Source organism: Streptomyces sp. NPDC033177 (assembly GCF_055577715.1).
Genome location: NZ_JBVIPS010000003.1, coordinates 299363 through 351007, shown reverse-complemented (window position 1 = coordinate 351007; position 51645 = coordinate 299363). Strand labels below are relative to the sequence as shown.

Here is a 51645-nt window from a genome sequence, read left to right as displayed (position 1 = left end):
AGCCGGGCCCCGTCGTGGGCGGCGGCCTCGACGGTGAGGTGGTCGCCCCCGAGGGGGCCGCTCATCGCCCCGACGAGGGTGACGTGGGCGCCCGCTCCGGCGGCCCGGGTGCGGCGCGGGACGATGGGCCCCTCACCGTCGAGCACGGGCAGGGCGGTGCCGCCCCGTCCGTCGCCCCGCGCGGTGATGCGGGCGGTGCCGCGCACCCCCGATGCCACGACGGCGTCCACGCTCATGCGGACGCGGTCCAGGCCGCGTACTGGGCGCGTACCCAGGCTGCGACCGGGCCGACGCCCTGCTCCGACCTCAACGACTGGAAGACGACGGGCAGTTCGGCGCGCTGAGCCTTGGCGTCCGCGGCCATGCGGGCGAGGTCGGAGCCGACGTGCGGGGCGAGGTCGGTCTTGTTGACGACCAGGAGGTCGGCGGTGCTGACGCCTGGGCCGCCCTTGCGCGGGATGTCGTCGCCGCCCGCGACGTCGATGACGAAGATCTGGGCGTCGACGAGGCCCTTGGAGAAGGTGGCGGTGAGGTTGTCCCCGCCGGACTCGACGAGGATCAGGTCGAGCGGCCCGATCTCGTCCTCCAGGTCCTCCACCGCCTCCAGGTTGGCGGAGATGTCGTCGCGGATCGCGGTGTGCGGGCACGCGCCGGTCTGCACGGCGGTGATCCGCTCGGGCGGGAGCACGGCCTCGCGCAGCAGGAACTCGGCGTCCTCGCGGGTGTAGATGTCGTTCGTGACGACGGCCAGGGACAGCTCGGCCCGCAGCTCCTTGCAGAGCGCGGCGACGGTGGCGGTCTTGCCGGACCCGACGGGCCCGCCGAGCCCGATCCGCAGCGCGCGGCGGCGCCCGTCGGGGCGGTGGGCGTCGGCGCTCACGGCGGAGGCTTCGTCGTGGGAGTGATCGAGGTGCATGTGCGATTCCTTAGGTTCAGACGTTCTTTCAGCCCGTGCGGCGGGCGCAGTCCAGCCCCTCCGGCGTTTGAGGAGCGGGGGTCTGGAGGCGGAGCCCCCAGCTTCGGGAAGGGGCGGGTGCGGGGAGATGGAAAGCCCCTACGACGCGAACAACCGCGCCGGCCACACGGCATGCGCCTCGGCCCCGACCTCCAACAGCGGAGCTGAAGCCGCGGGCAATGCGTCAACCCCACCTGCCAGGGCCGCGCGGCCCGCCTCCGCCGCGGCCCGGGCGACGAGATCGAGCTCGGGGGCAAGCCGTGCCAAGACCCCCGTCGCGTCGAACGGGTCCAGGCTCAGCAACCGCACGGTCGCCGTCGCGGGCCCGCTGACGCACTCGTACGCGGAGCAGTACGCGGCGTCCTCCGCCTCGAGCCCCGCCGCCCGTGCGGCAAGGCCGAGTACGACCGGCTGGTGCGCCCCCTTGGGCCGGGCGGCGGCCAGGTGGTCGAGCGAGGGGTCGGGCCACGCGGCCCGCGCGGCCCGCATCATCTGCCGCCCGAGCCGCCGTCCGGCGATCCGAAGCGCGGCCGATGGTGTCCGCGCGTCGGCGGCCTCGTCGAGGTCCAGTGGATCGACCCCGAGCGCGGCGGCCGCCGCCAACGCGGCGGACACAAGACCCGTCGTGTGCAGCCGTCCCCGGCAGAACTGCTCCAGATTCCCGGCGCCGGTGATGCGTCCCGCTTTGACGGCTTCCTCGGCCCCGCCGGAGTGGGCGTGCCCTCCGGCGGGGAACCGGCCGTCGGCCAGGACGAGAAGCGCGGCCCTAGACATCGCGGTCGACCGCCATCCGAACGACCGCCATCCGAACGACCACCATCAGAAGAGGAAGTACCGCTGCGCGAGCGGCAGTTCGGCGGCGGGTGACGGCTCGACCAGTTCGCCGTCGATGGTGACGGCGAAGCTGTCGGGCGCGACCTCCACCCTCGGCAGGGCGTCGTTCTCGCGCATGTCCGCCTTCGAGCGTCCGCGCGTGGAACGGATCGCGGTGAACTCCTTGGCCACACCGAGCCGTTCCGGCAGCCCGTCGTCCAGCGCCGACTGCGTCACGAAGTTGAGCGAGTTGAGCCCCGGCGCCTTGCCGTGCGCGCCGAACATGGGCCGCGGCAGGACCGGCTGCGGGGTCGGGATGGAGGCGTTGGCGTCGCCCATCTGCGCGTACGCGATCTGGCCGCCCTTGATGACCAGTTGCGGCTTGACGCCGAAGAACTTCGGGTCCCACAGCACCAGGTCGGCGAGCTTGCCGCTCTCCACCGAGCCGATCTCGTGGTCGACGCCCTGCGCGACCGCCGCGTTGATCGTGTACTTGGCGACATAGCGACGTGCGCGCCGGTTGTCGGCGCGGGTGTCCCCCGGCAGGAAGCCGCGCCGCCGCTTCATCACGTGCGCGGTCTGCCAGGTCCGCATGACGACCTCGCCGATGCGCCCCATGGCCTGCGAGTCCGACGACATGATCGAGATGGCGCCGATGTCGTGCAGGATGTCCTCGGCCCCGATGGTGGTGGGCCGGATCCGCGACTCGGCGAAGGCGAGGTCCTCGGGGACCGCCGGGTTGAGGTGGTGACAGACCATCAGCATGTCGAGGTGTTCCTCGACGGTGTTGACGGTGTGCGGTCGGGTCGGGTTGGTGGAGCTGGGGAGCATGTTCGGCAGTGACACCGCCGTGATCATGTCGGGGGCGTGCCCGCCGCCCGCGCCCTCGACGTGGAAGGCGTGCAGGGTGCGACCCGCGACGGCGGCGAACGTGGCGTCGATGAAGCCCGCTTCGTTCAGGGTGTCGGTGTGGACGGCGAGCTGGGCGCCGGTGTCCTCACAGACGTTCAGGCACGCGTCGATGGTGGCGGGGGTCGCTCCCCAGTCCTCGTGAATCTTGAAACTGACGGCTCCGGCCCGCAGTTGGGCGTGCATGGACGCGGCGGATACCGTGTTGCCCTTGCCGAGGAACCCGATGTTGACGGGGCTGGAGTCCATCGCGGCGAACATCCGGGCCAGGTGCCAGGAGCCGGGCGTGATCGTGGTCGCCTTGCTGCCTTCGGCGGGTCCGGTGCCGCCGCCGATGAGGGTGGTGACGCCGGAGGCGAGCGCCTCGTCGACGATGGTCGGCGAGATGAAGTGGATGTGGGTGTCGATGCCGCCGGCCGTGAGGATCTTTCCGTTGCCGGAGATGACCTCGGTCTCCGGTCCGATCACGAGATCGGGGTGCACACCGTCCATCGTGTCCGGGTTGCCGGACTTGCCGATGCCGGTGATGCGGCCGTCGCGTATGCCGATATCGGCCTTGACGACGCCCCAGTGATCGATGATCACGGCGCCGGTGACAACGGTGTCGGGGGTGCCTTCGGCGCGCGTCGTGCGCGACTGCCCCATCGACTCACGGATGACCTTGCCACCGCCGAACACGGCCTCGTCACCGGAGCGTCCGGGGCCGCCGGAGCGGTCCTCCTCGATCTCGACGAGCAGGTCGGTGTCGGCTAGCCGGATCCGGTCGCCCACGGTGGGGCCGAACAGGTCGGCGTACGCGGCGCGGGACAGTTCAGGCATCGAGGGGACCTCCGGTCTCGCCGCGCAGACCCGGCACGATGCGCAGGCCGGCCAGGGGGACGAGTTCGACGTCGACGGGGATTCCGGGCTCGAAGCGCACGGCGGTACCGGCGGCGATGTTGAGCCGCTTGCCGCGGGCAGCATCGCGGTCGAAGTCGAGACCGGGGTTGGCCTCGGCGAAGTGGTAGTGGGAGCCGACCTGGACGGGGCGGTCGGCGGCGTTGAGAACGGTGAGGGCGGTGACTTCGCGGCCCACGTTGTAGGCGACGGGCTCGTCGGCAAAGAGGATCTCGCCGGGGATCACGTGGTGCGTGGGAATCTGCGTGGGACTCTGCGCGGAACTCATGCGGCCGGCCCCCGTCAGACGATCGGGTCGTGGACGGTGACGAGCTTGGTGCCGTCCGGGAAGGTGGCCTCGACCTGGACGTCGTGGATCATCTCGGGAATGCCGCTCATGACGTCGTCACGGGTGAGCACCTTGCGCCCCGACGACATGAGTTCGGAGACGGTGCGGCCGTCACGGGCACCTTCGAGGATGTGGGACGTGATGAGCGCGATCGCCTCGGGGTGGTTGAGCAGCAGCCCCCGCGCCCTTCGCTTCTCGGCCACGTCCGCGGCCACATGGATGAGCAGTCTCTCCTGCTCGTGCGGGGTCAGTTGCACGCGTCCCACCTCACAGTCCTCGCTCCGGACCGTGCGGGGTCCGGCTGCCGCGGCCACCGCGACGGATATAGATGTAACACACAGACAGTGCGCTTGATCTTGCGCACCCCGGTTACGAAATCCCCTGGTGGCGTGGGATCGCAGGCTAGTTGGGAGGAGTTTCAACGAGGTTAACCAGCGCTTGACCGCTCCATGACCATCAGCTGGGCAGACCCATACTCATCCGCCGGGCTGACCCATGCTCATCAGACCGCGCAGACCGTCCTGCAGCGCATCGAGCGGGACCTCGTCGAACAGCGCGAGCTGGGCGGCGAACCCCTGCGCCGTAGCGACCATCACCCGCGCGACATGGTCGGCCGGGATGTCGCCGCGCATCATGCCCGCCGCCTGATACCCCTCGACGATCTTCACCCAGGCGACGCGCACCTTGGCGTACCCCTGATGCATCACGGCCGCGAGCTCTTCGTTGCGCAGGGTCTCCGCCCACACCTGGACGATCAGCCGCGGGAAGTACGAGACCTCCCCCTCCGGGGCGCCCGCCTTCCGGCCGAGCACCTGGGCCAGCGCGCGGCCGACCAGCTCGTCCGGCGGTGGCGGCGGGGTCTCCTTGGCCGCCGCCTCGAAGGTCTCCTGGATCCATTCGAGGACCTCGCCGACGATCGCCCCGATCAGCTCCTCCTTGCCCCGGAAGTAGCGGTAGACCGCTCCGGCCGAGAGGCCGACCTCCTTGAGCACGTCCTGCATCGAGGTGGCATGGAAACCGTTGCGGGCGAAACAGAGAGCGGCGCCGTCCAGGATCTGGCGGCGGCGTGCGTCTAGGTGTTCCTGGGATACGCGGGCCATGCCGCCAAACTAAAACGAACATTCATTCTTGACAAGCTCCGCACTCGGCAGGACAGTGAGGGCATCAAGTAAAACGAACGATCCTTCTCTTTGATTCGATCCCAGACGATCCGAGCCCGACGATCCCAGAAGGAGCTCAGCTCATGCCCACGCCCGTCGCCACCTCGCCTCCCCAGGGCCGCCGCATGGTGGCCGTGGCCGTCCTCGTCTCCGCCCTCGTGGCCCTCGCCCTGTGGGCCTTCGCCTGGCCCGCCACCAGGACCGCCCCGCGCGATCTGCCCCTCGGCGTCGCGGGACCCGCCGCGGCGACGGGTCCGCTCAAGGCACAACTGGCCGAGAAGAAGGGCACGTTCGAGGTTCATCAGTACGCCGACGAGTCCGCCGCCCGCGATGCCATCGAGGACCGGGATGTGTACGGGGCGGTCGTCGTCACGCCACAGGGCATGAAGCTCCTGACCGCGACGGCGGCGAGCCCGGTGGTCGCCCAGCTCCTTGAGCAGGCGGTGGCCGGTCAGGCCCCCGAGGGCGCCGAGGTGCGGACCACCGATGTGGTGGCGGCGCCCGCGGCCGACCCGCGGGGCTCCGCCCTCGGCGCGAGCATCCTGCCGATGGCCATCGCGGGAGTCGCGGCGGGTGCGGTGGTGACGATGCTCGGTCTGCGCGGCTTCCGTGCGGTGGCCACCCTCGTGCCGGCCGCCGGGGCGGTCGGCGTGGTCGCCGCGGCCGTGACGCACAGCTGGCTCGGCGTCCTGACGGGCAACTGGTGGGCGGAAGCCGGGGTGTTGGGGCTCTCGACGCTCGCGGTGAGCGGCGCCGTCGCGGGTTGCGCCGCACTCTTCGGTCCGGCGGGCATCGGGGTCGGCGCGCTGACCATGGTGCTGCTCGGCAACCCGTTCTCCGGCGTGACGTCAGCGCCGCAACTGCTGCCCGAACCGGTCGGCTTCATCGGGCAGTTGCTGCCGCCGGGCGCCGGAGGCACCTTGCTGCGCTCGGTGTCGTTCTTCGACGGCGCGCGCATCACGGGCCCGCTGATCACCCTCGCCGTCTGGGCCCTGCTCGGCCTGACGGCCGTGCTGCTCGGCGCGCTCCGCCGCCGTCCCGCTGCCGCGACGCGCGACGAGGCGCCGGCGGCGCCGGATGCGGTGCCGGTCTCCTGACCTGGCAGCGCATCCGGCACTCAGACAGCCGTACGCCCCCGCTGTAGCGGACGGGGGCGTACGGCCATTCCTGCGTTCTCTGAGTTCTCTGCGTTTCCTGCACTCTCCGCGTTTCCTGCGGTCCTGCGTGCAATCGCCCTACAGTTACGTCGCGTTGGGGCCCCGGTGCTCCGCCGCGATGCCGAAACGCCGCTGCTCGCCCGCGCCGGACGAGGACGACGCCGGGCGCAACGACGAGACGGAGCTGATCACCTGCTCCTCGTCAGCCTCGGGTGACGCTTCGGGCAACGCCTCGAGCCGCTCCAGGTCGGCGGCGGAGACAAGGGCCACGAGTGGCTTGCCGTGACGGGTGACGACCACCCGCTCACCGCCGTACACGACGCGGTTGATCAGGTCGGCGAGCTCTGCACGGGCTTGCGTCACCGGAATCTCGTAGGCCATGTTCTCCAGCTTACCGGCGGCCCGTGCGGCCATCCGGCCCGCGAGGAGCGGATGCGCCGCAGGTCAGCCCGCACATCACGAGTCGGGCTTCGGGTCGCGCGCGTGCGGTGGCGACGACTCCAACTGCCGGGATCCTTGACCGTGGTCGACGTCGTGCTGGGCCAGGAGCGTGAGAAGCTCCGCCACGGCGAGCCCCGATTCGGCGGGATGCCGCAGAATCGTCCCCTCTTCGATGCGATACGTGTTGGAACGGCCTTGCCGTGTGTGAGAGAGATATCCGCCTTCCTCCAGATCAGCAACGATCTTCTGCACGGCGCGCTCTGTGAGCCGGCAGCGAGCGGCGATGTCACGGATGCGGGTCGCGGGATCGTCGGCGATCGCGGCCAGCACGCGGGCGTGGTTGGTGAGGAAGGTCCAACCGCTGTGTGATTCAGGTACTGCTCCCATCCCTACAAGATAGGGCGTTTGATTCACGCATTCAAAAGGGCGAACGACATTTCCTGTATCCCTTGACGGGTGAGCTTCTCGGGCCGACGCTGGGTGAGGTGATGACGCCCGGACGTCTACGGAGTGGCCGCCATGACAGAACGTGCGCTTACTGCCCAGGTCGCGGAGGAGCCGGCCATCGTGGAGGATCTGGTGTCCCTGCCGGATGACCTGGTGTCCCTGTCGGATGTGCCTGATGACCTGGTGTCCGTCGCGGACGCCGACGTGGGGCAGGACCCGCGCGTCGAACTCGTCCAGCTGCGGCGGGCCATGGAGACGAGGCCCGCCATCGACATGGCCCGCGGGGTCCTGATGGCCTCCTTCGGCCTGAGCCCCGATGACGCGTGGGACGTGCTGGTCTCGATCTCCCAGAACACGAACACCAAGCTGCACCTCGTGGCCGACGAACTGGTCGGCGCCGTCACGGCAGGAAGAATCCCGAACCCGTTCCGACGCCAACTGGCCACGACGATCGCCCGGCTCCAGAAACCCACCCGCACCGCGGGCCGGTGAGCCCATTCGCGCCGCGGGCCGGTGAGCCCACCCGGGTTCAGTTCTGCAGCGCCGCGACCCGCAGTGGCAGCGGCCGGGCGGCGGGCGCGGTGACCTCGCCCCGGCTGACGTCCGCCCACCACGCCCCGCCGTCCTCCATATGGCGCAGCAGCACGCCTTCGCGGATGGCCCAGGGGCAGAGGGTGACCGTCTTGACGCCCGTCAGCTTCATCGCCGTATGGCCCACGATCGCCCCGGCCAGGCTCTGCGCGGCCCGCGGCGCCGAGACCCCCGGCAGCGCGGCACGTTCGGCCACCGGCAGAGCGGCGAGGCGGTCGCGGCAGTGGCGCAGGTCCGCCCGGCTCAACTGCCGTGCCATGAACGGCCCGTGACGGCCGGGGGCGGCGCCGCCGAGCCGCGCCAGCTGCTGGAACGTCCGGGAGGTCGCCACCGCGGTGCGCGGCCCCTCCCAGCGGATCCGCGCGGCGACGTCCCGCAGCTGGTGACGCACCTTGCGCCGCAGCGCCTTCACGCTCTGCTCGGTCGGCGGGTCCTCCCCGTCGAAGAACTCCCGGGTCAGCCGGCGGGCGCCGAGGGGCAGCGAGGCCACGTAATCCGGCAGCCTGCCGCGCCCGAAGGCCACCTCCAGCGAGCCACCGCCGATGTCGAACATGGCCATGGGTCCGGCCCGCCAGCCCATCCACCGCCGGGCACCGAGGAAGGTGAGTTCGGCCTCCACCTCGCCGGGCAGCGTGCACAGCGGTACGCCCGTCTCCTCACCTATCTCCCGCAACACGTCGAGACGGTTGGGCGCGCTGCGCACCACCGTCGTCGCGAAGGCCAGGGGCTCCGCCGCACCCCATCGCCTGGCCGTACCCGCCGCCTCGGCGACCGCTCTGACGAGCTGCCCCACCGATTCCTCGGGGATCACCCCGCCTGGCCCGACCTCCTCGGAGAGTCTCACCTTCCACTTGGCGGTGTGCACCGGCAAGGGCACACCGTCCTCCGCGTCCACGACAACCAGCCGGACCGCGTTCGAACCCACATCCATCACACTCATCCGCATGTGACTCTGAGTACCCAACTGATCTGTACTCAGTCACTCTGATTGACCTTCGCGGCACCAGGGAACCCGTGATCCATGACCGTCGATCACGCCCGAGCCCCCGTACTCGAAGCCCTGGCGGACCATCGCAGGAAGGGCCGTATCTCCTTTACCCCGCCCGGCCACAAGCAGGCCCGGGGCGCCGATCCGCTGGTGCGGGAGGTGTTGGGCGACGCCGTCTTCCACGGCGATCTCCTCGCCTCCGGAGGTCTCGACGACCGCCTCGGCCGCGGCCAGGTCCTCGAACGGGCCGAACGGCTGATGGCCGACGCCGTGCACGCCTCGCACACCTTCTTCTCCACGTGCGGCAGCTCCCTGTCGGTCAAGGCGGCGATGCTCTCGGCCGCGGGACCGCACGAGAAGCTGCTGATAGGGCGTGACGCGCACAAGTCCGTCGTGTCGGCCCTGATCCTCTCCGGCATCCGCCCGGTCTGGGTGGATCCGAGCTGGGACCCCGACCGGCATCTGGCCCACCCGCCGTCGGCCGACGCCTTCGCCGAGGCGTTCGCCGCCCATCCCGACGCGATGGGCGCCCTGGTCACCAGCCCGACTCCGTACGGAAGCTGCGCCGATCTGCGGGGCATCGCGGACGTCTGCCACCGGCACTCCCGTCCGCTGATCGTGGACGAGGCGTGGGGCGCGCATCTGCCGTTCCACCCCGACCTGCCGTCGTGGGCGATGGACGCGGGCGCCGACATCTGTGTGACGAGCATCCACAAGATGGGCAGCGGCCTGGAGCAGGGTTCCGTCTTCCACCTCCAGGGCGACCTGATCGACCCGACGGTGCTGAAGTCCCGGGCGGACCTGTTCGGCACCACGAGCCCGTCCGTGCTCATCTATGCCGGCCTCGACGGCTGGCGCCGTCAGATGGCCCTGCACGGCAAGGACCTGATGGGGGCGGCCCTGGACCTGGCGGCCGGCGTACGGGCGGAGATCGAGGAGATCGACGGGCTGCACGTGAACGACCGCGTCGACTTCTGCGGCCCTGCCGCCGACTTCGACCCACTGCCGGTCGTCATCGACGTGAGCGGCCTCGGCACCTCGGGATTCAGGGCGGCGGACTGGCTGCGCGAGCACCGTTCGATCGAGGCGCACCTGGCCGACCACCGCCGCATCAGCACCCAGCTCACGCACGCCGACGACCGGGAGACGACAGATCAGCTCCTGGCCGCGCTGCGGGCCCTGTCCCAGGCCGCCGCCGGCCTGCGTCCGGTACCGGAGGTGGAGGTCCCCTCCCCCGCCGAGCTGCGTCTCTCCCCGGTCGATCTGCCGCGAGACGCCTACTTCGGGCCGACCGTCGACGTACCCGTGACCGAGGCGGCGGGGCGCGTGGCGGCAGAGATGCTGACGCCGTACCCGCCGGGCATTCCGGCAGCGCTGCCCGGCGAACGCCTCACCGAGCCGGTGCTGCGCTATCTGCGCACCGGCAGGACGGCCGGGATGAACCTGCCCGACGCGGCGGATCCCGGTCTGGACACCGTGCGGGTCGTCCGCGAGACGACCGGCTGACAACCACCGAAAACCCCTCACAAGGAGAGTGAAGAGCCATGCGTGTCGCATTCCTGATGGCGCCCGAGGGCGTCGAGCAGATCGAACTCACCGACCCCTGGAAGGCGGTGACCGACGCGGGTGGCGAGCCCGTCCTCGTGTCGACCGAGGCGGGCCGGATCCAGGCCTTCAACCACCTCGACAAGGCCGACACGTTCCCCGTGGACGAGGTGGTCGGCGAGGTGTCGGCGGAGTCCTTCGACGGGCTCGTGCTGCCGGGCGGGGTCGCCAACCCGGACGCGCTGCGGCTCGACGAGAAGGCCGTCTCTTTCGTACGCGGCTTCTTCGAGAGCGGCCGTCCGGTGGCGGCCATCTGTCACGCCCCGTGGGTCCTCGTCGAGGCCGGCGTCGTCTCGGGCCGTGGGCTCACCTCGTTCCCCAGCCTTCGTACGGACATCCGCAACGCGGGCGGCACCTGGGTCGACGAGCAGGTGAAGGTCTGCCACGACGGGCCCAACGCGCTGATCACCAGCCGCAAGCCGGATGACCTGAAGGCGTTCTGCGAGGCGTTCGTGACGGAGTTCGGGAAGCCCAGCGGTTCCTGAGCTTCCCGAACTTCCGGAACTTCCCGTATACGGCTTCGGGGGTCTTTGAAGGGTCAGTCCCTCGGAAGCAGCGGCCCCAGCGGCCCGAGGTCCAGATTCAGGTCCTCGGGCCGCAGGCCGTAGCGGTCGCGCAGTTCGGCCATGCGATCGTCGAGGAGCATCAGCGTGAGGCCGATGCGCTCCTCCTGGTCCTCGTCCAGCTCGCCGGTGTCGAACCGGCGCACGGCCTGCCGTTCCATGAGCTGCCGCAGCAGCTCCACGACGGTCAGGACCAGTTTGATCAGATCGCGTTCGACCGTGTCCGGCTCCAGTTCCAGCCGGTTCTTTCCCGCGGGCCGCTCCCGGAGCTGCTCACGGATCTGCTCGGCCTCGGCCCCGGGCTCGCGCTCGGCCTCGCCCTCGCTCACAGCAACTCCTCAAAAGGTGAGGGAACTTGCTCGTTCACGGAGCTGATGAGCGCGTTCAGGTCGATGCGGACGAGATCGACGTCCGCGATGCGCAGGGTGAGGTCCCCGGTGATGACGACCCCGCCCGCGAGGAGCCGGTCGAGCAGGTCGACCAGGGCGACCTCGCGGCGTTCGATGACGGTCACAGTCCCGCCTCCCCCGCCACGTCGTCCCCTTCGACCTCCACGCCCGCGAAGGAGTACGCGGCCCACGGCCCGGTGAGCTCCACGCGCATGCCGGACTCATCGCCCTTCACGCGCTCCACCAGTTCGACGAACGCCTCCGAGTCCGAACGCGGCACCAGATAGGCCGCGTTGAGCACGTTGCGGCCCGACTCCTTGGAGAGCGCGGAGTTCTGGGGCGCGTGCAGCCGGGCGTCCTCCGCGTGCTCGCAGAGCGTGTCGTGCAGCCGGTGGGCGAACTTCTCGGCGCTCTCCCACATCTCCTCGTGCGCACGGTTGCGCTGCCGGCGCTGGCGCAGATAGTCCCGACCCGACGCGGGCTTCTCCGGCTCGGCGGCCGGACCCGCGGCCTGCGCGTCGGAGTAGATCTTGACACCCCATTCCACGCGGCCGTCGAGCCGGTCGAGTGTGCGCCTGAAGGAGTCCTCCCGTGCCTCCATCATCGCGCGCACTCCCGCGTCGTCCCGGAACACCGTGGCGAGGCGCAACGGCAGCGGCGTGGTGACCACCGTGAGCGCGTCGATCACGGACTGGTGAGCCCGCGCGGTGGCGCTCAGCCAGTCCAGGTCCTCCAGATGGCGCCGCAGCGGCTCCTCGGCGAAGTCCTGCTCCGGCACGGTGCCGACCACGGCGATCAGACCGTGGTGCGACAGCTGACCGGGGGGAGCGCCGTCCACCCCGGTGACCTGCGCCTGAAGCGCCGCGTCGAAGGGCCGGCAGATCGCGTAGACGTACCGCAGTCCACTCATGTGCTCTCCTCCGCCTGACCGCGCTTCGTGCTTCCCTCTTCCACCTTGACTCGCTCCGTCCTGCCCTCCTGCCCCGACCTGCCTTGCTCCAGTTCGGCGACATGAGCGCGCAACTCGGCGTTCTCACGGGTGAGTTCGTCCCGACGTGCGCGGGTGGAGAGCGCCGGGTCGTCCTCCCACCAGTCGATCCCCATCTCCTTCGCCTTGTCGACGGAGGCGACGATGAGCCGCAGCTTGATCGTCAGGAGTTCTATGTCGAGCAGGTTGATCCGGATGTCCCCGGCGATCACGATTCCCTTGTCGAGCACGCGCTCCAGGATGTCGGCGAGGTTCGCGCCGCCGCCCTGCCCGTACGGCTCCGGCATCCGGCCAGGCATCGTCATCGACGGCTCCCGGTCATCTCGGCGTCTTCGTCGCGCTTCGCCTCGTCCTCATCCTCGTACTCGTCGTACTTCGCCTCGTCGGCGTCCTCGTCCTCGTACTTCGCCTCGTCTTCCTCGTCCTCTTCCTCGTAGGACTCCTCGGGCTGGTCCTCTTCGTCGCGCGCTTCCTCGTCGTCCTCGCGCTCGCCTTCCTCGTCCTCGTAGGACTCCTCCGGCTGCTCCTCGTCGCCCTCGTACTCGTCCTCGGCGACGTTTTCCTGCTCGTCCTCGGCCTCTTCCTCCGCGACCGCGTCGTCGTGGCTCTGGACGACCTCACCGTCGCGGATCTCGCCGCGCCAGCCGTCCTCCGCCTCACCCTTGATGGTGATGAACCGCGCGTAGTTCTTCAGGTCGAGCCGGGCCCGGCGGCCCTGGGCGCGCCAGATGTTGCCGGTCTTCTCGAAGAGGCCCTTCGGGTAGTACTCCAGGACCAGCAGGACGCGCGTGAGGTTCTCGGCCAGCGAGTGGAAGGAGACGACACCCTTCGTCGTGCCCTTCGCGCCCTCCGAGGTCCACGCGATCCGGTCGTCCGCGATCTGCTCGGTGGTGTGGGCCTTCCAACTCCTGTTGGACCAGAAGACCTTGGCCTGCCAGTCGGAGGTGGTGTCGTCGGCGCGGTTCGCGCTCTTGACGCCCTTGGCGAAGGTGCTGAAGTCCTGGTACTGGGTCCACTGGTCGTACGCGGTGCGCAGCGGCACGCCGACGTCGATGAACTCCATGATGACCGTGGGCTTCTGGCCTGCCCCGCCCTTGCGGCGCCCCTTGCCGCCGATCATGTTCTTGAAGGCGCCGACCACACTGTCCTTGGCCCGGCCGGCACCTACCTCCACGGCGGAGCGCAGCGGCCCCTTGCCCTCGGCCATCTTGCGGCCGCCGTCGACGGCGAGCTTGGCGAAGCCCGGACTGTTGCCCTCGGCGAGGTCGTTGAGCTTGCCCGTCGTCTGGCCGAGCTTGTTGCCCACTCCGACCAGCAGCCGCTGAGCCTGGGCGCCCAGATACTCCTGGACCTCGGACTTCAGGCGGTCGGCGGCCTCGCTCTTCGCGATGCCGGTGAGCGGATTGTCCTTCGCCTTGTCCGAGGCGGACTTCAGGGTGTCACTCATCGCGGCCCCCCTCCTTCGGCAACCGGGCCCCGGTGGCACGACGCGCGGACGGCTTCGCCGCGGCCCTGGCGGGGGCCTTCTTCGCCGTCTTCTTCGCAGGGCTCTTCTTCGCCGCCGTCTTTCTGGCGGGAGTCTTCTTGGCGGCCGCCTTCTTGGGGGCGGCCTTCTGCTCGGGAGCCTTCTTCCGCGGCCGGGGCCTCTCGTCGGGCTCCTCGTCGGACTCCGCGTCGGCGGACTCCTCGTGGTCCCGCTCGTCCCGGTCGTCCTCGTCGTCGTACTCCTCGTACGCGTCGTCCGGCTCTTCCTCGTCCTCCTCGGTGTCGCGACCCGGTATATCCGGTTTCACGCCCGAGAGCTGGTCCCGCACATCCGCCGTCCGGCCGTGCAGCCGGTCGGCCAGGCCCGAGATCTGCCGCTCGACCAGCGCTCCGGTCGCGGCCTTCCCGACCCCGCGCATGTCCTCGCGCAGCTGGTCGCCGATCTCCTTGAACTGCGGGTTGTTCTGCAGCTGCTGAGAGAGCAGGTCGCCCAGGGCGCGCGGGCTCAGGTTCATCTTCTTACCGGCCACCGCGGTGCCTACCGCGATCGCGAACTTCAGCTTCTTCGTACGTCCGAGGACGTATCCGGCCCCTACGGCGAGGCCAAGTCCCACTCGATTCATTGTGTCGTCCCGTTGTCGGTTCCCGCGCCGGTGCGCAGGCCTATTTCCAGGCGGTCGAGCAACTCGTCCTCCCGGCGGTCGAATTCCTCCTCCCCGATCTCGCCCGACTCGAGCTGCTGCTCGAGAAGGGCGAGTTCGGACCGGACGGTGGCCGGGTCGTAGTACAGGCGCTCGGCCTCGGCGAGTACCTGGCTCACCGCCCAGAGGCCGCCGCGCACCGGGGCGAGCGGCAGCATCAGTACTTCGCCGATCAGTCCCATGACCTACTCCCGGCCGGCCTGTGAGCTCGCGGACTCCGGCGTGGCCCCGGTCGGCTCGGAAGGACCGGGCTCGACGAAGCTGTAGGGCGGCAGCGGCCCGTTGACGCGCAGTTCGATGTGCGGGTGGGCCTTGCGGGCCTCCTCGACGGCGGCGAGGAACACCTCGGCCGACTTGCGCTCCACGAGGAACGACAGGTTGGTCAGCCATCCAGTGGACTCGGGGCCCACGCTGACGGAGTGCGCCGTCGGCACCAGGGTGCGGTGCAGTTCCACCGCGTCCTCGGCCTCGCGGGCCTGGAGCGCGGCCACCACCATCTCGCCGAGCTGCAGCTTCTGCTCGTAACTACCGCCGCCCGCCTGGCGGTTGGCCTCGGCGAGTGCCTGCACCTCGGGGTTGTCCGCCATCACGCGGTGCAGTGCGGCCTGCTCCTCGTGGCTGGCCTTGACGTTGTACTCGACCTTGCCGGCCAGCGTCGAGAGCCGCTCGTGGTAGTGCTCGGCGCGCTCCGCGAGGACACTCGTGACGGCCGCGTCGTCGGGGGCGACGTTGCCGAACCGCATGGGCAGGACGGGACCGGCCGCGCCCGCCTCGTTCAGCACGTTCTGGTGGGCAAGCAGGTCGTTGCGCTTGGCGCGCAGCCCGTCGGGGGCGTCGCTGACGATCGCCGCCAGGTCACCCTCCTTGAGGATGCGCACGGGGCGGGCCGGCTTTCCCACGCCTTCCATGCCCTCGGGAAGCGACGGGTGGGCACCTGCGGTGATGCCGTAGACGTACGTGCTCATTCCTGCTCCTCCTTCCGGCGCGCCGACGTGCTCTTGCGCGCACGCGGGCGGGACTCCGACTGGCTCTCTTCACGCGACTGCTTGAACGCGTCGGAAATGGTCTCGGCCGCACCCGAAAGGGCGCCCTTCGACTTGCCGCGCGCACCGGATTCGGTCATCTCGCCCACGAGGTCGGGGAGTCCGGGGTCCTTGTGCGGACCTGACTCCAGGTCGAGGCGGTTGCACGCCTCGGCGAAGCGCAGGTAGGTGTCGACACTGGCGACCACCACACGCACGTCGATCTTCAGGATCTCGATGCCCACGAGCGAGACACGCACGAAGGCGTCGATCACGAGGCCGCGGTCGAGAACCAGCTCCAGGACGTCGTACAGACCACTGGTGCCGCCCGATCCACCGGATTGCTGTGCTGGGACAACGGTCATGCCGATCGACCCTCCTTAGTCTGGGATATCTGTGGATATTTCGCGGAAACCCGCGCGGACAGCCGCCTCAGCGGCCGCCGGCCTTGCTGCCGTCGGCACGCCCGCGTTCGTAGCGGCGGACGCGCCGGTAACCCAGGAGTTCGCCCTGCGGGTCGCACTCCACCTGGTAGCTCGCGAGGAGACTCATCGTGTCCGGCACCCGGGTGAGTTCCAGGACCTCGATCTCCAACGTCCAGCCGTCCTCGGTCTGCTCGAAGGACGACACGGACTCGGCGGCCATCCCGGTCAGCTCGGCGAGCTGGGTGCGTGCGATGCGCAGCACCTCCATGGGGCCCGGGCGCTTCGCGCTGCCGCTTTCCGCTTGTTCGGTTGAATTACGCGAGTTCTGCGAACTCGTCTTCTTCTTCTCTGGATCCGATGATGTGTTCAATATGGCCACCTCAATCACCCGAGTGGCCCGTAACCCGTTGGCCAAACATTCGTGTTCGGGTGGCCCGGATCACCGACCCCAGCGGTGCGGCACCTCGGGCTCCACGCCGCCCGGGTGTGTCGCGTCCACGGTCGGCGGCGCCGTCGGCCGCTCGGGCGCCGGCGGTGTCACGGGCGGCGGAGTCATGGCCGGCCCGTCCACGGACGGCAGGTCCGCGGAGGGGCGATCCGTGGAATTCCGGTCGGCGGAAGGGCGGCTCGCGGAAGGACGCGCCGCGTTGCGCAGCACAAAGGCCACACCACCGAGTACCACCGCGGTGATCAGCGCCGCCGCCCAGTCGGGCAGCCCCAGAGCAAGCGCGAGGCCGAAGGCGAGTGCCAGAGCCGCGCCCGCGTAGAGGCCGAAGGCCCCCGCACCGGCGTACAGCGCGGCCTTGCGACGCTGTCCCCGCGTCTGCTCCCTCAGTTCGTCCCGTACGGCCTCGCGGGCCGCACGCGTCAGTTCATCGACGAGGCTCTTGTCCAGATGCTCCAAACGATTCATGGCGCCCGAGTACCCGTCCGTCCGGCCGCGTAACGTTCGGCCCCGGCCTGCGCTCGCCGTGCCGGGTGGCTTGCTCGAAGGCGTGGCCGATCCGCAGAACACGTAGGTCGCCGCGGTGCGGCCCGACGATCTGCAGCCCGACCGGCAGTCCGCCCGGGGTGAATCCGGCGGGCACGGACAGGGCCGGGCAACCGGTGGCGGACACCAGGTACGCGGAGCGCATCCAGTCCAGGTAGTCCGTCATCGGCTCCCCGTCGATGTTGTCCGGATACTCCAACTCGACATCGAAAGGCGGCACTTGGCTCGTCGGCAGAATCAGCGCGTCATTGCGGTCGAAGAACTCCCGCATCCGGTGGAACAGTTCGCCGTGCAGCACGGTGGCCCGCTCCAGGTCGATGCCGGTGAGCGCGCGCCCCTGCCGTACGTTCCGGACGAGGCTGGGTTTGATCCGGTCCGCCGCACTCTCGACGAGCGCGCCGAGCGAGGTGGGCGAGCTCGGACGCTGCCATACGAGGCTCTCGGCTGGGGGCGGTTGAGATCACGACGAGGCGAAGCATGCCCGCGCCGCGTCCGCCCCTCACCCCACTTTACGTACGTCCTGTACATTTTTTACAGAGGCCTTGGGGAGCAGCCGACCCCGGCAGAGGAGAGACATGCCATGAACCAGCCGTTCGCCCGTTATGTCCTGCCCGAGTTCACCGAGCGCTCCAGTACGGGCCAGCGGACGCTGGACCCGTACTCGAAGCTGCTCGAGGAGCGCATCGTCTTCTTGGGGACGCCGATCGACGACACGTCGGCCAATGACGTGATGGCGCAGTTCATGCACCTCGAATACCTGGCGCCCGACCGCGACATCGCGCTCTACATCAACTCCCCCGGCGGCTCCTTCAGCGCGATGACCGCGATCTACGACACGATCCAGTTCGTCGCCTGCGACGTGGAGACGACCTGTCTGGGCCAGGCCGCGTCGTCGGCCGCCGTCCTGCTGGCCGCGGGCACTCCCGGCAAGCGGCTCGCGCTGCCCGGCGCCCGCGTGCTGATCCACCAGCCCTCGCTCGCCGAGCCGGTCCGAGGCCAGACCTCCGACCTGGCGATCCAGGCCGACGAACTCCTGCGCACGCGCGCGCAACTGGAGAAGCTGCTCGTCCGGCACACGGGACAGAGCGCGGAACGCGTCGCGGCCGACATAGAGCGGGACAAGATCTTCGACGCCGCCGAGGCGGTCGACTACGGCCTGGTGGACCGGATCATCGCGAGCCGCAAGTCCTCCCCGCTCACCCCGGATAGGCACAGCCCGGACCCGCGCACCCCGGATGCGGGGTGAGCCACCGATGCTGCCGCCCGAACTTCCCCCGCTCCCCGCGCTCACCCGCGCCGAGGGCGAGTTGATCGACCGGTACCTCGAAGTGGTCGACCTGCTGGGCCGGATCAACCCCGCCCGCGCATCGGACACCTACGGAGGACTACGCGCCGCCCAGGCCCTGGTCAGCAGCGCGACCGCCCTGCGGGACGCCCTGACGCTCATGCACCAGCGGGGTGAAACCGCCGTGCACGCACCGACGCTGGCCCGTGCGCTGCGTGTGCTCGACGGAGAGCGGCGTGCCGGGCGGGTCACCGTGCCGCCCCCGGCGGCATCCTGAGCCCCCGTCATCCGGGCCCGCGAACTCCGTTGCGTCCGGGGGTGATCTCAAACGAACCAAACGGGCTACCACATTCGGCGTAGACATACGTCCTTTTTTGAGACGCCTTCAGTTGCGTCAGATGTGTACGCGTGGGCCGGAATTCCTCGTTCCGGTGCTGGTCGAACGATCATCCGGCGCGCTCTCCGGTTCCCGAATCCGACCGTGTCCACCCGAACGGTTCAGCCGTGAGGAGCCTCACAAAACGCCGTTTCGGCTCGGTTTTCGACCCCAAGTCGGGTCAAGATCCTCTCCGACGACAAGCCCCCGCCACAGCGGCGGGGCGGTCCGGGCGGACGCCGAGTCCTGCCGCCGCCCGGATGACCGGTCGACATCGGTGCATCGGCAGGAGTGGAGGACCCAGGCATGACGGGTCGGTCCGGAAGGTCCGGACAACGATCCTTGGGGTGAAGCCGCAGTACGCGGCCGGGCAACTTTGTCAGCCCGAATCCGACAGGTCATCCTTCACAGGCGGTTGACGAAGGGTTGCGCATGACTGCGCTGAATCATGTTCCGTCGCTGCTCACCAGGGTCGGGTCCGTATCCGCCCTCACGCTCGCCGTCGTAGGCGGCACCCTCGTGGCCCCCGGGCTCACGTCGGAGGCGGAGGCCGCGACACACGGGACGAAGGCGCTCAAGATCGCCGCCTCCAAGAAAGGCTCTCCGTACCGCTACGGGGCCACGGGGCCACACCGCTTCGACTGCTCGGGCCTGACCCAGTACTCCTTCAAGCGCGCGGGCAAGAAGCTGCCACGCACCGCCGCACAGCAGTACAACAAGACCCGCCATGTCTCCGCGTCCAACCGCGTCCGCGGCGACCTGGTCTTCTTCCACTCCGGCCGGAACGTCTACCACGTCGGCATCTACGCCGGTAAGGGCCGGATCTGGCACGCCCCCAAGTCGAACACCAAGGTGCGGCTCGAGAAGATCTGGACGAAGAGCGTCTCGTACGGCAGGGTGCGCTGATCATCCGTCACCGGCCGTCGGCCGGGCGGCCCCCCGCCCGGCCCTCTGGTCGGCGCGCCCGTCAAGCGTGGGGCGTGTCGGCACGGATACTCGTGCGCCATGGCCGAAAACAACAGTGCTCCCCCCTCGGACGACCCACCGCGCAACGAGACGCGCTTCGAACGCGCCGACCGCAACTTCGCGGAGATCCTCCAGGAGCTGCGCGTCACGCAGGCCGGGGTGCAGATCCTCTTCGCCTTCCTGCTGACCCTCGCCTTCACCGAGCGCTTCACCTCGCTCGACACGGTGCAGCGCGCCACATACGTCACCACGCTGCTGCTCGCCGTGCTCGCCGCCGCGCTGTTCACCGCGCCGGCGGCCGTGCACAGGTCGCTGTTCGGCCAGCACTCCAAGCCGCTGATCGTGCGCGTGTCGTCCCGTCTGGCCGGCATCGGTCTGGTGGTCCTGGTCTTCGCGGTCTCGGGCGCCGTGCTCCTGGTCGTCGACGTGGCGGTGGGCCGGACCGGCGGAATCATCGCGAGCGCGGCCACGCTCGTGGTGTGCTCGGGCCTGTGGGGACTGCTCCCCCTTCTGGTGCGCCGTGCGCGCGACGACGAGGAATCGGACGGCCCGGACGACGTCAGGTCATCAAAGCCTCGGTGAAGCACCGGCCCGCGCCCGTTCAGCGCTCGCCGGCCGCGCCGACGACCGCAGCGCGCGCATATCCTGGGTCTGCCTTGAGCAGCCGTTTACCCCCACGCCGCCGGGAGCGACCATGTACGACCCGACGCGGCTCGCCGCACTGGTGGCGGTCTCCGAGGCCGGGTCGATCACCCGCGCCGCCGAACGCCTCGGCTACACCGTGCCCGCCCTCTCCCAGCAGCTGGCCAAGCTCGAACGTGAGGCGGGCACCGCGCTCCTGGTACGCCATCACCGCGGGGCACGGCTGACCGGCGCGGGTGAGCTGCTGCTCGCGCGGGCCCGCCGGGTCCTGGACGAGATGGAGCAGGCCCGGCACGAACTGACACGCCTTGCGGGCCTGTCCGGCGGCAGACTGCGCCTGGGGACCTTCACCACCGCCGGAATCCACCTGGTGCCGCCCGCGCTGACCGCGTTCCGCCGCGCCCATCCCGATGTCGATCTGACGGTACGGGGCTACGAACCGCCGCTCGGCGTCGCGGCCGTGGCGGCGGGCGAGGTCGACCTGGCCCTCACCCACACGTACGAGCCCGCGGATCCGGTCGCGCTGCCCGCGTCCGTGAGCGCGGAGCCGCTCCTGGTCGAGGAACTGATCCTGGTGACCTCACCGGGCCACGCACTCGCGAGCGACTCGTCACGACTGCCCCTGAGGGAACTCGCCGGACAGCCGCTCATCAGCATGGCGCCGCCGTATCCGCCCCGCCAAGGCGTCGAGTCCGCGCTCGTCCGGGCCGGTGCGACTCCCGCGGTCCTGGTCGAGACCCCGGGCTACGCGCTGGTGTGCGCGCTGGTCAGCGCCGGGCTCGGCGTCGCCGTCGTACCGGAGATGGTGGCGCGGACGGCTGCCACCCCGGTGGGGACGAGGCCGCTCGAGCCGGGCGATCTGCGGCGCACGATCTCGGTCGTCCACCGCACCGACGTGTCGCATCCGGCGGCGGACACCTTCCGGGCTTTGCTCCGGGGCGCCTTCGGCCGCTCAGCGGGGTGAGGTCGAGGGGGCCGCTGCCCCACCTCGGACGGGCGTGGTCCACGGCAGCTCGATCCAGACCGTCTTGCCGCCCTCGGGAGTGGGCGTGACCGACAGCCTGCCGCCGCATTCCATGGTCAGCCAGCGGATGATGACCAGGCCCCGGCCGTTGTCCTGCTGGACGGCGGCGGGCAGCCGCTTGGGGTAGCGGGGGTGGCTGTCGGTGACACCGATGCGCAGCTGCTCGTCCCGGTCAAGCTCGATGTCCACCCGGAAGGTGGGCGACTGGCCCCGGGTGTGCTGAACGGCGTTCGTGGCGAGCTCGGAGACGATGAGCCGGACTGTGTCGGCCACCTCGGTCTCGCCCGGCAGATCCCACTCGGCCAGGATGGTCGAGACGTATTTCCGGGCCGCGGAGACCGAGGCAGGATCGCTCGGCAGGGTGACGGATGCTTCCTGAAGGTCTGCCATGGCGACGCTGTCCCTTTCCCACCGGGGCTCGGCTCCGACTCGTAGCGAAGGCACGAGGACAGTCCCGGAATGGTGCTTCGCGCCAGACTGCCACTCTTGGAGCGCTCAGCGGTGGCCATCCACCAAGATGTGCATATATCTGTCGCTCAAAGCGGTGAACTCTGCTACGAGAGACCGTATTTGGGCGCGCGGTCGGCCCTTCCTCTACTGTCGCCCCTGAACGGCCCGGGGGAGGCCGAAGAGAAACGCTCCGTCGGGAAGGAGACGGACATGCGGTACGGTCCCGCGGTGCGCCGCCGGAAACTCGGCGCCGAACTGCGTGCACTGCGCACGCACGCCGGGCTCACCAGTGGCCAGGCGGCGGACCGGGTCGGCTGGCATCAGTCGAAGGTCAGCCGGATCGAGACGGGACGTAGCAGCGTCAAGGCGGCCGACGTAGGGCTGTTGCTCGATGCGTACGAGGTGGCGGACCCCCACCTCCGCCAGCTGCTGGTGGCATTGGCGGGCTCCGACGACGACGGCGGACGGCGCCACTGGTGGCACGCCTACCGCGAGCTGCTGCCGCCCGCCTACCGCGACTTCATCAGCCTGGAGTCACAGGCCTGTGGGATGCGCACCCTGGAGACCACCGTCGTGCCGGGCCTGTTGCAGACGCCGGACTACGCGCGTGCGGTGACGCGGGCGGCGCTCGACGGACTGCCCGAACAGCAGGTGGACACGCTGGTGGAGGTGCGTCTGGCCCGTCAGGACGTGCTGCGCGCGGCTCCGCCGCTGCGACTGAGCGTGATCCTGGACGAGGCGGTCCTGCACCGGCCGGTGGGCGGCAGCACGGTGCTCGCGGGCCAGTTGAAACGGTTACTGGAGGCCGCGCAGTTGCCTCATGTGCGGCTTCAGGTGTTGCCGTTCGCCGCCGGAGAGCACGTGGGCCTCATCGGCCCTTTCGTTATTTTCTCCTTTCCGAACATTGCTGATCTGGATGTGGTTGTTCTCGACCACTTGACGAGTAGCCTCTACCTCGAACGGAAAGAAGACCTCCAGGCCTACACGGAGGCCTTCAACTCCCTTCAGGGAAAGGCGCTTTCGCCCGAGGAATCAACGGATCACATCGCCGGGATACGTGACGGCGCGTAAGGGGGCACCATGACGGCACTGCCTCGGCACGTACCTTCCAGCACCTCTCTGCACGGCGCACGGTGGTATCGCAGCAGTCGCAGCAACGGCATGAACAACTGTGTGGAGACAGCCTCGCTCGCTTCAGGGCCGGAGCAGGGGCTGCTCGCCGTGCGCGACTCGAAGAACACGGCAGGGCCCGCCCTGCTCTTCTCGCCCACGACATGGGAGGCCTTCGTCCACGGCCTCCGGTGACTACCGGGGTGCGGCGCGGCTGATCACTCGTACGGCATCGGCGATCTGTCCGCCGGTGAGATCCGCACGGGCGGTCAGCCGCAGCCGCGAGATGCCGTCGGGGACCGACGGCGGACGGAAGCATCCGACGGCGAGGCCCGCTCCCCTGCAGTCGGCGGCCCACCGCACGGCCGCTTCCGGTGACGGCGCGCGCACGGAGACGACGGCGGCGTCGGGACGTACCGCCGAGAGACCTTCCGCGGTGAGGCGTTCATATAGCTCGGCCGCGACCGCGCGGGCCCGTGCGGCACGCTCCGGCTCCGCGCGCAGCAACCGCAGGGCCGCGAGGGCCGCCCCCACGGCGGCGGGCGCGAGCCCCGTGTCGAAGATGAAGGTCCGGGCCGCGTTGACCAGGTGGTCGATGACCTTGGCGGGCCCGAGGACCGCACCGCCCTGGCTGCCGAAGGACTTCGACAGGGTGACCGTCGCCACCGTGTGGTCCGTGCCCGCGAGCCCGGCCGCCTGCGGGGCGCCCCGGCCGCCGTCGCCGAGCACGCCGAGCCCATGGGCGTCGTCGACGACGAGACCGGCACCGAACTCCTGGCAGACGGAACTGAGTTCGGCCAGCGGGGCCGCGTCCCCGTCGACCGAGAAGACGGTGTCCGAGACGACGATCGCGGGGCCCGCGTGCGCGTCCAGTGTCTTGTGCACCGCTTCGGTGTCGGTGTGCGGCACCACCTGCGTCGTCCCGCGCGCCAGGCGGCAGCCGTCGATCAGCGAGGCGTGGTTGCCCGCGTCCGAGACGATCAGCGAACCGTGCGGGGCGAGGGCGGTGACGGCGGCGAGGTTCGCGGCATATCCGGAGGAAAGGACCAGAGCGGCCTCGAAGCCGCAGAACTCGGCGAGCTCGCGTTCAAGTTCCGCGTGCAGTTCGGTGGAGCCGGTCACCAGACGGGAGCCGGTGGCTCCACCGCCCCAGCGCCGGGCCGCGGCCGCCGCGCCCTCGATGATCTCGGGGTGCCTGGCCAGGCCCAGGTAGTCGTTGCTCGCCAGGTCCAGGAGGCCACCGGCGTCGGCGGGGCGGGGGCGCAGCGTACGGACGAGTCCGGCCCGTGCGCGCAGGCTCGCCTGCTCGTCGATCCAGTCGAACGGCGAGCTCGCCATAGGGGTCCCCTCCGGGTCGCCGGCACTGGCCGGTTTGTAGACAGTGCACAGACCCTAGCCGTCCGGCCACCGGGCCAGGATGTGGCAATACCCACACCTCCCAGGCTTTCTGTTGTGCGAACTCTCCTTGGAAAGCGATGCTCTCGTGCGTAAGGATCAGCGCCATGGATCTGCTGAACACGCTGGTGGACAAGGGGCTTCGGCGCGAGCTGCCGACCCGTGAAGAGGCGCTGGCCGTGCTGGCCACGTCCGACGACGAGCTTCTCGACGTGGTGGCCGCCGCCGGGAAGGTACGGCGGCAGTGGTTCGGGCGCCGGGTGAAACTCAACTATCTGGTCAATCTCAAGTCAGGCCTCTGCCCGGAGGACTGCTCGTACTGTTCGCAGCGCCTCGGCTCGACGGCCGGCATCCTCAAGTACACCTGGCTCAAGCCCGACGAGGCCTCGCAGGCCGCGGCGGCCGGAGTGGCGGGCGGCGCCAAGCGGGTCTGCCTGGTCGCCAGCGGGCGCGGTCCGACCGACCGCGACGTCGACCGGGTCTCGCAGACCATCGAGGCGATCAAGGAGAACAACGAAGGCGTCGAGGTGTGCGCGTGCCTCGGTCTGCTCTCCGCGGGCCAGGCGGACAAACTGCGCACGGCGGGCGCCGACGCCTACAACCACAACCTCAATACGTCCGAGGCGACGTACGGCGAGATCACCACGACGCACACCTACGCCGACCGCGTGGACACCGTGCAGCAGGCGCAGGCCGCGGGCCTCTCCGCCTGTTCGGGTCTGATCGCGGGCATGGGCGAGACGGACGAGGACCTGGTGGACGTGGTCTACGCGCTGCGTGACCTCGACCCCGACTCGGTGCCGGTCAACTTCCTGATCCCCTTCGAGGGCACGCCGCTGGCCAAGGAGTGGAACCTCACCCCGCAGCGCTGCCTGCGCATCCTCGCCATGGTCCGTTTCGTCTGCCCGGACGTGGAGGTCCGCATCGCGGGCGGCCGCGAGGTGCACCTGCGCTCGATGCAGCCGCTGGCGCTGCACCTCGCCAACTCGATCTTCCTGGGCGACTACCTGACGAGCGAGGGCCAGGCCGGCAAGACCGACCTGGACATGATCGCGGACGCCGGTTTCGAGGTCGAGGGCACCGACACGGTGACGCTGCCCGAGCACCGCGCGGACGCCGTCGCGGCTGCGGGATGCGGGTCGCACGGCGAGGCCGGGGGCGGCTGCGGGCCGTGCGGTTCGTCCGAGCCGGCGCAGGCCGAGACCGATGCCGCCGGGGCCGAGGCGTCCGAGGCGCGCACGGATCTGGTCGCGGTACGCCGCCGGGGAGCGGGAACGGATCTGGCGCCCAATGCCTGACCTCTCCGGCCTCTCCGTTCCCGAACTGCTCGATCTCGACCGCCGTCATGTGTGGCACCCGTACGGCCCCATGCCCGGCCGGCAGGAGCCCCTGGTCGTCGAGTCCGCGAGCGGTGTCCGGCTCCGGCTCGCGGGCGACGGCGGCGAGTTGGTCGACGGCATGTCCTCCTGGTGGTCGGCGATCCACGGCTACAACCACCCCGTGCTCAACGACGCGGTGCGCGGCCAGCTGGACCGGATGAGCCATGTCATGTTCGGCGGGCTCACCCATGAGCCCGCCGTCCGCCTGGCGAAGCGCCTTGTCGACATGTCTCCGGAGGGCCTGGAGCACGTCTTCCTCGCGGACTCCGGCTCGGTGTCGGTCGAGGTCGCGGTCAAGATGTGCCTCCAGCACTGGCGCTCGCTCGGCCGCCCGGCCAAGCGGCGCATGCTGACCTGGCGCGGCGGCTACCACGGGGACACCTGGCAGCCCATGTCGGTGTGCGACCCCCAGGGCGGCATGCACGAGCTCTGGCAGGGAGCGCTGCCCCAGCAGGTGTTCGCGGACATGCCGCCCGCGGGCTTCGAGTCGTACGACGACGCCTACGCCGACCATCTGCGCGAGATGATCGGGCGCCACGCCGACGAGCTGGCCGGTGTGATCGTGGAGCCGGTGGTGCAGGGCGCGGGCGGCATGCGGTTCCACTCCCCCGCCTATCTGCGGGTGTTGCGGGAAGCCTGCGACGAGCACGACGTGCTGCTCGTGTTCGACGAGATCGCCACGGGATTCGGCCGCACGGGCGCGCTGTTCGCCGCGGACCACGCGGGTGTCACGCCCGATGTGATGTGCCTGGGCAAGGCCCTGACCGGCGGCTATCTGACGCTGGCGGCGACGCTGTGCACCTCGCGGGTCGCGGACGGCATCTCCCGGGGCGAGGTTCCCGTCCTGGCCCATGGCCCGACGTTCATGGGCAATCCGCTCGCCGTCGCGGTGGCCTGCGCCTCGATCGACCTGCTGCTCGGGCAGGACTGGCAGACCGAGGTCAAGCGCATCGAGACCGGCCTGCGCGGCTCACTGGCCGAGGCGGCGGAACTGCCGGGCGTACGGGACGTACGCGTGCTCGGCGCGATCGGCGTCGTACAGCTGGACCACGGCGTGGACATGGCGGCGGCGACGCGCGCGGCGACGCGCGAGGGGGTGTGGGTGCGGCCGTTCCGCGACCTCATCTACACGATGCCGCCGTTCATCACGGGCGACGACGACGTGGCACGGATCGGCCGCGCGGTGTGCGCGGCGGCGAAGGAGGGCTGAGATGGCGGTCATCGTGGTGTCCGGGACCGGCACCGAGATCGGCAAGACGGTGACGACGGCGGCGGTGTCCGCCGTCGCGCTCGCCGCGGGGCGCAGCGTCGCGGTGCTCAAGCCCGCGCAGACGGGGGTGGCGCCCGGTGAGCCGGGCGACGCGGAAGAGGTGACGCGGCTCGCGGGCGAGGCGGTCACCACCCTCGAACTAGCCCGCTTCCCCGAGCCGTTGGCGCCGAACACCGCCGCGCGACGGGCGGGCATGGCGCAGGTCCGTCCGTACGAGGTGGCCGCGGCGGCGGAGAAGCTGGCGGTCGACCACGACCTGGTCCTGATCGAGGGCGCGGGCGGCCTGCTGGTGCACTACGACGACGAGGGCGCCACCCTCGCCGACGCCGCGCGCCTCCTGTCGGCTCCGGTCCTGGTGGTCGCGACGGCGGGCCTCGGCACGCTGAACGCGACGGAACTCACCGCCGAGGCCCTGCGGGCGCGCGAACTCGCCCCGCTGGGTGTGCTGATCGGCAGCTGGCCCGCGGCACCGGACCTCGCGTCACGCTGCAACGTCGCGGACCTGCCACGGTGCGCGGGCGTCCCCCTGCTCGGCGCGGTACCTGAGGGCGCGGCAACGCTTACACCTGCCACCTTCCGTGACAGCGCCGGGACTTGGCTCGGGCGGGAGCTCGGGGGAACGTGGAGCAGCGCGGCGTTCGCGGCACGTGAGGCACCGCGGAGCGCCTGAGGCTCCGGCGGCTCCCGTTCGGGTCCGCCCCGGGACTCGCGGGCTTCGGCCGGGGGGAAAGGGGGCGCTGCCGGGGCACCATTGCGGTGTCCGGTCGTCCCGCCGAGGAGGGTTCATGTCGCCTCGCTCCGCCAGGTCCGCGTCCCGGGACGCGGTGCACCATCCTGTCTTCGCCCGGTTCTACGCCCGTCAGAGCGTGGCCGCCGAGCGCATCATCGCCACGTACCGCAAGGAGCTGCTCGCCGGTCTCTCCGGTCGGGTGATCGAGGTCGGCGCGGGGAACGGGCTGAACTTCGCGCACTACCCGGCGGCGGTCTCGGAGGTCGTGGCCATCGAACCGGAGCGCACTTTGCGCCAGTTGGCCGTGGACGCCGCCGTGCGGGCCGGCGTGCCGGTGGACGTCGTGCCGGGCGCCGCCGAGGCGCTGCCCGTCAAGAGCGAGGCCTTCGACGGCGCGGTGGCCTCGCTGGTGCTGTGCAGCGTGCGTGACGTGCCCCGCGCACTCGGCGAGCTGCGGCGCGTCCTGCGGCCGGGCGGCGAGCTGCGGTTCTTCGAGCACGGTGTGGCTCCGGGCGCGGCGATGGCGGCCACGCAGCGCGCCTTGGACCGCACGGTCTGGCCCCTGCTCTTCGGCGGCTGTCACGTCGCGCGGGACACCCTGGGCGCGCTGCGCACGGCGGGCTTCGAGATCGGCCCGTACCGGCGCCTGTTGGTGCCCCCGAAGGGCCCGCGGCTGCCGTCCTCCTACTGCGTGCTCGGCACGGCCCGGCGGCCGGAGAGCGACTGACCTAGGTGGCGGAAGTAGATGGCGGAAGCCGGCGCGGTCGGCGGACGTCAGATGATCTGCGTGAGGTTGACCGCGTTGCCGTCCGGGTCCTTGATGTGCGCGACCCGCTGCCCCCAGGGCATGTCGTTGGCCGGCCCGAGCGCCTCGCCGCCCAGGGACTCCACCCTCGCGAGGAGGTCGTCCACGGCGTCCACCGCCACGCTCAGCAGGATGCGCTGGGGCGTGTCGAGCGGCACGCTGCTGTCCGAGACGACGCCCAGCTCCGAGTCGCCGATGCGCAGGTCCACGAAGAACGCGGGCCCCTCTTCGGGAGTCCTCGACACCTCTTTGGCGCCGAGCAGCTCCTGGTAGAAGCGCAGCAGGCGGTCGATGTCCGGGGTGATGATCATCGGCTGGATGGCGGCAGGCATGGGTGTCCTCCTGAAGTGCGGCTCTTCCCCGCCGAACCTATCCCCGCCGCATGATCATTGGCGCGCACCCCGGCATCCCGCCGGCTCACGGGAGTTCCGCCGCTACAGGCTCCACTTGCGCAGTTCGTCCGCGATGGCGCGCACGCTCGCCCCGTCCTCCTTCACCAGGCGGGCCAGTTCGCGCACCTGCTCGGGCGAGGTGACGACCTTCATGCCGCTGGCGACCAGATAGGCGTAGGCGACGGACGAGGCGAAGAGGGCGTTGGAGCGTTCCAGGGCGGGGATGTGCAGGAGGACCTGGAGGAGGGCGGCGGCGCGGTCGTGCGGGCTTTCGTAGACGGGCACGCCGAAGATCTCCGCCTCGTGCCGGCTGACGGTGGCCACCAGGGCACCCCAGTCGGTGACCTGCGGGTCTCCGGGCGTCTTGTGTTCGGCGATCATCAACAGCCAGGCAAGATCGATTCTGAGGTTCAAGGGCTAACGACGACCCTCGCGTTCAGCACCGAACTCTTCGGCGAACACGGATTCGTACTGCTTCATGAAGTCGGCGGCAGCCTCGACAAAGGTGTGGCCGACCTCGCCGGCGTCCTGTTTGACCAGTTCCTCGATGTAGCGGTTCACGCTCATCCCGCGGGCCAGCGCTCGCTCGCGCGCGGCCCGGGCGGTGCCTTCGTCCACCCGCACGTTCAGCTGGGTCTTCGCCATGCCTTCACGCTAGCGCTGGGGTGCTAGCACCGGCAAGAGGGCGCAGGAGAGCGCGGAAGGGCGCAGAGGCGCACTCGCGGCCCGGCCTCCCGTGCCCCTTACACACGTCTTCGGTTCACGACCTTGGAGGGATACCGGGCGCCGCCCCGACCCTCTACTCTCGGCAGGATTACGGGAGTTGGAGCGGCCACGACCCAGGAGGCGGCCTTGTCCACACCTGCTTCGGCATCGGCCACAGGCCTCGCGGAGCCCGCCAAGGTGGCCGCGCGAGCACGCGGCCTGACCAAGGCGTACGGCTCCGGCGAGACCACGGTGCTCGCCCTCGACTCGGTCGACGTGGACATCGCGCGCGGCCGTTTCACGGCGGTCATGGGCCCGTCCGGCTCGGGCAAATCCACGCTCATGCATCTGCTCGCCGGGCTCGACACTGTCTCCGCGGGGCAGGTGTGGCTCGGCGACACCGAGATCACCGGGCTCAAGGAACGGGAGCTGACGCAACTGCGCCGGGACCGCATCGGATTCATGTTCCAGTCCTTCAACCTCATCCCCACCCTGAACGCCGCCGAGAACATCACGCTGCCCATGGACATCGCGGGCCAGCGCCCCGACCGCGCGTGGCTCGACCACGTCATCGAGACGCTCGGCCTGCGCGACCGACTCAAGCACCGGCCCGCCCAGCTCTCCGGCGGCCAGCAGCAGCGCGTGGCCTGCGCGCGGGCGCTCGCCTCGCGCCCCGAGCTGATCTTCGCGGACGAACCGACCGGCAACCTCGACTCGCGCGCGGGCCTCGAGGTGCTCGGCTTCCTGCGCGAGGCCGTCGACAAACTGGAGCAGACGGTCGTGATGGTGACCCACGATCCCGGCGCGGCGGCCCACGCCGACCTGGTGCTCTTCCTCGCTGACGGCCGCATCGTCGACGAGATGCCGCGCCCGTCGGCGGAGTCGGTCCTCGAACGCCTCAAACGGTTCGACGTGATCCACGCAATGCCGCAGGAGGGCCGGCCCGGGGCCGACGGCGGTCAGGGCGTCGACGGCAGCCAGGGCGTCGACATCGACAGCAAGACGGACCAGGACTGAGGCGTCGCGGACATGCTGAAGGCGACGCTCAGGAGCTTCCTCGCGCACAAGGGCCGACTGGTGCTCTCCGCGCTCGCCGTGATCCTCTCGGTGGCGTTCGTCGCGGGCAGCCTCATCTTCTCGGACACGGTGGCCCGCACCTTCGACCGGCTCTTCGCCTCGACGTCCGCCGACGTGACCGTCGAGCCGAAGGAAGACCTCGAAGAAGCCGTGCCGTCTGGCCGGACACCGACGATCCCCGGCGACCTCGCCGACCGCATCGACGGGATCGACGGGGTCGCTCGGACCCGTGTCGACGCGTCCGTCGAGAACATCACGGTGGTCGACAGCGAGAACGACCCGGTCGGCTCCACCACGGGCGCCCCCACCATCGCCACCAACTGGGTGCCCAACGATCGCAGCCCGGTGGACCTGACCTCGGGGCACGCCCCCCGCGGCAAGGACCAGGCGCTGCTCGACGAGGACACCGCCGACAAGAAGGACGTGCGGATCGGCGACACCCTCACGTTGCTCGCCGCGCCCGGCTCCTTCAAGGTGAAGGTCGTCGGCATCGTCACCTTCACCACCACCAACCCGGGTGCCGCGCTGGTGTACCTGGACACGGCGACCGCCCAGCGCGAACTCCTCGGCAACAAGGACGCGGTCACGGGCGTCTCGGTGGACGCCGCCCCCGGCGTGAGCGACACCGAGCTGAAGCGCCGTATCGCCGCCGAGCTGGGTTCGGGCCACGACCTGAAGACCGCGGACGAACAGGCCGAATCGGCGGCGTCCGAACTCGGCGGATTCCTGGACGTCATCAAGTACGTGATGCTCGGCTTCGCCGGGATCGCCGTCCTGGTCGGCATCTTCCTGATCGTCAACACCTTCTCGATGCTGATCGCGCAGCGCACCCGCGAACTCGGCCTGCTGCGCGCCCTCGGCGCCGACCGCAGGCAGGTCCGCCGCTCCGTGCTCACCGAGGCGATCCTGCTCGGCGTGGCCGGCTCCACCGTCGGTCTCGCGGCGGGGATCGGACTCGCCGCCGGGCTCATCGAGCTGATGGGCCTGTTCGGGATGAACCTGAAGTCCACCGAGATGGTCATCGGGTGGGCAACTCCCGTGGCCTCGTACGTCGTCGGGGTCGGCGTCACGTTCGTCGCGGCGTACCTCCCGGCGCGGCGCGCGGCGCATGTGTCGCCGATGGCCGCGCTCGCCGACGCGGAAATCGCGGGTGTGGGACGGCCGCTGAAGATCCGCGCGGCAGTCGGCTCGCTCGTCGGGGCGGCGGGCGCCGCCGCCCTGGTGGGCTGTGCCGTCGCGGAGGAGACCGCGTCGGCGGCGTCCCTGCTCGGTCTCGGCCTCGTCCTGACCCTGGTCGCCACCGTGATCGCGGGACCGCTCCTCGTCCGCCCGGTGATCCGGGTGCTCGGCGGCGCCTTCCCCGCCCTGTTCGGCTCGGTCGGCCGGATGAGCCAGCGCAACGCGCTGCGCAACCCACGCCGGACGGGCGCCACGGCCGCCGCGCTGATGGTGGGGCTCGCCCTGGTGAGCGGCATGTCCGTGGCGAGCGCGTCGATGACCAAGTCGTTCGACGAACAGATCGACAAGACGCTGGGCGCCGACTTCGTCGTGCAGAACAACAACTTCATGCCCTTCTCGCAGGAGATCACCGAGAAGGTGAAGGACACCGAGGGCGCCGGACTCGTCGTGCGGCAGCGGTTCACGCCCGTGAAGGTGTCCATGCCGGACGGCAAGAGCGTGGAGACGACCGCTGCGGGCTACGACCCGCGCCTCGACGACGTCGCCCGCGTCACCTACGTGGACGGCGGCACCTCGCGGGCGATCGCGCCCGGAAGCATCGCCATGCAGCGGGACTTCGCGCGGGATCACAAGGCCCGGATGGGCTCGAAGCTGTCCGTGGAGTTCCCCGGCGGGCGCAAGACGGAGCTGACGGTAAGCGCGCTCACCGACCAGCCGGGGTCGGAGGGGTTCGGCATCGAGGGCGGGATCTTCTTCGGCATGGAGACGGTGGAGGAGTTCGTGCCGGGCGGCCAGGACTCCGCGCTGTACGTGAACGCGGCCCCGGGCACGGATGCCGACGCACTGCGCGACCGGCTGGAGAAGACCCTCGACGCGTATCCGCAGGTGCAGGTCCGCGACCAGGCCGACTACAAGGAACTGATCCGCGAGCAGATCGCCGTGATGCTCTATCTCGTCTACGCGCTGCTCGGCCTGGCGATCGTCATCGCGGTCCTCGGCGTGGTCAACACCCTTGCCCTGTCCGTCGTCGAGCGCACGCGCGAGATCGGTCTGCTGCGCGCCATCGGGCTCGCCCGGCGGCAGCTGCGCCGGATGATCCGCCTGGAGTCGGTGGTCATCGCGGTGTTCGGCGCGCTCCTTGGGCTCGCGCTCGGCCTGGTGTGGGGCGTCGCGGCCCAGCAGGTGCTCGCGCTGCAGGGCATGACGGCGTTCGCGATCCCCTGGACGACGGTGATCGCGGTGCTGATCGGCTCAGTGGTCGTCGGCCTGGCGGCGGCCCTGCTCCCCGCGCTGCGTGCCTCACGCATGAATGTGCTCGCGGCCATCGCGCACGAGTGAGGGCCCGCTGCCGCCGTGCCCGCGCGGCCTGTGCCTACTTGGCCGCGAAGCCGAACATCATGATCTCCTTCTTGTCCGCTGAGTACTGGCCGAGCAGATCGGAGCTGACGAACAACTTGTTGCGGTGGAAGCGCAGTTCGGAGATCAGGGGCGAGAGCGCGGCCGACCCGGTGCCCGCGAGAAGCACCGTCTCCTTCTTCAGGTTCCTGCCGTCGAGGGAGACGACCTGCGGTTTGAAGCCACTCTTGTACACGAGCACGTTCCCGCCGTCCATGCGGATCGGGAAGATGGGGGAGCTGTCGCCCGCCTCCACCTTCTCCCCCGTGGTCTTGCCGGTGACCAGGGAGAAGACCACGATGTCGTTCGTCGACGAGAACTCCTTCGCCCCTTCGCGTTTCTCGGTGGCGACGTAGAGCTTGCCGTTGCCCGCCGCGATGGCCCGGCAGTCCTCGACGACGTTGACGGTGCCGCAGTTGTGCAGGTACTTGCCGTCCGTCAGGGCGATCCTCGTACGCCGGTTGCCCTTCTCGTCGAGGGGGAAGACGTCCGTGGCTCCGGACGAGGTGATCTCACCGGAGTCGAGGGCGACGACCACCGGCTTGGTGGAGACCAGGCTGGGGCTGCGGACACCGGCGGGCAGCTTGTGGGTCCACTTCGACTTTCCCGTGGCCGGGTCGAGGAGCTGTACCTGGAAGCGCTGCGAGCCGTAGTCACCGCAGGAGCGGACCGCCACGAGCCGCTCGCCGCCCCCGTAGCCGACGTCGCGGCACTTCTCCCCCTGCTTCGGCTCCCACCGGACGTCGCCGCTGCGCAGGTCGAAGGCCGCGCCGCCGTAGAGGCCTCCGACGGCGACCGTGTCGCCGCTGATGGTGACCTGGTCGAACTCCGTCTTCTTCTTCTCGTAGCCGATGGTGATCGACTTGGTCCAGAGCTTGTCACCGGTGTCCACGTCGAAGGCGGTCACCTCGGTGCACCCGTCCTTGAAGCCCCTGTCGTCGTGCACTTTCGCCCCGGTGACGACGACGGCGATGTTGCCCTTGCCGAGGTCCGGGGAGCCCGCGCACGACTGCCCCGGCTTCGGCAGGCGCCAGAGCCCCTTCCCCGACGTGGCGTCGACGCCGACGATCGCTTCGACCGAGGACTTCGCGTACACCTTGTCGGTGAGCCAGGACCCCTGCGTCTTCCAAGTGGTCTCCCCCTTGGGCAACTTGGGCTGCAAGGCCTTGGTCGTGAAGAAGGCCTCGGGGTCCTTCGGTGCCTTCTCCTCGGGCTTCTCATACGTGGGCTTCGCGCCGTTACCGTCCGGCTTGGCCGCCGTCTTGCCCTTCGAGCCGTCGCCCGCCGATGTCACGTACCAGACGCCGCCGCCGACGATCAGGGCGATCGCGGTGACGACGGAGACGACGATCGCCGTACGGCGACCCGGCCGTCTGCCGCCCGAGCCCGGTGGCCTGCCGGATGCCGGTATCGGCTGGTAGACCTGATGCGGGCCGAAGCCGCTCGGCGGGGCGACCGGCGGGCCGAAGCCCGGGGTCTGTCCCTGCTGGGGCGGGCCGAAGCTGCCTTGCGGGGGCGGGCCGAAGGCGCCCTGCGGCGGCAACGGGCCCTGCGGCTGCTGCGGGGACTGTTCGGGGGGCGGCTGCGTCATCGTGTCTCCACTGCTGGCGAGGGTCTGGGGGCATGCTGCTCGGCCGGAGGCCTCACCGGGCGAAGGAGAGCATGCGGGCGTCGCCTTCCTCGCCCTTGCCGCCGTGACTCTTGCCCTCCAGGCGCGTGGGGGTCACGAAGAACCGCTCGTCGGCGTACAGGATGTTGCCGGCGAACATCGCGACCTCCATGGTCTGGGCCGACGAGGTGTGCCGCAGCAGCACGTCCGGCTTGCCGCCGCCGCGGCCGAACCGCACGGTCTGCCCGCTCTTGCCGCCCCGCGGCCGCGCGTACGCGATCAACCCGGGCCGGTCGCCTCCGGCCACGGTGACGGGCACGATGTTCCGCCCGCCGACCGATCCGGACCACTTGGTCTTCCCCGAACGGAGGTCGTAGGCAACGATCTTGTTCGGTCCGATGAGGTCGTCCTTGGGTTCGCTCGCCAGATAGAACGTGTCCGCGTCGGCAGCTCCCCCCGGACAGTTCTGCACGCCCTCGCCCGAGTCCCCGGCCCCCGCGCACATCTCGAACTCCTGCGGGCCCTTGTCGACATTGATCCAGGAGCGCTGGTCCCCCTTGTCGTCGACGGCGACCACGGCCCACTTGTCCAACTCCTCGCGGTTCCTGACGGTGACCACGACGGGGTCGACGGAGTAGACCTTATGGATGCTCCAGCCCTTCTTCGTCCGGTAGCTCCACTCGACGTCGCCGGTACGGGGGTCGAGCTTCTTGAGCCTGCCGTGCGTGCTGGGACTGCCCGGCTGACAGGACTCCACCTGGAGCAGCCGCGAGCCGCCCGCGACGCCGTCGAGCGAGCAACCGCCCTTGCGCTCCCGCTCGGTGGTGTAGAGCCGCTTGCCGTCGCCGATGCGGTAGGCCCGCATGGTGGCGCTCTGGTCGACCAGGACGGTGCTGCCCGTGATGGACACGTGCGTCGCGCTGGTGTCGTCCCAGAAGCCGCCGTCGACGAGTGCCTTGTGCCAGCCCTTCTCACCGGTCTTCAGGTCGATCATCCGCAGCTGGTCGCACGACGAGTTCTGCTCGGACTTCCTCTTCGTGTACGCCACCACGACCTTGCCGTCCGGTGTGGGGTTCACCGGTGTGTCGCACACCGTGCCGGGCAGCGGTACCGACCACGCCTTCGAGCCGTCCTTGGTCCGGTAGCCGGTGACCTCGGCGTGCCCCGCCTGGGCCACGATGCCGGGTACGTGCCAGAGGTCGAGGAGCTGGGCGCCCTTGCCCGGCAGCTTGATGTCGTTCATGGTGACCCATGCCTTGGCCTCACCGGCCTTGCGCCCCGCGTTGACGTCGATGACGGCGGCCGACCCGTCGTCCTTCGCGCCGGAGTCCCCGTCCGGGGCCGCCGACTCCGGTTCCTTGTCCGGCGATTGCCGTGTCTGCCCGGCGACGGGCTCACGGGAACCGCTCCCCCTCCCGTCCTCGTCCGCTTGCGTGACGGCGTAGAAGCCCACACCGATCAGGACCAGGGCGAAGGCACCGGCGCCGAGGGCGAGGCGGAGCTTTCGCGTGGTGCCCGCCGGGGGTGCCGGCTGCACGTAGGGGTTGCCGGGCACGGGCTGATGCACCGGCTCGGACTCACGATTGACCATGAACGAGATTCTGGACCAAGCATCGCTCTTTCTAGAGACATTTTCTAGAAAAAGTTTCCACCGCAGGTTTCCGCCACGGGCCGGCGGGCAGCAGCGCCCGGCGGAAACCACTCGCCCGCCGGGCGCCCGCACTGCTTACATCGCCCCCATGAGCGATCTCCACATCCGCCACGCAACGCCTTCGGACATCGACGACGTACTGCGGTTCTGGCGCGAAGCCGCGCAGGGCACGAGCGTCAGCGACGATCACGACGGGGTGGCGCGCCTGGTCACCCGCGACCCCGAGGCCCTGCTGCTCGCGGAACGCGACGGCCTCCTCATGGGCACCGTGATAGCCGGCTTCGACGGCTGGCGCTGTCACCTCTACCGACTCGCCGTGCACCCGGACCACCGCCGTCAGGGCGTCGGCTCGGCGCTGCTCGCCGCGGCGGAGGAGCGTTTCCTGGGCCTCGGCGGGCGCCGCGGCGACGCCATGGTCCTCGACCGCAACGAAGACGCCCATCACGCGTGGCACGCCGCGGGATACGCGCCCCAGCCGCAGTGGAGCCGGTGGGTCAAGCCCCTGCTCGACTGAGCGGCCGAGCCCTGGGTACCCGTACGCGATCCGCAGGAGTGGGCTTTGCTGATCCTTTAACATGGACGGACCACTCGAACGTCTACGAAAGGTGTGAGCGTCCGCCCATGGGCGAGCCTCCCAGTACCCGACATCGCGCATTCCCCCGGTCCCTGCCCGATCATGGGACGGAGGTGACCCGATGACCGAAGTGCTCCTGCTCCTGGTGGCGGTACTGCTGTCGCTGGCCTGTGGCGTCTTCGTCGCGGCCGAGTTCTCCCTCACGACGGTCGAGCGCAGCGAGCTGGAGCGAGCCGCCGAACGCGGTGAGCGCGGCGCCGCGGGCGCCCTCAAGGCCGTCAAGAACCTCACCTTCCAGCTCTCCGGGGCCCAGCTGGGCATCACCGTCACCAATCTGGTCGTCGGCATGCTCTCCGAGTCCTCCATCGCGAAGCTGATCTCGGGCCCGCTGCGCGCCATGGGCATCCCCACGTCGGCGGCCTCGTCGATCGCCCTGGTCATCGGCACGGCCCTGTCGACGGTCTTCCTGATGGTCGTCGGCGAGCTGGTCCCCAAGAACTGGGCGATCTCCTCCCCACTGGCCGTCGCCAAACGGGTGGCGACCCCCCAGCGCCTGTTCAGCGCCCTGTTCCGCCCCTTCATCGCGCACCTCAACAACACGGCGAACCGCTCCGTACGCCGCTTCGGCATCCAGCCCACCGAGGAGCTGGCCTCCGCGCGCAGCCCCAAGGAGCTGGTGGCACTCGCCCGGCACTCCGCCAAGGAGGGCTCGCTCGAGCCTGACACCGCCGAGCTGTTCGTCCGCACCCTGAACCTCGCCGACCTCTCCGCGCAGAACGTGATGACGCCACGCGTCCAGGTGATGGCCCTCGACGTGATGGCCACCTGCGAGGACGTCGCGAACGCCACCCGGGCGACGGGCCTGTCCCGCTTCCCCGTCTACCGCGGCAACCTCGACTCGGTCGTCGGCGTCGCGCACATCAAGGACGTCCTGGCCGTACCGGCCGAGCGCCGGGCCCGCTTCCCCGTGGCCGAGCTGATGCGCGAGCCCCTGCTCGTACCGGAGACGCTGACCGTCGACCGTCTGCTCGACCGGCTCTCCGGCAAGCGCACGATGGCCGTGGTCATCGACGAGTACGGCGGCACGGCCGGCGTCGCGACCCTGGAGGACATCGTCGAGGAGGTCGTCGGCGAGGTGCGGGACGAGCACGACCCGCACGAGACGCCCGACATCGCCCCCGACGGCACGGACGGCGAAGGCCGCACGCGGTACTCCGCCGACGGCTCGGCCCGCACCGACCAGCTGGCCCGCGTCGGCCTGCGCGCGCCGGAGGGGCCCTACGAGACGCTCGCCGGACTCGTCGCGACCGAGCTCGGCCGTATCCCCGCCGATGGCGACAGCCTGGAGGTGGGCGGCTGGCGGCTCGACGTCGTGGACGCCCGTGGCCGCCGCGCGGCACGCGTCCTGCTGCACGCGCCCCTGCACGACGACCACCAGGAGGAGGAGCGATGACCGCCATCCAGTTGCTGATCGGGCTTGCGACCCTCGTCGTCAACGCCTTCTTCGTGGGCGCCGAGTTCGCCCTCATCTCCGTACGAAGGAGCCAGATCGAGCCGTACGCCGAGGACGGCGACCGGCGTGCCAAGAGCGTGCTGTGGGGCCTGCGGCACGTGTCCGCGCTGCTCGCCGCCGCGCAGCTCGGCATCACGCTGTGCACGCTGGTGCTCGGCATCGTCGCCGAACCCGCGATCGCTCACATCCTGGAGCCGCTGTTCGACGGCGTCGGGGTGCCGCACGGCCTGGTCCACCCGCTCTCGTTCGTCATCGCCCTGGCCCTGGCCACGTACCTGCACATGCTGCTCGGCGAGATGATCCCCAAGAACATCTCGCTGGCCGAGCCCGTGCGCACCGCTCTGCTGCTCGGCCCGCCGCTGGTCGCGATCGCGCGGGCATTGCGCCCGGTCATCTTCGCGATCAACGCCTTCGCCAACGGCCTCCTGAAGCTGCTCAGGGTCGAGGCGAAGGACGAGGTGAGCGCGTCCTTCTCGGACGACGAGCTCGCCCGGATGGTCAAGGACTCCGGCGACGCCGGACTGCTCGACGACCGCGCCCAGGAGCGGCTGCACGACGCCCTGGAGCTTGGCCGCCGCCCCGTCAGGGACGTGGTGCTCCCGCTGGAGAGCGTGGTCTACGCCCGCGTGGGTGTGACGCCCGAGGAGCTGGAGCGGCTATCGGCGGAGTCCGGTTTCTCGCGCTTCCCCGTCGTGGACGACGGCCGTCGCATCGTCGGCTATCTGCACGTCAAGGACGCGCTCGACCGGATGCCGCGCGACCTGCCGTTCCGCGTGCCGGACATGCGGAAGATCGCCCAGGTCAGGGAGACCACGCCGCTGGACGACGTGCTGACCGCGATGCGCGGCAGCCGCACGCATGTGGCGGCGGTGCTCGGCTCGGACGGCAGGCTGGCCGGCATGGTCACCATGGAGGATGTACTGAGGGAGCTGTTCGGTCAGCCCGTCTGAGGCCGAGGCCTTACGGCTGGGGCTGCGAAGCGAGGGGGATGTACGCCGTGAGTCAACTCGTCCTGCGCGACGTGTCGTACGGCTATCCGGAGCGGCCCGTGCTCGAACGGGTCTCCCTGTCGGTGCGGCCCGGCGAGAAGGCGTGTGTCATCGGCGAGAACGGCTCGGGCAAGTCGACCCTCCTGCGCCTGATGGCGGGCGAGTTCACGCCCGCCGACGGCGAGGTGGCCGTCGTCTCTGACGGCGGCACCGGCTACCTCGCGCAGACCCTGCGCCTTCCGCCGCACGCCACCGTGCAGGACGCGGCGGACGACGCGCTCGCCGAGCTCCGGGACCTGGAGCGGCGCATCCACGAGGCGGAGGAGGCGCTCGGCTCGGCAGGCCCCGACGAACTGGCCGCGTACGGAGACCTCGTCGCCGCCTTCGAGGCACGTGAGGGCTACCGCGCCGACGCACGCCTCGACGCGGCGCTGCACGGTCTCGGCCTACCGCACCTGGAGCGTGCGCGCACCCTGGGTTCGCTGTCCGGCGGTGAGTCCGCGCGCCTCGCGCTCGCCTGCGTCCTGGCCCCGCAGCCCGAGCTGCTCCTCCTGGACGAGCCGACGAACCACCTGGACGACCAGGCGCTCGGCTGGCTGGAGGAGCGGCTGCGCGCCCACCGGGGCACGGTCGTGGCCGTCACCCACGACCGCGTCTTCCTCGACCGGGTCGCCGAGGTGATCGTCGAGGTCGACGGCGACCGCAGGTCCGTGGCCCGCTTCGGCGGCGGCTGGCACGGCTATCTGGAACAGCGCGCCACGGCCAGGCGCCGCTGGGAGGAGCGCTACCGCGAGTGGAGCGAGGAGGTCGCGCGCCAGGAGAAGCTCGCCGAGGGCGGTTCCCGGCGGATCGCGGTCGGCTGGCGGATGAGCGAGAGCCCTCGCTTCGCGAGCAACAACCGGTCGGTGGAGGGCCAGCTCTCCGGGATCGTGCGCAACGCGCGCGAGCGGCTGCGCAGGCTGCGCGCCGATCCGGTGCCACGCCCGCCCGACCCCCTGCACTTCACGGCCGGCGAGGGCCTGGCAGGCGGCGACCACCCCTTCGTACGCCCGGTCACGCTGACGGACGTCGCGGTGGGCGAGCGCCTCGCCGTCGAGCACCTGGCCCTCGATCCGGGCTCGCGCACGCTGGTGACCGGGGTGAACGGCGCGGGCAAGTCGACGCTGCTCGCCGTCCTCGCCGGTGCGCTCACCCCGGATCGCGGGGAGGTCCGACTCCCCGCCCGTGCGGGCTACTTGCCGCAGGAGATCGAGTACATCGGCGACGAGGACACGACGCGGCCGCTGCTCGACGCCTTCGCGGCAGGTCTTGGCGGACTCCCCGAGGACCACGCGCGAGCGCTCCTGGCCCTCGGCCTGTTCCGCGAGGAGGACCTGGCCGTGCCGGTGATGGGACTCTCCGTGGGCCAGCGCCGCCGCCTGGCGCTCGCACGCCTGGTGACGCGCCCGGCCGACCTCCTGCTGCTCGACGAGCCGACGAACCACCTCTCCCCCGCCCTGGTCGAGGAACTCGACGAGGCACTGGCGGGATACCGCGGCACGCTGGTCGTGGTGTCGCACGACCGGCGGCTGCGGGAGCGGTTCCGGGGCGAGCGGATCTCGGTGGAGGCCGGACGGCCGGTCCTTCCCTAGATCGCGGCCCGTCCCTTGCGGGCGGTCGGCGTCTCCGTGATGCCGGGTCCGCGCGCCCCGGCGTTGGCGGCACCGACCGCCGTGAGCACGGCGAGCAGCGTCGCCATCCCCGCGGTGGCGAGCGCCGCCTTCCAGTCGACGTCCAGGAGGGTGGTCGCCCCGGCGACCAGGACGGCGGCGAGCGACTGCGCGAAGGTACGGAGCGCACGCTCCGCGGTGGCCTTCCAGAATCCAGCGGTCCACATGTCTGGCCCACCCTCTCGTGGCGTACGGGTCAACACTTGGCATACCGCTGTTGCGCACCGCTGCCCAGCAGACCGACGGGCCGCCCTCAGATTTCGATGAGCGGGCGTGAGCGGGCCACGCCGTGTCAGCTCCTCCGGTGCGTGCCCCTGCCGCGTGCCACCGCCTTCGCGTCCTTCTTGAACGCCCACTCCATCTCGGGTTCCATCGCGAACTTGAAGAGGCGCTGCACCGGTGACGTGCACAGCGCGGTGATCAAGGCCGCCGCGCCGAGGGTGACCGTGATCTCGCCCAGCGGGGTGTGCAGCCAGTCCAGTTCGTACCAGTCCCAGAAGCGGGAGCCCTTGGCGACGAAGCCGTGCAGCAGATAGCCGTAGAGGGTGCCCGCGCCGAGCGCGGTGAACCACAGCCTGCGGCCCGGCACCCAGGCGAAGAAGCACGCGACGAGGATCACCGAGCAGCCGAACATCCCGAGCGTCATCACGGCCCCGGACCAGCCGGGTGCCGCCAGTTCCTGCGCGCTGTCCCGGCGGTAGAACCAGGCGGCGTTCATGCGCGGCGCCGCCCAGTACGCGAAGAGCAGGGCCACGGCGAAGACCGGCAGCGCCAGGATGCGGGCCTCCCGGCGGCGCACGATCTGGAAGTGCTCGGGCTTCAGGCACAGGCCGAGGACGAAGAACGGCAGGAACTGCAGGACGCGTTGGAGGTCCAGGTCGTCGCCGATGTCCGGCGAGACGGAGGCGAGCACGGCGATGGCCAGCGCTATGGGGAGCGGCCAACGGACCACCTTCCACAGCGGGGTGGTGAGGCGCCAGACGAAGAGCGCGACCAGGAACCAGGTGAGATACCAGGGGTCGAGGAGGCTGATCGGGTACGTCGGGTCGTCGCCCGCCCAGCGCTTGAAGAAGGTATAGGCCACCTCGAAGATGACGTACGGCACCGCGATGCCCGTCACCAGGCGCTTGAGGCGGCCGGGGCTCGCGTCGAAACTCCGCGAGAAGTAGCCGGAGATGACGATGAACGCCGGCATGTGGAAGGTGTAGACGGTGATGTAGAGCGCGGCGGCCGCCCTGCTGTCGCCGCGCAGCGGCTCCCAGGCGTGGCCCATCGCGACCAGCACGATCGCCAGGTACTTGGCGTTGTCGAAGAACGAGTCCCGGCGCTTGACCGGAGGCTTCGGCACCACCGTGGAGGGCTCCGGAGCCGCCGGAGGGGCATCGCGCGCGGCGGGCAGCGGCGCGCGCGATGCCCCGGCCCGGTGTATCGAGCGGACAGGCTCACTCACGGGACCTCCCGGGGGAACCCGGGCCCGCGGTCTCGCGTCTCCCGTCCAGTGCGGGTGCTACACCTGTGTAGAACATCACGGGCACCCTAGCCACCGGAGCCCCCGCACGTACAGTCGCGCCACCTGTGAATCAGCTGAGCGCCGCCGGTGCGGGGCCGACCAGCTCGGACAGCACGTCCTCCATGGTGACGAACCCGAGCACCGTGCCGCTCTCGCCGGTGACCGCCGCCAGGTGACTGCCCGCGGCGCGCAGCGCGGTGAGCGTGTCGTCGAGCGGCGTGGCGATGTGCACCCGCGTGACCACGTGCAACGCGGCGCGCGGGAAGGGCCGGTCCCGCTCGGCGATGCCGAGGGTGTCCTTGATGTGGAGGTAGCCCAGCAGGGTGCCCTCGGGCCCTGTCACCGGGAAGCGGGAGAAGCCCGCGTCCGCGGCCACCTGCTCCAGGCGCGCCGGGGTGACCGTGTGTTCGACGGTGCGCATCTTGGCGACAGGCACCAGGATCTCGCCGACCGGCCGGGTGCCCAGTTCAAGGGCGTCGCGCAGCCGCTCGCCGTCGGCCGCCGAGAGGAGGCCCGCCTCGCTGGAGTCGACGACCATGCGGGCGAGCTGGTCGTCGGTGTAGACGGACTCGACCTCGTCCTTCGGTTCGACCTTGAGCAGCTTGAGGAGGGTGTTGGCGAAGGCGTTGATGCCGAAGACGAACGGCCTGAGGGCGCGGGTGAACGCCACCAGCGGCGGGCCGAGCAGCAGGGCGGTCCTGGCGGGCGCGGCGAGCGCGATGTTCTTGGGGATCATCTCGCCGATCAGCATGTGCAGATACGTCGCCACCGTCAGGGCGATGACGAAGGCGATCGGGTGCACCAGGGCGTGCGGGATGTGGACCGCCTCGAAGGCGGGCTCCAGGAGGTGCGCGATGGCGGGTTCGGCGACCGCGCCGAGCACCAACGAGGAGACGGTGATGCCGAGTTGGGCGGTGGCCATCATCGCGGAGATGTGCTGCAGGCCCCACAGGGTGATGCGGGCGCGCTTGTCGCCCGCCTGGGCGCGGGGTTCGATCTGGCTGCGGCGCACGGAGATCAAGGCGAACTCGGCGCCGACGAAGAAGGCGTTGGTGAGCAGGGTCAGGGCGCCGATGGCGAGCTGGAGCGTGGTCATCGGGCTTCCTCCACGGCCTGGCGGAGCACCTGAAGTGCGGGTTCGGTGATGCGGATCCGGTCGGCGCGGTGGTGCTCGACCGCCAGGACGGAGAGTTGCCATCCGTCCAGGTCGACGGCGTCCCCCTGGGCCGGGATGCGGGAGAGCCGGGTGGCGATCAGTCCGGCCACGGTCTCGTACGGCCCCTCGGGCGCGGTGAGTCCTATCGCGGCGAGCTGGTCGATGCGGACGCTCCCGTCGGCCTCCCACACGGTGCGGCCGTCCGGGGCCGCCTGGGCGGGCAGCAGGTCGGGGACCTCGACGGGGTCGTGTTCGTCGCGGACCTCGCCGACGACCTCCTCGACGATGTCCTCCACCGTCGCCACACCGGCCGTGCCGCCGTACTCGTCGATGACCACGGCCATCGTGCGGGTCTCCCGCATCCGTTCGAGCAGCCGGTCGGCGGGCAGGCTGTCGGGCACGAGCAGGGGCTCGGTGGCCAGGTCGGTGACCGGGGTGAGCCGGCGCTTGTCGGGGGCCAGGGCGAGCACGTCGCGGATGTGGACGGTGCCGATGACCTCGTCCAGGCTGTCGCGGAAGACGGGGAAGCGGGACAGGCCCGTGGCGTGCGTCAGGTTCGCCGCGTCGGCGGCCGTGGCCTGCGCCTCCAGGGCCCGTACGTCGACGCGCGGCGTCATCACGTTCTCCGCGGTCAGCTCGCTCAGGTGCAGGGTGCGCACGAACAGTTCGGCGGAGTCCGCCTCCAGGGCGCCCTCGGCCGCCGACCTCCGGGCCAGGGCGACCAGTTCCTCGGGGGTGCGTGCGGAGGCCAACTCCTCGGCGGGTTCCAGGCCGAAGCGGCGTACGACGTGGTTCGCGGTGTTGTTCAGATGCCGGATGAACGGCCCGAAGGCGGTGGTGAAGCCGCGCTGGGGTGCCGCGACCACCTTGGCGACGGCCAGCGGCCGGGAGATCGCCCAGTTCTTGGGCACCAGCTCACCGACCACCATCAGGATCACGGTGGACAGCGCCACACCGAGCAGGGTGGCCACGGTCGGAGCGGCGCCCCCGAGACCCGCCGCCTCCAGCGGGCCGCGCAGGAGCGCCGCGAGCGAGGGCTCGGCGAGCATGCCGATGACCAGCGAGGTGACGGTGATGCCGAGCTGGGCGCCGGACAGCTGGAGGGTGAGGCGCCGGACCGCCTTGAGGGCGCTTTCGGCGCCCCGCTCGCGCGCCTCGGCGGCGCGCTCCAGGTCACCGCGCTCGACGGTGGTCAGGGAGAACTCGGCCGCCACGAAGACCGCGCAGGCGAGCGTGAGGAGCAGGGCGAGCAGCAGAAGCAGGATCTCGGTCACCGTGCCACCCCCGTTCCCTCACGCTCGGACAGCGGACGGGACGTGGCACGGTTCGTACTGGGAGGCTCACCCATTGCGGGTCCGTGGCTCCTTCTCGTACTCGTACGAAGTGTCGTACGAGGGCGGTGGCATGGAAGCGGTGGTGCTTCTACAGCCACTGTAAAGGAACGGCAAAGCGAGTCGGGCGGGACCTGTGCCCCAAAACCTGGGACTTGTGCCCTAAAGCGGTGTGGCCGCGTGCAGGATCATGACCATCGTCACGGCGGAGTTCGCCGATGACATGGCGGAGACCGCCGCCCCCGCGGCGGCCGCCCACGCCGCGAGCCCCACCGCGGTGAACAGCGACGGCCAGCTGCGCGCCGAGGGAGCGGGCCCGAGGAGGGCCGCGACCCGGCGCGGCACGGGCCCCGGCGCCGCGAGCCCGGCCAGGGTCGGGGACGGGGCGCCCCGAGAGTGAAGGGCCGCCTTGCCGATCGCGCGGGCCACGGCCCTGCGGTCGTCGACGGCATGGGCGGCGTCCTCGTCGGCCCAGCGCTCGGTCGTGTAGGCCACGGCGGTACGCAGCGGGCGCAGGAACGGATTGGCGCGGGCGGCCAGCTGTACGGCGAGGAGGTAGCGGTGGTGCCGGGTCGCGAGGTGGGCGCGCTCATGGGCGAACAGGGCGCGGCGCTCGGCGGGGGCGAGGCAGTCGAGCAGCGCGGTGGTCACCACGACCCGGTCGCGGGCGCCGCCGGGCAGCGCGTAGGCGTAAGGCACGGTGTCGGGCAGGACGGCGACGGCGGTGCCGGGAAGACCGGCGAGCGCGCGGTGGGCGCGGCGGCGTACCTGGCGGTGGCGCCACAGTGTCCTGCCGCAGGCCAGGGCCACGGCGAGCAGCCCCGGGATGGCAAGGCGTCCGGCGACCCCGTCGTACGGGACGGCCGCGCGCACCTCGGGGTCCGACCAGCCGTCGGGCAGCGGGTTGCCGGGCAGTTGCGCCGTGCCGACGACCATCAGGAGGCCCAGGCACAGCGTGCTGCAGAGCGCCATGACCGCGGCGACCGTCGTGAGCAGCCGGGTCGCCGTCCGCGGGTGCAGCCGCTGCTCGGCGAGCCGGGCGACCGGCCAGGCCGTCAGCGGCAGCACGAGCGGCAGAAGGACGAACATCCCCATGACGGTTCAGACGTCCTTCTCCGCCTCGGCCTGCCGCAACAGCTCACGCAGCACCTGCTCGTCGCCCGGCGGCAGCGCGGTGAGGAAGCTGGTGAGGACCGCCTCCCGGTCGCGCTCGCCGTCGAGCACCTTGCGCATCTTGCGTGCCGCGAGGCCCGCCTCGTCGGCCGACGGCGTCCACGCGAAGGAGCGTCCCGCGCGCTCGCGCGTCACCGCGCCCTTTTCGAGGAGGCGGCTCAGGATCGTCACGACGGTCGTGTACGCGAGGTCCCCGCCGAGCCGCTCCTGCACCCAGCCCGCGGTCGCGGGGCCCTCCGCCTCGCGCAGGGCCGAGAGGACCTGCGCCTCCAGCTCACCCTGCCCCCGCCGCCGGGGCCGTCGCTCCTGCTCCGCCACGCCCGTCTCCGTTCCGCTGCCCAGTCGTCCCGGACGAGGCTAACGCCCGGCCGCCCGGGGTGTGCCGCCGGTCGGGCGCGACGGGGGCGCCCCTCCGATGCGACCGAAAACGGCGTTGTCCCGCCTCGCGGCACCGCTTAAGATCACCCGGGTGACTGCCGGGTCGGCCATGGGCCACGTACGAGTGAGGCATCCGGCCTTGGCGTGAGCGCGAGGCGGGCCAGAGCCCCGCCGTCCCCTCTTCCGACTTCCCACAGCGCCCCATGCGGCGCACCGTCAGTGGATTCCAAGACCCGGAAGAGATCTCACACATGCCGCAGCACCAGCACTCGCACGACCCCGATTCGCCTGTGACGACCGTCCAGTTGAACCACACCGTCGTCAACGCCAGGGACCGGCAGCTGTCCGCCGAGTTCCTCGCCGTGATCCTGGGCCTGAAGGTCGGCGCCCCGTTCGGACCGTTCCTGCCGGTCGACCTGGGCAACGGCGTGACGCTCGACTATTACGAGCTGACCGATGAGCCGGTCCAGTCCCAGCACTACGCGTTCCTCGTGCCCGACGAACAGTTCGACGCGATGATCGCCCGCCTGGAGGCAATCGGGGTCACCTACTACGCGGACCCCAGCCATACCGAACCCGGCCAGATCAACCGTTGGTTCGGCGGTCGTGGCGCGTACTTCGACGATCCGGACGGCCACAACATGGAGATCATGACCCGGCCCTACGCGCGCCCTTAGCTCCCGGTTGGTGACACCTCGGGCACCTCGGTGACGGGCACCCACGTCCTGTTCACCGTGGGCCCGTCCGGCACGGCCGAGGCCACCGTCCGCGCCGAGATGACGCTCGGCCAGCGCGGTGGGCGGCGCCGGGCGGCAGCGTTGGACGTGCGTGGTGCGCGACTCCTGTCTAGCGTCACGGTCATGAACACTGTCCCGCAGCGTTTCGAGATCCTGCTGGTCCCCGAGTTCTCGGGGGACGGCTCAAGCACCACCGATGGCCGCGACGCTCTGCGCTCGGCCGTCGTGGTGGCCACGGGCGAGACCGGGGCCTCCGGGTTCCCCCGGTTCGCCGGTGACGGCATGGAGGCCGACATCGACCCCGAGACCCGCACCGTCGAGGCACTTCTGGTCGACGGGTCCGAGTTGGACTACGGGCTCTCGGTGCGGGTCGCGGAGGCGTAGGGCGTCCTCACGCTGGCGGGGCCGCGTCGCCCGCGAGCTGCGCCAGCGCGTGCCCGAGCCCCAAGGTGTCGCCCGAGTGGACCAGGATGTGGCTGGGCGGCCGCAGTTGCCGGGCGTGGTCGATGACCGTCGCGGCGTCGCCGGCGGAACGGGCGCCGAGGTCGATGACCAGGACGTCAGGCAGCATGGCGCGGGCCCGCGCCATGGCGAGGAAGCTGTCGTCCGTCTGCGAGATGACGTACACGCCGGGGACGGCCTCGATCTGGGGCGCCCTCCATGGAGCGGGGCGTGTCGGGCCCGTCAGGACGGCAGGTCGAGCCGGGTCAGGTGCTCGGGGGTGAGCGCCCGCAGGAAGTCCGCGGCGTCGAAGGCCTCCCCGGCCGCGCGTACGCCCGGCGCCTTGCCGCGTCCGTCGAGGAGGCGCTCGACGGCCTCCACGACGAGCGGTGCCGTCACGGCGTAGATGTCACGCCCGCCAGCGACCGCGCGGCGGATCTCCTTGCCGCGCCGTACGACCGCCTCGACGAGGAAGGTCTGCGCGGAGCGCCCGGCGGCGTCGGCGGGCTCGGGCGCCGGGGTCTCCTCGGCCCGGATGTCGCGCAGCGGCGCGAGGTTCATCACCGCCCGCACCTCGGGGGTCCGCACGTGGCGCGGCAGGGTGACCTGGTCGGCGGTCGCGAACGCGGAGGCGTCCTGGGTGCCGAACGGCTCGGGGAAGTCCCACGGGAAGGCGTCCTGGGAGTAGTCGAACGGGCGCAGTTCACCTCCGGTGTACACGAGGTGCCGCCCGGCGTTGCTCTCACCGGTGCGCCGGGTGCCCTGGGTCGGGTGCCAGCTGTCGAGGGCGTACGCGAGAGTGATCTCGTCCGCGTCCGGCCACTCCCCCAGCGCCGCGGTGGCCAGCAGGTCGCCCAGGCCGCCGTAGAACGCCAGAGACGGGGCGATGACGACGCCCGCCTCTCGTGCGCGCTCGCCGTAGGTGTCGAACAGGGCGGCGCTGACGCCCTGTTCGGCGCCGACGTCCAGGTACGGGATGCCCGCGCGCAGCGCCGCGTCGGCCATGGGAAGGGCCGTGTCGAGGAACGGCCCCGCGGAGTTGACGACCGCCGAGGCACCGTCGAGCGCGCGGTCCAGGGACGCCGCGTCCCCGGTGGATGCCACGCGCACCGGCGCACCGGGGGCCAGGCCGCGCAGTGCCTCCAGCTTCTCCTGGTCCCGTCCGACGAGCAGCGGTGTCAGGCCGCGGCGCAGCAACTCCGCCACGACGAAGCGGCCGGTGTGGCCGTACGCGCCGATGACGGCGACCGTGCGTCCGTCGGACCGGACGCCGGCGTCCTGCGCGGTGGGCGTGGAAGGGGTGTTGCTCATCGTCGACTCCCGTTGTCCCGAGGGCGGTTGCGCCCTGCCCGCACCATGTTCCGCGCCCGTCCCGCACATCACCAGCGGCCGGAATGACGAGGGGCGTACAGTTTCGGACATGCGGACCGTGGCGATGGCACTTCCCGAGGGCAGCATGCTTTTCGAGGCCGCCGCGGCCTTCGAGGTCTTCGGTTCGGACCACTCCGATCTGGCCGGGTCCTGGTACGCGTTCACCGTGTGCGGCGCGGCCGGTACACGCGTCGGGCAGTGGTTGCACGCCGAGCCCACGCAGGGCCTGGAAGCCGTCGCCACCGCGCAGACGGTGATCGTCCCGGCCTGGCGCGACATCGGCGGCGTTCCACCGGGCGAGTTGACCGAAGCCCTGCGCACCGCCCACGCGTCAGGTGCCCGCATCGTCTCGCTGTGCACCGGCGCCTTCGTCCTGGCCGCGGCCGGCCTGCTCGACGGCCGCCGGGCCACCACGCACTGGGCCCACGCCGAGCGGCTCGCCGCGCTCCACCCCCGCGTCACGGTCGACGCCGGGGTTCTTTTCACCGACGAGGGCAGCGTGCTCACCTCGGCGGGCAAGGCCGCCGGCATGGACCTGTGCCTGCACATCGTGCGCGCCGACCACGGGGCGACGGTGGCCAACGCACTGGCCCGGCGGCTCGTGACCCCGCCCCACCGGGACGGCGGCCAGGCGCAGTTCATCCCGGCACCCGTGACGCACGGTCGCGACCACCCCCTGGCCGATCTGCTGCCCTGGATACTCGCCCGCCTCGACCAGCAGCTCACCGTGGAGGACCTGGCCCGGCAGGCGGGCATGAGCAGCCGCAATCTGTCGCGGCACTTCCATGCCGTCACGGGCACGGCGCCGCTGCGCTGGCTGCTCGGTCAACGTGTGCGCCTGGCACAGGAGTTGCTGGAGTCGGGCGACGAGAGCGTCGAGCGGATCGCGGCCCGGACGGGCATGGGGACGTCCGCCACGCTGCGGCGTCACTTCACCCGCGTCACGGGTCTGCCGCCCGAGGCCTACCGGCGTACCTTCGGCGCCTCCTGAGACGTGAATCGGCACTCGGTCGACTGTTTGCCGAACATGGGGGTACTCGGCCGCCATGCGAACACGGAAGCAGTCGTTCAGCCGCTGATCACAGACGCCCCGGTCGGTGCCCGCGTCGCGTGGGTGCCCATCGGCCGGCTTCAGCGCTGGACGAAACACGAGATCAACTGATCACACCACGACATCAAGGGAGGCAGCCATGATCACCGCCGTCATCATCGCCGTGGTCGTCATCGCGGCAGCCGCCGTCCTCTTCGTCGTCATGCGGCGAGCCAAGGGCGGCGGGCAGAGTCTGAAGCACCGCTTCGGGCCCGAGTACGACCACACCGTGGCCCGTCACGACGGGGACGTGCGGGCAGCCGAACAGGAGTTGCGCGAGCGCGTACGGCTCCACGGCTCCGTCAAGGCCGAACCGCTGCCGCCCGGCGCCCGCGAGCGCTACGTGGCTCAGTGGGCAGGCGTACAGGAGCAGTTCGTCGAATCCCCCCAGCAGGCCGTCGTCGAGGCCGACGCACTCCTCGCCCGTCTGGCCAGGGACCGCGGCTTCCCCGACGGTGAGCGCTTCGACGAGCAGGTGTCCGCGCTCTCCGTCCACCACGCGCACCACGTCCACGGCTACCGCCGTGTGCACACGGCAGCGCGGGGACAGGGCGGCACCGAGGAGATGCGCGAGGCCATGGTCGAGGCCCGACGCCTCTTCGACGCACTCGTCACCGAGCACACGGTCGACTCCACCCGGAACGACCGGCACTCCACCGCCGACCGCGGCCACGCACCGTGGGCACTGCCCCGGCGCCACGCGAAGGGAAGTGGCACGTCATGACTGACGCCCGACACACCACACCGCGCGAGCAGGCCACGGGCAGCGGCATCCCCGCTCCCGCCACCGCTCCGGCGGCGACCCCCGCTCCCCCTGCCCCGGGCGCTCCTGCCGCAGGCTCCCCTGCGACCGGCACGCACGCCCCAGGAACCCATGACCCGGGCTCTCCCGACCTCGGCTCCCACACCCCCGGCGCCCACACGCCTGGAGCCCACACCCCTGGCGCCGACGTCGGCTCCGCCCTGCTCCCGCAGGCCGACCACGACAAGTTCGGTCTGCGGCTCCAGCAGGCTCTCAGCACCTTCGTCGAGAGCCCGCGCCAGGCGGTGGAAGAGGCCGACAGCCTCTTCGACGACGCCGTCAGGCACCTGACCGAAACCCTCACGGAACACCGTCGTGTCCTGCGCGCAAGCTGGCAGAACCACGACACCGAGGCGCACACGGAAGAACTGCGCCTGGCACTGCGGCAGTACCGCGAAGCCACGGAACGGCTGCTGCGCATCTAGGCACATCGGCGCGGCGAACGACGTGGGGCCCGGGGCGAAAGCCCCGGGGCCCACGTTGTGCGTTTCCGTGTCCGGTCGACAATTGGGCAGGAGGACCGCCCTGACATTTATCCCGTCCCCCCGCAGGTGCTTGTGGGGCTTGGGTGCGTTC

At 70.8% G+C, this 51645-nt stretch carries 62 protein-coding genes, 1 pseudogene and 1 riboswitch (1 of these 64 running past the window's edge); of the genes and pseudogenes, 26 read left to right on the top strand and 37 right to left on the bottom strand.

From position 1 onward, the window contains the following. The 7 genes from ACZ5U5_RS12765 to ACZ5U5_RS12735 form a co-directional block, all read right to left on the bottom strand. Nucleotides 1–236, bottom strand: the 5' portion of a protein-coding gene (locus ACZ5U5_RS12765; RefSeq protein WP_469020016.1) for an urease accessory protein UreD. Its footprint begins 538 nt before the window's first position; 236 of the gene's 774 nt are visible here — the first part of the coding sequence; it begins with the start codon at nt 234–236; its stop codon lies beyond the left edge, outside the window. Continuing rightward, a complete protein-coding gene (gene ureG, locus ACZ5U5_RS12760) occupies nt 233–916 on the bottom strand; it encodes an urease accessory protein UreG (RefSeq protein WP_469020014.1) in 684 nt (227 codons plus the stop codon). The genes ACZ5U5_RS12765 and ureG overlap by 4 nt, the downstream gene beginning before the upstream one ends. A 138-nt stretch (nt 917–1054) precedes the next feature. Further along, nucleotides 1055–1729 (bottom strand): urease accessory protein UreF, encoded by a 675-nt coding sequence (locus ACZ5U5_RS12755; RefSeq protein WP_469020013.1) that lies wholly within the window; start codon nt 1727–1729, stop codon nt 1055–1057. A 45-nt stretch (nt 1730–1774) separates the two neighbouring features. Next, nucleotides 1775–3496 carry an urease subunit alpha gene (locus ACZ5U5_RS12750; protein WP_469020011.1) on the bottom strand — a complete coding sequence of 574 codons (1722 nt, stop codon included), beginning with the start codon at nt 3494–3496 and terminating at the stop codon, nt 1775–1777. Next, nucleotides 3489–3800, bottom strand: a complete 312-nt coding sequence (locus tag ACZ5U5_RS12745; RefSeq protein WP_469020845.1) for an urease subunit beta — start codon at nt 3798–3800, stop codon at nt 3489–3491. Before ACZ5U5_RS12745 ends, ACZ5U5_RS12750 begins: the two co-directional genes overlap by 8 nt. A 56-nt stretch (nt 3801–3856) precedes the next feature. Continuing rightward, entirely contained in the window at nt 3857–4159 is a 303-nt protein-coding gene (locus ACZ5U5_RS12740; RefSeq protein WP_361831764.1) for an urease subunit gamma, read from the bottom strand. 219 nt (nt 4160–4378) lie between these two features. After that, nucleotides 4379–5002 carry a TetR/AcrR family transcriptional regulator gene (locus tag ACZ5U5_RS12735; protein WP_469020008.1) on the bottom strand — a complete coding sequence of 208 codons (624 nt, stop codon included), beginning with the start codon at nt 5000–5002 and terminating at the stop codon, nt 4379–4381. Nucleotides 5003–5145: 143 nt separating this feature from the next. On the opposite strand from ACZ5U5_RS12735, the gene ACZ5U5_RS12730 reads away from it, so the two are divergent. Further along, complete coding sequence (locus ACZ5U5_RS12730; RefSeq protein ID WP_469020005.1) at nt 5146–6159, top strand: ABC transporter permease; 1014 nt, start codon at nt 5146–5148, stop codon at nt 6157–6159. 144 nt (nt 6160–6303) lie between these two features. On the opposite strand, the gene ACZ5U5_RS12725 is transcribed toward ACZ5U5_RS12730, so the two are convergent. Then, complete coding sequence (locus ACZ5U5_RS12725) at nt 6304–6600, bottom strand: type II toxin-antitoxin system Phd/YefM family antitoxin (protein WP_469020002.1); 297 nt, start codon at nt 6598–6600, stop codon at nt 6304–6306. Between the two features lie 75 nt (nt 6601–6675). Beyond that, the gene (locus ACZ5U5_RS12720) at nt 6676–7047 is read right to left on the bottom strand and encodes a helix-turn-helix transcriptional regulator (protein ID WP_469020000.1); all 372 of its coding nucleotides are present in this window, start codon (nt 7045–7047) and stop codon (nt 6676–6678) included. A gap of 276 nt (nt 7048–7323) precedes the next feature. Between ACZ5U5_RS12720 and ACZ5U5_RS12715 the strand changes: the two are divergent. Continuing rightward, nucleotides 7324–7599: pseudogene (locus ACZ5U5_RS12715) on the top strand (ANTAR domain-containing protein); the annotation flags it as partial. 37 nt (nt 7600–7636) lie between these two features. On the opposite strand, the gene ACZ5U5_RS12710 reads toward ACZ5U5_RS12715, so the two are convergent. Further along, on the bottom strand, nt 7637–8644 hold the full coding sequence (locus ACZ5U5_RS12710) for a Ppx/GppA family phosphatase (protein ID WP_469019997.1): 1008 nt from the start codon (nt 8642–8644) through the stop codon (nt 7637–7639). A gap of 75 nt (nt 8645–8719) precedes the next feature. On the opposite strand from ACZ5U5_RS12710, the gene ACZ5U5_RS12705 reads away from it, so the two are divergent. Continuing rightward, nucleotides 8720–10192: an aminotransferase class I/II-fold pyridoxal phosphate-dependent enzyme gene (locus ACZ5U5_RS12705; RefSeq protein ID WP_469019996.1), complete on the top strand. Its 1473-nt coding sequence runs from the start codon at nt 8720–8722 to the stop codon at nt 10190–10192. 38 nt (nt 10193–10230) lie between these two features. Next, complete coding sequence (locus ACZ5U5_RS12700; protein ID WP_469019993.1) at nt 10231–10776, top strand: type 1 glutamine amidotransferase domain-containing protein; 546 nt, start codon at nt 10231–10233, stop codon at nt 10774–10776. Nucleotides 10777–10829: 53 nt separating this feature from the next. On the opposite strand, the gene ACZ5U5_RS12695 is transcribed toward ACZ5U5_RS12700, so the two are convergent. The 12 genes from ACZ5U5_RS12695 to ACZ5U5_RS12640 form a co-directional block, all read right to left on the bottom strand. After that, a complete protein-coding gene (locus tag ACZ5U5_RS12695) occupies nt 10830–11135 on the bottom strand; it encodes a gas vesicle protein K (protein WP_469020841.1) in 306 nt (101 codons plus the stop codon). A 44-nt stretch (nt 11136–11179) separates the two neighbouring features. Then, on the bottom strand, nt 11180–11368 hold the full coding sequence (locus ACZ5U5_RS12690) for a gas vesicle protein (protein ID WP_469019992.1): 189 nt from the start codon (nt 11366–11368) through the stop codon (nt 11180–11182). Then, complete coding sequence (locus ACZ5U5_RS12685) at nt 11365–12153, bottom strand: GvpL/GvpF family gas vesicle protein (RefSeq protein ID WP_469019990.1); 789 nt, start codon at nt 12151–12153, stop codon at nt 11365–11367. The genes ACZ5U5_RS12690 and ACZ5U5_RS12685 overlap by 4 nt, the downstream gene beginning before the upstream one ends. Beyond that, nucleotides 12150–12536, bottom strand: a complete 387-nt coding sequence (locus ACZ5U5_RS12680; RefSeq protein ID WP_469019987.1) for a gas vesicle protein — start codon at nt 12534–12536, stop codon at nt 12150–12152. The genes ACZ5U5_RS12685 and ACZ5U5_RS12680 overlap by 4 nt, the downstream gene beginning before the upstream one ends. Continuing rightward, entirely contained in the window at nt 12533–13678 is a 1146-nt protein-coding gene (locus ACZ5U5_RS12675) for an SRPBCC family protein (RefSeq protein ID WP_469019986.1), read from the bottom strand. Before ACZ5U5_RS12675 ends, ACZ5U5_RS12680 begins: the two co-directional genes overlap by 4 nt. Beyond that, nucleotides 13671–14339 (bottom strand): DNA primase, encoded by a 669-nt coding sequence (locus ACZ5U5_RS12670; protein ID WP_469019984.1) that lies wholly within the window; start codon nt 14337–14339, stop codon nt 13671–13673. The genes ACZ5U5_RS12675 and ACZ5U5_RS12670 overlap by 8 nt, the downstream gene beginning before the upstream one ends. After that, nucleotides 14336–14599, bottom strand: a complete 264-nt coding sequence (locus tag ACZ5U5_RS12665; protein ID WP_363310941.1) for a gas vesicle protein GvpG — start codon at nt 14597–14599, stop codon at nt 14336–14338. The genes ACZ5U5_RS12670 and ACZ5U5_RS12665 overlap by 4 nt, the downstream gene beginning before the upstream one ends. A 3-nt stretch (nt 14600–14602) precedes the next feature. After that, the gene (locus ACZ5U5_RS12660; protein WP_469019982.1) at nt 14603–15382 is read right to left on the bottom strand and encodes a GvpL/GvpF family gas vesicle protein; all 780 of its coding nucleotides are present in this window, start codon (nt 15380–15382) and stop codon (nt 14603–14605) included. Beyond that, the gene (locus tag ACZ5U5_RS12655; protein ID WP_469019980.1) at nt 15379–15804 is read right to left on the bottom strand and encodes a gas vesicle structural protein GvpA; all 426 of its coding nucleotides are present in this window, start codon (nt 15802–15804) and stop codon (nt 15379–15381) included. The genes ACZ5U5_RS12660 and ACZ5U5_RS12655 overlap by 4 nt, the downstream gene beginning before the upstream one ends. Nucleotides 15805–15871: 67 nt before the next feature. Beyond that, the gene (locus ACZ5U5_RS12650) at nt 15872–16252 is read right to left on the bottom strand and encodes a gas vesicle protein GvpO (protein WP_469019977.1); all 381 of its coding nucleotides are present in this window, start codon (nt 16250–16252) and stop codon (nt 15872–15874) included. Nucleotides 16253–16303: 51 nt separating this feature from the next. After that, nucleotides 16304–16777 (bottom strand): phage holin family protein, encoded by a 474-nt coding sequence (locus ACZ5U5_RS12645; protein ID WP_469019975.1) that lies wholly within the window; start codon nt 16775–16777, stop codon nt 16304–16306. Beyond that, nucleotides 16737–17153 carry an amidase family protein gene (locus ACZ5U5_RS12640; protein ID WP_469019974.1) on the bottom strand — a complete coding sequence of 139 codons (417 nt, stop codon included), beginning with the start codon at nt 17151–17153 and terminating at the stop codon, nt 16737–16739. Before ACZ5U5_RS12640 ends, ACZ5U5_RS12645 begins: the two co-directional genes overlap by 41 nt. Before the next feature lie 282 nt (nt 17154–17435). Between ACZ5U5_RS12640 and ACZ5U5_RS12635 the strand changes: the two genes are divergently transcribed. The 5 genes from ACZ5U5_RS12635 to ACZ5U5_RS12615 all read left to right on the top strand — a co-directional run bounded on the left by ACZ5U5_RS12635 (nt 17436) and on the right by ACZ5U5_RS12615 (nt 21088). Next, complete coding sequence (locus tag ACZ5U5_RS12635; protein WP_469019971.1) at nt 17436–18101, top strand: ATP-dependent Clp protease proteolytic subunit; 666 nt, start codon at nt 17436–17438, stop codon at nt 18099–18101. Nucleotides 18102–18108: 7 nt separating this feature from the next. After that, on the top strand, nt 18109–18417 hold the full coding sequence (locus tag ACZ5U5_RS12630) for a hypothetical protein (protein WP_469019969.1): 309 nt from the start codon (nt 18109–18111) through the stop codon (nt 18415–18417). 364 nt (nt 18418–18781) lie between these two features. Beyond that, a riboswitch (cyclic di-AMP (ydaO/yuaA leader) is annotated at nt 18782–18945 on the top strand. A 3-nt stretch (nt 18946–18948) separates the two neighbouring features. Next, entirely contained in the window at nt 18949–19422 is a 474-nt protein-coding gene (locus ACZ5U5_RS12625; RefSeq protein ID WP_469019966.1) for a C40 family peptidase, read from the top strand. A 99-nt stretch (nt 19423–19521) separates the two neighbouring features. Then, a complete protein-coding gene (locus ACZ5U5_RS12620) occupies nt 19522–20064 on the top strand; it encodes a DUF6328 family protein (protein ID WP_469019963.1) in 543 nt (180 codons plus the stop codon). Between the two features lie 112 nt (nt 20065–20176). Further along, nucleotides 20177–21088, top strand: coding sequence for a LysR family transcriptional regulator (locus ACZ5U5_RS12615; RefSeq protein WP_469019960.1), 912 nt, complete (start codon nt 20177–20179; stop codon nt 21086–21088). Here ACZ5U5_RS12615 and ACZ5U5_RS12610 read toward each other — a convergent pair. Next, nucleotides 21077–21538, bottom strand: a complete 462-nt coding sequence (locus tag ACZ5U5_RS12610) for an ATP-binding protein (RefSeq protein ID WP_469019958.1) — start codon at nt 21536–21538, stop codon at nt 21077–21079. The genes ACZ5U5_RS12615 and ACZ5U5_RS12610 overlap by 12 nt on opposite strands. A gap of 270 nt (nt 21539–21808) precedes the next feature. Between ACZ5U5_RS12610 and ACZ5U5_RS12605 the strand changes: the two genes are divergently transcribed. Continuing rightward, on the top strand, nt 21809–22669 hold the full coding sequence (locus tag ACZ5U5_RS12605; RefSeq protein WP_469019956.1) for a helix-turn-helix domain-containing protein: 861 nt from the start codon (nt 21809–21811) through the stop codon (nt 22667–22669). A gap of 9 nt (nt 22670–22678) precedes the next feature. Continuing rightward, nucleotides 22679–22903, top strand: coding sequence for a DUF397 domain-containing protein (locus ACZ5U5_RS12600; RefSeq protein ID WP_367047391.1), 225 nt, complete (start codon nt 22679–22681; stop codon nt 22901–22903). Here the strand turns inward: ACZ5U5_RS12600 and ACZ5U5_RS12595 are convergent, their stop codons facing one another. Then, a complete protein-coding gene (locus ACZ5U5_RS12595; RefSeq protein WP_469019954.1) occupies nt 22904–24046 on the bottom strand; it encodes an 8-amino-7-oxononanoate synthase in 1143 nt (380 codons plus the stop codon). A gap of 164 nt (nt 24047–24210) precedes the next feature. On the opposite strand from ACZ5U5_RS12595, the gene bioB reads away from it, so the two are divergent. The 4 genes from bioB (at nt 24211) to ACZ5U5_RS12575 (ending at nt 28209) form a co-directional block, all read left to right on the top strand. After that, complete coding sequence (gene bioB, locus ACZ5U5_RS12590) at nt 24211–25401, top strand: biotin synthase BioB (protein WP_469019952.1); 1191 nt, start codon at nt 24211–24213, stop codon at nt 25399–25401. Continuing rightward, complete coding sequence (locus ACZ5U5_RS12585; protein WP_469019949.1) at nt 25394–26692, top strand: adenosylmethionine--8-amino-7-oxononanoate transaminase; 1299 nt, start codon at nt 25394–25396, stop codon at nt 26690–26692. The genes bioB and ACZ5U5_RS12585 overlap by 8 nt, the downstream gene beginning before the upstream one ends. Nucleotide 26693: 1 nt before the next feature. Further along, nucleotides 26694–27422 (top strand): dethiobiotin synthase, encoded by a 729-nt coding sequence (bioD, locus tag ACZ5U5_RS12580; RefSeq protein ID WP_469019946.1) that lies wholly within the window; start codon nt 26694–26696, stop codon nt 27420–27422. 115 nt (nt 27423–27537) lie between these two features. Continuing rightward, nucleotides 27538–28209, top strand: a complete 672-nt coding sequence (locus ACZ5U5_RS12575; RefSeq protein ID WP_469019945.1) for a class I SAM-dependent methyltransferase — start codon at nt 27538–27540, stop codon at nt 28207–28209. Between the two features lie 47 nt (nt 28210–28256). On the opposite strand, the gene ACZ5U5_RS12570 is transcribed toward ACZ5U5_RS12575, so the two are convergent. The 3 genes from ACZ5U5_RS12570 to ACZ5U5_RS12560 all read right to left on the bottom strand — a co-directional run bounded on the left by ACZ5U5_RS12570 (nt 28257) and on the right by ACZ5U5_RS12560 (nt 29324). Beyond that, nucleotides 28257–28619, bottom strand: a complete 363-nt coding sequence (locus ACZ5U5_RS12570) for a VOC family protein (RefSeq protein WP_469019944.1) — start codon at nt 28617–28619, stop codon at nt 28257–28259. Nucleotides 28620–28721: 102 nt separating this feature from the next. Beyond that, on the bottom strand, nt 28722–29093 hold the full coding sequence (locus tag ACZ5U5_RS12565) for a fic family toxin-antitoxin system, toxin component (protein ID WP_469019941.1): 372 nt from the start codon (nt 29091–29093) through the stop codon (nt 28722–28724). A 3-nt stretch (nt 29094–29096) separates the two neighbouring features. Continuing rightward, nucleotides 29097–29324 (bottom strand): antitoxin, encoded by a 228-nt coding sequence (locus ACZ5U5_RS12560; protein ID WP_344526843.1) that lies wholly within the window; start codon nt 29322–29324, stop codon nt 29097–29099. A 207-nt stretch (nt 29325–29531) separates the two neighbouring features. Here ACZ5U5_RS12560 and ACZ5U5_RS12555 point away from each other — a divergent pair, with 207 nt between their 5' ends. Together ACZ5U5_RS12555 and ACZ5U5_RS12550 are read left to right on the top strand one after the other, a co-directional pair. After that, nucleotides 29532–30401: an ABC transporter ATP-binding protein gene (locus ACZ5U5_RS12555; RefSeq protein ID WP_469019938.1), complete on the top strand. Its 870-nt coding sequence runs from the start codon at nt 29532–29534 to the stop codon at nt 30399–30401. Between the two features lie 12 nt (nt 30402–30413). Next, nucleotides 30414–32978 (top strand): ABC transporter permease, encoded by a 2565-nt coding sequence (locus ACZ5U5_RS12550; RefSeq protein ID WP_469019937.1) that lies wholly within the window; start codon nt 30414–30416, stop codon nt 32976–32978. 34 nt (nt 32979–33012) lie between these two features. On the opposite strand, the gene ACZ5U5_RS12545 is transcribed toward ACZ5U5_RS12550, so the two are convergent. Further along, entirely contained in the window at nt 33013–34626 is a 1614-nt protein-coding gene (locus ACZ5U5_RS12545; protein WP_469019934.1) for an outer membrane protein assembly factor BamB family protein, read from the bottom strand. 52 nt (nt 34627–34678) lie between these two features. Then, entirely contained in the window at nt 34679–36235 is a 1557-nt protein-coding gene (locus ACZ5U5_RS12540; protein ID WP_469019932.1) for an outer membrane protein assembly factor BamB family protein, read from the bottom strand. 148 nt (nt 36236–36383) lie between these two features. Between ACZ5U5_RS12540 and ACZ5U5_RS12535 the strand changes: the two genes are divergently transcribed. The 4 genes from ACZ5U5_RS12535 (at nt 36384) to ACZ5U5_RS12520 (ending at nt 41002) form a co-directional block, all read left to right on the top strand. Further along, complete coding sequence (locus ACZ5U5_RS12535) at nt 36384–36809, top strand: GNAT family N-acetyltransferase (protein ID WP_469019929.1); 426 nt, start codon at nt 36384–36386, stop codon at nt 36807–36809. Between the two features lie 181 nt (nt 36810–36990). Further along, nucleotides 36991–38322 (top strand): hemolysin family protein, encoded by a 1332-nt coding sequence (locus ACZ5U5_RS12530; protein ID WP_469019927.1) that lies wholly within the window; start codon nt 36991–36993, stop codon nt 38320–38322. Next, entirely contained in the window at nt 38319–39332 is a 1014-nt protein-coding gene (locus ACZ5U5_RS12525; RefSeq protein ID WP_469019925.1) for a hemolysin family protein, read from the top strand. The genes ACZ5U5_RS12530 and ACZ5U5_RS12525 overlap by 4 nt, the downstream gene beginning before the upstream one ends. Before the next feature lie 38 nt (nt 39333–39370). After that, on the top strand, nt 39371–41002 hold the full coding sequence (locus ACZ5U5_RS12520) for an ABC-F family ATP-binding cassette domain-containing protein (protein WP_469019923.1): 1632 nt from the start codon (nt 39371–39373) through the stop codon (nt 41000–41002). On the opposite strand, the gene ACZ5U5_RS12515 is transcribed toward ACZ5U5_RS12520, so the two are convergent. From ACZ5U5_RS12515 to ACZ5U5_RS12490, 6 genes are all read right to left on the bottom strand, one after another. Continuing rightward, nucleotides 40999–41247, bottom strand: a complete 249-nt coding sequence (locus ACZ5U5_RS12515) for a holin (RefSeq protein WP_469019921.1) — start codon at nt 41245–41247, stop codon at nt 40999–41001. The genes ACZ5U5_RS12520 and ACZ5U5_RS12515 overlap by 4 nt on opposite strands. A 125-nt stretch (nt 41248–41372) precedes the next feature. Then, nucleotides 41373–42530 (bottom strand): acyltransferase family protein, encoded by a 1158-nt coding sequence (locus ACZ5U5_RS12510; protein WP_469019919.1) that lies wholly within the window; start codon nt 42528–42530, stop codon nt 41373–41375. Nucleotides 42531–42660: 130 nt separating this feature from the next. Next, on the bottom strand, nt 42661–43686 hold the full coding sequence (locus ACZ5U5_RS12505; protein ID WP_469019918.1) for a hemolysin family protein: 1026 nt from the start codon (nt 43684–43686) through the stop codon (nt 42661–42663). Next, entirely contained in the window at nt 43683–45020 is a 1338-nt protein-coding gene (locus ACZ5U5_RS12500; RefSeq protein ID WP_469019916.1) for a hemolysin family protein, read from the bottom strand. The genes ACZ5U5_RS12505 and ACZ5U5_RS12500 overlap by 4 nt, the downstream gene beginning before the upstream one ends. A gap of 219 nt (nt 45021–45239) precedes the next feature. Next, on the bottom strand, nt 45240–46172 hold the full coding sequence (locus tag ACZ5U5_RS12495; RefSeq protein ID WP_469019914.1) for a M56 family metallopeptidase: 933 nt from the start codon (nt 46170–46172) through the stop codon (nt 45240–45242). 6 nt (nt 46173–46178) lie between these two features. After that, nucleotides 46179–46568, bottom strand: a complete 390-nt coding sequence (locus ACZ5U5_RS12490) for a BlaI/MecI/CopY family transcriptional regulator (protein WP_469019913.1) — start codon at nt 46566–46568, stop codon at nt 46179–46181. A 311-nt stretch (nt 46569–46879) separates the two neighbouring features. Here ACZ5U5_RS12490 and ACZ5U5_RS12485 point away from each other — a divergent pair, with 311 nt between their 5' ends. Continuing rightward, nucleotides 46880–47305 carry a VOC family protein gene (locus ACZ5U5_RS12485; protein ID WP_469019910.1) on the top strand — a complete coding sequence of 142 codons (426 nt, stop codon included), beginning with the start codon at nt 46880–46882 and terminating at the stop codon, nt 47303–47305. A 183-nt stretch (nt 47306–47488) separates the two neighbouring features. Next, a complete protein-coding gene (locus tag ACZ5U5_RS12480; RefSeq protein WP_469019908.1) occupies nt 47489–47749 on the top strand; it encodes a hypothetical protein in 261 nt (86 codons plus the stop codon). A 7-nt stretch (nt 47750–47756) separates the two neighbouring features. Here ACZ5U5_RS12480 and ACZ5U5_RS12475 read toward each other — a convergent pair whose 3' ends face one another. Further along, complete coding sequence (locus ACZ5U5_RS12475; RefSeq protein ID WP_469019907.1) at nt 47757–47993, bottom strand: hypothetical protein; 237 nt, start codon at nt 47991–47993, stop codon at nt 47757–47759. A 56-nt stretch (nt 47994–48049) separates the two neighbouring features. Beyond that, nucleotides 48050–49117, bottom strand: coding sequence for a saccharopine dehydrogenase family protein (locus ACZ5U5_RS12470; protein WP_469019905.1), 1068 nt, complete (start codon nt 49115–49117; stop codon nt 48050–48052). Between the two features lie 109 nt (nt 49118–49226). On the opposite strand from ACZ5U5_RS12470, the gene ACZ5U5_RS12465 reads away from it, so the two are divergent. The 3 genes from ACZ5U5_RS12465 to ACZ5U5_RS12455 all read left to right on the top strand — a co-directional run bounded on the left by ACZ5U5_RS12465 (nt 49227) and on the right by ACZ5U5_RS12455 (nt 51494). Beyond that, nucleotides 49227–50168 carry a helix-turn-helix domain-containing protein gene (locus tag ACZ5U5_RS12465; protein WP_469019903.1) on the top strand — a complete coding sequence of 314 codons (942 nt, stop codon included), beginning with the start codon at nt 49227–49229 and terminating at the stop codon, nt 50166–50168. Between the two features lie 199 nt (nt 50169–50367). Then, a complete protein-coding gene (locus ACZ5U5_RS12460; RefSeq protein ID WP_469019901.1) occupies nt 50368–50991 on the top strand; it encodes a hypothetical protein in 624 nt (207 codons plus the stop codon). After that, the gene (locus ACZ5U5_RS12455) at nt 50988–51494 is read left to right on the top strand and encodes a hypothetical protein (RefSeq protein ID WP_469019900.1); all 507 of its coding nucleotides are present in this window, start codon (nt 50988–50990) and stop codon (nt 51492–51494) included. The genes ACZ5U5_RS12460 and ACZ5U5_RS12455 overlap by 4 nt, the downstream gene beginning before the upstream one ends. The last annotated feature ends 151 nt before the right edge of the window (nt 51495–51645 follow it).

Excerpts from the sequence above, each read along its gene's own strand:
- ureG (WP_469020014.1), bottom strand. The coding sequence starts at position 916 with ATGCACCTCGATCACTCCCACGACGAAGCCTCCGCCGTGAGCGCCGAC.
- ACZ5U5_RS12755 (WP_469020013.1), bottom strand. The coding sequence starts at position 1,729 with ATGTCTAGGGCCGCGCTTCTCGTCCTGGCCGACGGCCGGTTCCCCGCC.
- ACZ5U5_RS12750 (WP_469020011.1), bottom strand. The coding sequence starts at position 3,496 with ATGCCTGAACTGTCCCGCGCCGCGTACGCCGACCTGTTCGGCCCCACC.
- ACZ5U5_RS12735 (WP_469020008.1), bottom strand. The coding sequence starts at position 5,002 with ATGGCCCGCGTATCCCAGGAACACCTAGACGCACGCCGCCGCCAGATC.
- ACZ5U5_RS12730 (WP_469020005.1), top strand. The coding sequence starts at position 5,146 with ATGCCCACGCCCGTCGCCACCTCGCCTCCCCAGGGCCGCCGCATGGTG.
- ACZ5U5_RS12725 (WP_469020002.1), bottom strand. The coding sequence starts at position 6,600 with ATGGCCTACGAGATTCCGGTGACGCAAGCCCGTGCAGAGCTCGCCGAC.
- ACZ5U5_RS12720 (WP_469020000.1), bottom strand. The coding sequence starts at position 7,047 with ATGGGAGCAGTACCTGAATCACACAGCGGTTGGACCTTCCTCACCAAC.
- ACZ5U5_RS12710 (WP_469019997.1), bottom strand. The coding sequence starts at position 8,644 with ATGCGGATGAGTGTGATGGATGTGGGTTCGAACGCGGTCCGGCTGGTT.
- ACZ5U5_RS12705 (WP_469019996.1), top strand. The coding sequence starts at position 8,720 with ATGACCGTCGATCACGCCCGAGCCCCCGTACTCGAAGCCCTGGCGGAC.
- ACZ5U5_RS12700 (WP_469019993.1), top strand. The coding sequence starts at position 10,231 with ATGCGTGTCGCATTCCTGATGGCGCCCGAGGGCGTCGAGCAGATCGAA.
- ACZ5U5_RS12685 (WP_469019990.1), bottom strand. The coding sequence starts at position 12,153 with ATGAGTGGACTGCGGTACGTCTACGCGATCTGCCGGCCCTTCGACGCG.
- ACZ5U5_RS12680 (WP_469019987.1), bottom strand. The coding sequence starts at position 12,536 with ATGACGATGCCTGGCCGGATGCCGGAGCCGTACGGGCAGGGCGGCGGC.
- ACZ5U5_RS12675 (WP_469019986.1), bottom strand. The coding sequence starts at position 13,678 with ATGAGTGACACCCTGAAGTCCGCCTCGGACAAGGCGAAGGACAATCCG.
- ACZ5U5_RS12670 (WP_469019984.1), bottom strand. The coding sequence starts at position 14,339 with ATGAATCGAGTGGGACTTGGCCTCGCCGTAGGGGCCGGATACGTCCTC.
- ACZ5U5_RS12665 (WP_363310941.1), bottom strand. The coding sequence starts at position 14,599 with ATGGGACTGATCGGCGAAGTACTGATGCTGCCGCTCGCCCCGGTGCGC.
- ACZ5U5_RS12660 (WP_469019982.1), bottom strand. The coding sequence starts at position 15,382 with ATGAGCACGTACGTCTACGGCATCACCGCAGGTGCCCACCCGTCGCTT.
- ACZ5U5_RS12655 (WP_469019980.1), bottom strand. The coding sequence starts at position 15,804 with ATGACCGTTGTCCCAGCACAGCAATCCGGTGGATCGGGCGGCACCAGT.
- ACZ5U5_RS12645 (WP_469019975.1), bottom strand. The coding sequence starts at position 16,777 with ATGAATCGTTTGGAGCATCTGGACAAGAGCCTCGTCGATGAACTGACG.
- ACZ5U5_RS12635 (WP_469019971.1), top strand. The coding sequence starts at position 17,436 with ATGAACCAGCCGTTCGCCCGTTATGTCCTGCCCGAGTTCACCGAGCGC.
- ACZ5U5_RS12630 (WP_469019969.1), top strand. The coding sequence starts at position 18,109 with ATGCTGCCGCCCGAACTTCCCCCGCTCCCCGCGCTCACCCGCGCCGAG.
- ACZ5U5_RS12625 (WP_469019966.1), top strand. The coding sequence starts at position 18,949 with ATGACTGCGCTGAATCATGTTCCGTCGCTGCTCACCAGGGTCGGGTCC.
- ACZ5U5_RS12620 (WP_469019963.1), top strand. The coding sequence starts at position 19,522 with ATGGCCGAAAACAACAGTGCTCCCCCCTCGGACGACCCACCGCGCAAC.
- ACZ5U5_RS12615 (WP_469019960.1), top strand. The coding sequence starts at position 20,177 with ATGTACGACCCGACGCGGCTCGCCGCACTGGTGGCGGTCTCCGAGGCC.
- ACZ5U5_RS12610 (WP_469019958.1), bottom strand. The coding sequence starts at position 21,538 with ATGGCAGACCTTCAGGAAGCATCCGTCACCCTGCCGAGCGATCCTGCC.
- ACZ5U5_RS12605 (WP_469019956.1), top strand. The coding sequence starts at position 21,809 with ATGCGGTACGGTCCCGCGGTGCGCCGCCGGAAACTCGGCGCCGAACTG.
- ACZ5U5_RS12600 (WP_367047391.1), top strand. The coding sequence starts at position 22,679 with ATGACGGCACTGCCTCGGCACGTACCTTCCAGCACCTCTCTGCACGGC.
- ACZ5U5_RS12595 (WP_469019954.1), bottom strand. The coding sequence starts at position 24,046 with ATGGCGAGCTCGCCGTTCGACTGGATCGACGAGCAGGCGAGCCTGCGC.
- bioB (WP_469019952.1), top strand. The coding sequence starts at position 24,211 with ATGGATCTGCTGAACACGCTGGTGGACAAGGGGCTTCGGCGCGAGCTG.
- ACZ5U5_RS12585 (WP_469019949.1), top strand. The coding sequence starts at position 25,394 with ATGCCTGACCTCTCCGGCCTCTCCGTTCCCGAACTGCTCGATCTCGAC.
- bioD (WP_469019946.1), top strand. The coding sequence starts at position 26,694 with ATGGCGGTCATCGTGGTGTCCGGGACCGGCACCGAGATCGGCAAGACG.
- ACZ5U5_RS12575 (WP_469019945.1), top strand. The coding sequence starts at position 27,538 with ATGTCGCCTCGCTCCGCCAGGTCCGCGTCCCGGGACGCGGTGCACCAT.
- ACZ5U5_RS12570 (WP_469019944.1), bottom strand. The coding sequence starts at position 28,619 with ATGCCTGCCGCCATCCAGCCGATGATCATCACCCCGGACATCGACCGC.
- ACZ5U5_RS12560 (WP_344526843.1), bottom strand. The coding sequence starts at position 29,324 with ATGGCGAAGACCCAGCTGAACGTGCGGGTGGACGAAGGCACCGCCCGG.
- ACZ5U5_RS12550 (WP_469019937.1), top strand. The coding sequence starts at position 30,414 with ATGCTGAAGGCGACGCTCAGGAGCTTCCTCGCGCACAAGGGCCGACTG.
- ACZ5U5_RS12545 (WP_469019934.1), bottom strand. The coding sequence starts at position 34,626 with ATGACGCAGCCGCCCCCCGAACAGTCCCCGCAGCAGCCGCAGGGCCCG.
- ACZ5U5_RS12540 (WP_469019932.1), bottom strand. The coding sequence starts at position 36,235 with ATGGTCAATCGTGAGTCCGAGCCGGTGCATCAGCCCGTGCCCGGCAAC.
- ACZ5U5_RS12535 (WP_469019929.1), top strand. The coding sequence starts at position 36,384 with ATGAGCGATCTCCACATCCGCCACGCAACGCCTTCGGACATCGACGAC.
- ACZ5U5_RS12530 (WP_469019927.1), top strand. The coding sequence starts at position 36,991 with ATGACCGAAGTGCTCCTGCTCCTGGTGGCGGTACTGCTGTCGCTGGCC.
- ACZ5U5_RS12525 (WP_469019925.1), top strand. The coding sequence starts at position 38,319 with ATGACCGCCATCCAGTTGCTGATCGGGCTTGCGACCCTCGTCGTCAAC.
- ACZ5U5_RS12520 (WP_469019923.1), top strand. The coding sequence starts at position 39,371 with ATGTACGCCGTGAGTCAACTCGTCCTGCGCGACGTGTCGTACGGCTAT.
- ACZ5U5_RS12515 (WP_469019921.1), bottom strand. The coding sequence starts at position 41,247 with ATGTGGACCGCTGGATTCTGGAAGGCCACCGCGGAGCGTGCGCTCCGT.
- ACZ5U5_RS12505 (WP_469019918.1), bottom strand. The coding sequence starts at position 43,686 with ATGACCACGCTCCAGCTCGCCATCGGCGCCCTGACCCTGCTCACCAAC.
- ACZ5U5_RS12495 (WP_469019914.1), bottom strand. The coding sequence starts at position 46,172 with ATGGGGATGTTCGTCCTTCTGCCGCTCGTGCTGCCGCTGACGGCCTGG.
- ACZ5U5_RS12485 (WP_469019910.1), top strand. The coding sequence starts at position 46,880 with ATGCCGCAGCACCAGCACTCGCACGACCCCGATTCGCCTGTGACGACC.
- ACZ5U5_RS12480 (WP_469019908.1), top strand. The coding sequence starts at position 47,489 with ATGAACACTGTCCCGCAGCGTTTCGAGATCCTGCTGGTCCCCGAGTTC.
- ACZ5U5_RS12470 (WP_469019905.1), bottom strand. The coding sequence starts at position 49,117 with ATGAGCAACACCCCTTCCACGCCCACCGCGCAGGACGCCGGCGTCCGG.
- ACZ5U5_RS12465 (WP_469019903.1), top strand. The coding sequence starts at position 49,227 with ATGCGGACCGTGGCGATGGCACTTCCCGAGGGCAGCATGCTTTTCGAG.
- ACZ5U5_RS12460 (WP_469019901.1), top strand. The coding sequence starts at position 50,368 with ATGATCACCGCCGTCATCATCGCCGTGGTCGTCATCGCGGCAGCCGCC.
- ACZ5U5_RS12455 (WP_469019900.1), top strand. The coding sequence starts at position 50,988 with ATGACTGACGCCCGACACACCACACCGCGCGAGCAGGCCACGGGCAGC.